This window comes from Halopenitus malekzadehii (assembly GCF_900108505.1).
In the GTDB taxonomy this organism is placed as follows: domain Archaea; phylum Halobacteriota; class Halobacteria; order Halobacteriales; family Haloferacaceae; genus Halopenitus; species Halopenitus malekzadehii.
Genome location: NZ_FNWU01000001.1, coordinates 869,890 through 924,294 on the forward strand (window position 1 = coordinate 869,890; position 54,405 = coordinate 924,294).

General features: G+C 67.2%; 62 protein-coding genes and 1 tRNA gene (1 of these 63 only partly in view). 39 read left to right on the top strand and 24 right to left on the bottom strand.

What is annotated here, in order from left to right; translation table 11 throughout:
* Positions 1-393: 393 nt before the first annotated feature.
* Together BLW38_RS04265 and BLW38_RS04270 are read right to left on the bottom strand one after the other, a co-directional pair.
* Positions 394-993 carry a TetR/AcrR family transcriptional regulator gene (locus tag BLW38_RS04265; RefSeq protein ID WP_092814721.1) on the bottom strand — a complete coding sequence of 200 codons (600 nt, stop codon included), beginning with the start codon at positions 991-993 and terminating at the stop codon, positions 394-396.
* Between the two features lie 125 nt (positions 994-1,118).
* The gene (locus BLW38_RS04270; RefSeq protein ID WP_092814724.1) at positions 1,119-1,526 is read right to left on the bottom strand and encodes a DoxX family membrane protein; all 408 of its coding nucleotides are present in this window, start codon (positions 1,524-1,526) and stop codon (positions 1,119-1,121) included.
* A 144-nt stretch (positions 1,527-1,670) separates the two neighbouring features.
* Here BLW38_RS04270 and BLW38_RS04275 point away from each other — a divergent pair, with 144 nt between their 5' ends.
* From BLW38_RS04275 to BLW38_RS04285, 3 genes are all read left to right on the top strand, one after another.
* Positions 1,671-2,441 carry a creatininase family protein gene (locus tag BLW38_RS04275; RefSeq protein ID WP_092814727.1) on the top strand — a complete coding sequence of 257 codons (771 nt, stop codon included), beginning with the start codon at positions 1,671-1,673 and terminating at the stop codon, positions 2,439-2,441.
* A 30-nt stretch (positions 2,442-2,471) separates the two neighbouring features.
* On the top strand, positions 2,472-3,029 hold the full coding sequence (locus tag BLW38_RS04280) for an HD domain-containing protein (protein WP_092815652.1): 558 nt from the start codon (positions 2,472-2,474) through the stop codon (positions 3,027-3,029).
* An 84-nt stretch (positions 3,030-3,113) separates the two neighbouring features.
* Entirely contained in the window at positions 3,114-4,706 is a 1,593-nt protein-coding gene (locus BLW38_RS04285; RefSeq protein ID WP_092814730.1) for an MEDS domain-containing protein, read from the top strand.
* A gap of 77 nt (positions 4,707-4,783) precedes the next feature.
* On the opposite strand, the gene BLW38_RS04290 is transcribed toward BLW38_RS04285, so the two are convergent.
* Entirely contained in the window at positions 4,784-5,557 is a 774-nt protein-coding gene (locus tag BLW38_RS04290; RefSeq protein WP_092815655.1) for a GTP cyclohydrolase III, read from the bottom strand.
* Positions 5,558-5,787: 230 nt separating this feature from the next.
* On the opposite strand from BLW38_RS04290, the gene BLW38_RS04295 reads away from it, so the two are divergent.
* On the top strand, positions 5,788-6,585 hold the full coding sequence (locus BLW38_RS04295; protein ID WP_092814733.1) for an HAD-IIA family hydrolase: 798 nt from the start codon (positions 5,788-5,790) through the stop codon (positions 6,583-6,585).
* Positions 6,586-6,603: 18 nt separating this feature from the next.
* On the opposite strand, the gene BLW38_RS04300 is transcribed toward BLW38_RS04295, so the two are convergent.
* Together BLW38_RS04300 and BLW38_RS04305 are read right to left on the bottom strand one after the other, a co-directional pair.
* Positions 6,604-7,002 (bottom strand): OsmC family protein, encoded by a 399-nt coding sequence (locus tag BLW38_RS04300; RefSeq protein ID WP_092814737.1) that lies wholly within the window; start codon positions 7,000-7,002, stop codon positions 6,604-6,606.
* A gap of 106 nt (positions 7,003-7,108) precedes the next feature.
* Positions 7,109-7,828: a metal-dependent hydrolase gene (locus BLW38_RS04305; protein WP_092814740.1), complete on the bottom strand. Its 720-nt coding sequence runs from the start codon at positions 7,826-7,828 to the stop codon at positions 7,109-7,111.
* A 160-nt stretch (positions 7,829-7,988) separates the two neighbouring features.
* Here BLW38_RS04305 and hisC point away from each other — a divergent pair, with 160 nt between their 5' ends.
* The 7 genes from hisC to BLW38_RS04345 all read left to right on the top strand — a co-directional run bounded on the left by hisC (position 7,989) and on the right by BLW38_RS04345 (position 14,106).
* Positions 7,989-9,083, top strand: a complete 1,095-nt coding sequence (gene hisC, locus BLW38_RS04310) for a histidinol-phosphate transaminase (RefSeq protein WP_092814743.1) — start codon at positions 7,989-7,991, stop codon at positions 9,081-9,083.
* Positions 9,083-9,613, top strand: a complete 531-nt coding sequence (locus BLW38_RS04315) for an adenylate kinase family protein (RefSeq protein ID WP_092814746.1) — start codon at positions 9,083-9,085, stop codon at positions 9,611-9,613. Before hisC ends, BLW38_RS04315 begins: the two co-directional genes overlap by 1 nt.
* A gap of 4 nt (positions 9,614-9,617) precedes the next feature.
* A complete protein-coding gene (locus tag BLW38_RS04320) occupies positions 9,618-10,277 on the top strand; it encodes a CDP-alcohol phosphatidyltransferase family protein (protein WP_092814749.1) in 660 nt (219 codons plus the stop codon).
* Positions 10,278-10,339: 62 nt separating this feature from the next.
* Complete coding sequence (locus BLW38_RS04325; protein WP_092814752.1) at positions 10,340-10,576, top strand: hypothetical protein; 237 nt, start codon at positions 10,340-10,342, stop codon at positions 10,574-10,576.
* Positions 10,577-10,948: 372 nt separating this feature from the next.
* On the top strand, positions 10,949-11,149 hold the full coding sequence (locus BLW38_RS04330; RefSeq protein ID WP_143040793.1) for a hypothetical protein: 201 nt from the start codon (positions 10,949-10,951) through the stop codon (positions 11,147-11,149).
* 363 nt (positions 11,150-11,512) lie between these two features.
* Positions 11,513-12,664, top strand: coding sequence for a tryptophan synthase subunit beta (trpB, locus tag BLW38_RS04340; protein WP_092815658.1), 1,152 nt, complete (start codon positions 11,513-11,515; stop codon positions 12,662-12,664).
* Positions 12,665-12,828: 164 nt separating this feature from the next.
* Complete coding sequence (locus tag BLW38_RS04345; RefSeq protein ID WP_092814758.1) at positions 12,829-14,106, top strand: hypothetical protein; 1,278 nt, start codon at positions 12,829-12,831, stop codon at positions 14,104-14,106.
* Positions 14,107-14,140: 34 nt separating this feature from the next.
* Here the strand turns inward: BLW38_RS04345 and BLW38_RS04350 are convergent, their stop codons facing one another.
* A complete protein-coding gene (locus BLW38_RS04350) occupies positions 14,141-15,634 on the bottom strand; it encodes a receiver/sensor box histidine kinase (protein WP_177167417.1) in 1,494 nt (497 codons plus the stop codon).
* Between the two features lie 133 nt (positions 15,635-15,767).
* On the opposite strand from BLW38_RS04350, the gene BLW38_RS04355 reads away from it, so the two are divergent.
* On the top strand, positions 15,768-15,977 hold the full coding sequence (locus BLW38_RS04355; protein WP_092814764.1) for a cold-shock protein: 210 nt from the start codon (positions 15,768-15,770) through the stop codon (positions 15,975-15,977).
* A gap of 39 nt (positions 15,978-16,016) precedes the next feature.
* Here the strand turns inward: BLW38_RS04355 and BLW38_RS04360 are convergent, their stop codons facing one another.
* Both BLW38_RS04360 and BLW38_RS04365 read right to left on the bottom strand, forming a co-directional pair.
* Positions 16,017-16,196 (bottom strand): hypothetical protein, encoded by a 180-nt coding sequence (locus tag BLW38_RS04360; RefSeq protein ID WP_092814767.1) that lies wholly within the window; start codon positions 16,194-16,196, stop codon positions 16,017-16,019.
* On the bottom strand, positions 16,181-16,498 hold the full coding sequence (locus BLW38_RS04365; protein WP_092814770.1) for an RPA12/RPB9/RPC11 RNA polymerase family protein: 318 nt from the start codon (positions 16,496-16,498) through the stop codon (positions 16,181-16,183). The genes BLW38_RS04360 and BLW38_RS04365 overlap by 16 nt, the downstream gene beginning before the upstream one ends.
* A gap of 86 nt (positions 16,499-16,584) precedes the next feature.
* Between BLW38_RS04365 and BLW38_RS16915 the strand changes: the two genes are divergently transcribed.
* Entirely contained in the window at positions 16,585-16,749 is a 165-nt protein-coding gene (locus BLW38_RS16915) for a hypothetical protein (RefSeq protein ID WP_449404964.1), read from the top strand.
* 201 nt (positions 16,750-16,950) lie between these two features.
* Positions 16,951-17,235, top strand: a complete 285-nt coding sequence (locus BLW38_RS04370) for a hypothetical protein (protein WP_092814773.1) — start codon at positions 16,951-16,953, stop codon at positions 17,233-17,235.
* Between the two features lie 109 nt (positions 17,236-17,344).
* Here BLW38_RS04370 and BLW38_RS04375 read toward each other — a convergent pair whose 3' ends face one another.
* The 3 genes from BLW38_RS04375 to BLW38_RS04385 all read right to left on the bottom strand — a co-directional run bounded on the left by BLW38_RS04375 (position 17,345) and on the right by BLW38_RS04385 (position 19,208).
* The gene (locus BLW38_RS04375; protein WP_092814776.1) at positions 17,345-17,935 is read right to left on the bottom strand and encodes a hypothetical protein; all 591 of its coding nucleotides are present in this window, start codon (positions 17,933-17,935) and stop codon (positions 17,345-17,347) included.
* Positions 17,936-18,310: 375 nt separating this feature from the next.
* Positions 18,311-18,382: transfer RNA gene (locus BLW38_RS04380), tRNA-Ala, on the bottom strand.
* Between the two features lie 136 nt (positions 18,383-18,518).
* Positions 18,519-19,208 (bottom strand): SRPBCC family protein, encoded by a 690-nt coding sequence (locus BLW38_RS04385; RefSeq protein WP_177167418.1) that lies wholly within the window; start codon positions 19,206-19,208, stop codon positions 18,519-18,521.
* A gap of 138 nt (positions 19,209-19,346) precedes the next feature.
* Between BLW38_RS04385 and BLW38_RS04390 the strand changes: the two genes are divergently transcribed.
* The 4 genes from BLW38_RS04390 to BLW38_RS04405 are packed head-to-tail and all read left to right on the top strand — an operon-like array spanning position 19,347 to position 23,891.
* A complete protein-coding gene (locus BLW38_RS04390; RefSeq protein WP_092814782.1) occupies positions 19,347-20,561 on the top strand; it encodes an ABC transporter substrate-binding protein in 1,215 nt (404 codons plus the stop codon).
* On the top strand, positions 20,558-21,781 hold the full coding sequence (locus BLW38_RS04395; protein ID WP_092814784.1) for a TroA family protein: 1,224 nt from the start codon (positions 20,558-20,560) through the stop codon (positions 21,779-21,781). The genes BLW38_RS04390 and BLW38_RS04395 overlap by 4 nt, the downstream gene beginning before the upstream one ends.
* On the top strand, positions 21,774-22,949 hold the full coding sequence (locus tag BLW38_RS04400; RefSeq protein ID WP_092814787.1) for a FecCD family ABC transporter permease: 1,176 nt from the start codon (positions 21,774-21,776) through the stop codon (positions 22,947-22,949). Before BLW38_RS04395 ends, BLW38_RS04400 begins: the two co-directional genes overlap by 8 nt.
* Positions 22,950-23,891: an ABC transporter ATP-binding protein gene (locus BLW38_RS04405; protein ID WP_092814790.1), complete on the top strand. Its 942-nt coding sequence runs from the start codon at positions 22,950-22,952 to the stop codon at positions 23,889-23,891.
* Between the two features lie 18 nt (positions 23,892-23,909).
* On the opposite strand, the gene BLW38_RS04410 is transcribed toward BLW38_RS04405, so the two are convergent.
* On the bottom strand, positions 23,910-24,104 hold the full coding sequence (locus BLW38_RS04410) for a hypothetical protein (protein WP_321166950.1): 195 nt from the start codon (positions 24,102-24,104) through the stop codon (positions 23,910-23,912).
* A 120-nt stretch (positions 24,105-24,224) separates the two neighbouring features.
* Positions 24,225-25,469, bottom strand: a complete 1,245-nt coding sequence (locus BLW38_RS04415; protein ID WP_092814796.1) for an LEA type 2 family protein — start codon at positions 25,467-25,469, stop codon at positions 24,225-24,227.
* Positions 25,470-25,648: 179 nt separating this feature from the next.
* Here BLW38_RS04415 and BLW38_RS04420 point away from each other — a divergent pair, with 179 nt between their 5' ends.
* The 5 genes from BLW38_RS04420 to BLW38_RS04445 all read left to right on the top strand — a co-directional run bounded on the left by BLW38_RS04420 (position 25,649) and on the right by BLW38_RS04445 (position 28,709).
* The gene (locus BLW38_RS04420; protein WP_092814799.1) at positions 25,649-25,831 is read left to right on the top strand and encodes a DUF7525 family protein; all 183 of its coding nucleotides are present in this window, start codon (positions 25,649-25,651) and stop codon (positions 25,829-25,831) included.
* A gap of 84 nt (positions 25,832-25,915) precedes the next feature.
* Entirely contained in the window at positions 25,916-26,146 is a 231-nt protein-coding gene (locus BLW38_RS04425; protein ID WP_092814802.1) for a DUF7123 family protein, read from the top strand.
* Positions 26,147-26,212: 66 nt separating this feature from the next.
* Complete coding sequence (locus BLW38_RS04430; RefSeq protein WP_092814805.1) at positions 26,213-26,647, top strand: CoxG family protein; 435 nt, start codon at positions 26,213-26,215, stop codon at positions 26,645-26,647.
* Positions 26,647-27,495 (top strand): carbon-nitrogen family hydrolase, encoded by an 849-nt coding sequence (locus BLW38_RS04435; RefSeq protein WP_092814808.1) that lies wholly within the window; start codon positions 26,647-26,649, stop codon positions 27,493-27,495. Before BLW38_RS04430 ends, BLW38_RS04435 begins: the two co-directional genes overlap by 1 nt.
* Before the next feature lie 353 nt (positions 27,496-27,848).
* Positions 27,849-28,709, top strand: a complete 861-nt coding sequence (locus tag BLW38_RS04445) for a PH domain-containing protein (protein WP_177167419.1) — start codon at positions 27,849-27,851, stop codon at positions 28,707-28,709.
* Between the two features lie 43 nt (positions 28,710-28,752).
* Here BLW38_RS04445 and BLW38_RS04450 read toward each other — a convergent pair whose 3' ends face one another.
* Together BLW38_RS04450 and BLW38_RS04455 are read right to left on the bottom strand one after the other, a co-directional pair.
* The gene (locus BLW38_RS04450) at positions 28,753-30,273 is read right to left on the bottom strand and encodes an aldehyde dehydrogenase family protein (RefSeq protein WP_092814819.1); all 1,521 of its coding nucleotides are present in this window, start codon (positions 30,271-30,273) and stop codon (positions 28,753-28,755) included.
* Between the two features lie 111 nt (positions 30,274-30,384).
* Complete coding sequence (locus BLW38_RS04455; RefSeq protein WP_092814821.1) at positions 30,385-30,855, bottom strand: winged helix-turn-helix transcriptional regulator; 471 nt, start codon at positions 30,853-30,855, stop codon at positions 30,385-30,387.
* A gap of 69 nt (positions 30,856-30,924) precedes the next feature.
* Here BLW38_RS04455 and BLW38_RS04460 point away from each other — a divergent pair, with 69 nt between their 5' ends.
* The 3 genes from BLW38_RS04460 to BLW38_RS04470 all read left to right on the top strand — a co-directional run bounded on the left by BLW38_RS04460 (position 30,925) and on the right by BLW38_RS04470 (position 32,653).
* Positions 30,925-31,383, top strand: coding sequence for a DoxX family protein (locus BLW38_RS04460; RefSeq protein WP_092814824.1), 459 nt, complete (start codon positions 30,925-30,927; stop codon positions 31,381-31,383).
* Positions 31,384-31,472: 89 nt separating this feature from the next.
* On the top strand, positions 31,473-31,955 hold the full coding sequence (locus BLW38_RS04465) for a VOC family protein (RefSeq protein ID WP_092814827.1): 483 nt from the start codon (positions 31,473-31,475) through the stop codon (positions 31,953-31,955).
* Positions 31,955-32,653, top strand: coding sequence for a flavin reductase family protein (locus BLW38_RS04470; RefSeq protein ID WP_092814831.1), 699 nt, complete (start codon positions 31,955-31,957; stop codon positions 32,651-32,653). The genes BLW38_RS04465 and BLW38_RS04470 overlap by 1 nt, the downstream gene beginning before the upstream one ends.
* 82 nt (positions 32,654-32,735) lie before the next feature.
* On the opposite strand, the gene BLW38_RS04475 is transcribed toward BLW38_RS04470, so the two are convergent.
* Together BLW38_RS04475 and BLW38_RS04480 are read right to left on the bottom strand one after the other, a co-directional pair.
* Positions 32,736-33,521, bottom strand: a complete 786-nt coding sequence (locus tag BLW38_RS04475) for a DUF2797 domain-containing protein (RefSeq protein WP_092814835.1) — start codon at positions 33,519-33,521, stop codon at positions 32,736-32,738.
* An 80-nt stretch (positions 33,522-33,601) separates the two neighbouring features.
* Positions 33,602-34,549, bottom strand: coding sequence for an NAD-dependent epimerase/dehydratase family protein (locus BLW38_RS04480; protein ID WP_092814839.1), 948 nt, complete (start codon positions 34,547-34,549; stop codon positions 33,602-33,604).
* Between the two features lie 128 nt (positions 34,550-34,677).
* Between BLW38_RS04480 and BLW38_RS04485 the strand changes: the two genes are divergently transcribed.
* On the top strand, positions 34,678-35,259 hold the full coding sequence (locus tag BLW38_RS04485; protein ID WP_092814842.1) for a tRNA (cytidine(56)-2'-O)-methyltransferase: 582 nt from the start codon (positions 34,678-34,680) through the stop codon (positions 35,257-35,259).
* 18 nt (positions 35,260-35,277) lie between these two features.
* On the opposite strand, the gene BLW38_RS04490 is transcribed toward BLW38_RS04485, so the two are convergent.
* The gene (locus tag BLW38_RS04490) at positions 35,278-36,420 is read right to left on the bottom strand and encodes a hypothetical protein (RefSeq protein WP_092814846.1); all 1,143 of its coding nucleotides are present in this window, start codon (positions 36,418-36,420) and stop codon (positions 35,278-35,280) included.
* Between the two features lie 136 nt (positions 36,421-36,556).
* On the opposite strand from BLW38_RS04490, the gene BLW38_RS04495 reads away from it, so the two are divergent.
* The 4 genes from BLW38_RS04495 to BLW38_RS04510 all read left to right on the top strand — a co-directional run bounded on the left by BLW38_RS04495 (position 36,557) and on the right by BLW38_RS04510 (position 39,649).
* Entirely contained in the window at positions 36,557-37,081 is a 525-nt protein-coding gene (locus BLW38_RS04495) for a transcription factor (RefSeq protein ID WP_092814849.1), read from the top strand.
* On the top strand, positions 37,081-37,860 hold the full coding sequence (locus tag BLW38_RS04500; RefSeq protein ID WP_092814852.1) for a DUF2110 family protein: 780 nt from the start codon (positions 37,081-37,083) through the stop codon (positions 37,858-37,860). The genes BLW38_RS04495 and BLW38_RS04500 overlap by 1 nt, the downstream gene beginning before the upstream one ends.
* 25 nt (positions 37,861-37,885) lie before the next feature.
* The gene (locus tag BLW38_RS04505) at positions 37,886-38,692 is read left to right on the top strand and encodes a DUF5803 family protein (protein ID WP_245710045.1); all 807 of its coding nucleotides are present in this window, start codon (positions 37,886-37,888) and stop codon (positions 38,690-38,692) included.
* A gap of 267 nt (positions 38,693-38,959) precedes the next feature.
* Entirely contained in the window at positions 38,960-39,649 is a 690-nt protein-coding gene (locus BLW38_RS04510) for a competence/damage-inducible protein A (RefSeq protein ID WP_092814855.1), read from the top strand.
* Position 39,650: 1 nt separating this feature from the next.
* On the opposite strand, the gene BLW38_RS04515 is transcribed toward BLW38_RS04510, so the two are convergent.
* Both BLW38_RS04515 and thiD read right to left on the bottom strand, forming a co-directional pair.
* Positions 39,651-40,583 (bottom strand): thiamine-phosphate synthase family protein, encoded by a 933-nt coding sequence (locus BLW38_RS04515; RefSeq protein WP_092814858.1) that lies wholly within the window; start codon positions 40,581-40,583, stop codon positions 39,651-39,653.
* Positions 40,584-40,587: 4 nt separating this feature from the next.
* Positions 40,588-41,940: a bifunctional hydroxymethylpyrimidine kinase/phosphomethylpyrimidine kinase gene (thiD, locus tag BLW38_RS04520; protein WP_092814861.1), complete on the bottom strand. Its 1,353-nt coding sequence runs from the start codon at positions 41,938-41,940 to the stop codon at positions 40,588-40,590.
* A 63-nt stretch (positions 41,941-42,003) separates the two neighbouring features.
* Between thiD and tenA the strand changes: the two genes are divergently transcribed.
* Positions 42,004-42,669, top strand: coding sequence for a thiaminase II (gene tenA / locus BLW38_RS04525; protein ID WP_092814864.1), 666 nt, complete (start codon positions 42,004-42,006; stop codon positions 42,667-42,669).
* A gap of 76 nt (positions 42,670-42,745) precedes the next feature.
* Positions 42,746-44,266 (top strand): sodium:solute symporter family transporter, encoded by a 1,521-nt coding sequence (locus tag BLW38_RS04530; protein ID WP_092814867.1) that lies wholly within the window; start codon positions 42,746-42,748, stop codon positions 44,264-44,266.
* 81 nt (positions 44,267-44,347) lie between these two features.
* On the opposite strand, the gene BLW38_RS04535 is transcribed toward BLW38_RS04530, so the two are convergent.
* Together BLW38_RS04535 and BLW38_RS04540 are read right to left on the bottom strand one after the other, a co-directional pair.
* Positions 44,348-44,902, bottom strand: coding sequence for a hypothetical protein (locus BLW38_RS04535; protein WP_394327073.1), 555 nt, complete (start codon positions 44,900-44,902; stop codon positions 44,348-44,350).
* A complete protein-coding gene (locus BLW38_RS04540; protein ID WP_245710046.1) occupies positions 44,903-46,234 on the bottom strand; it encodes an NRAMP family divalent metal transporter in 1,332 nt (443 codons plus the stop codon).
* Positions 46,235-46,756: 522 nt separating this feature from the next.
* Between BLW38_RS04540 and BLW38_RS04545 the strand changes: the two genes are divergently transcribed.
* From BLW38_RS04545 to BLW38_RS04565, 5 genes are all read left to right on the top strand, one after another.
* Positions 46,757-47,026, top strand: coding sequence for a PRC-barrel domain-containing protein (locus BLW38_RS04545; RefSeq protein WP_092814876.1), 270 nt, complete (start codon positions 46,757-46,759; stop codon positions 47,024-47,026).
* 16 nt (positions 47,027-47,042) lie between these two features.
* Positions 47,043-47,570, top strand: coding sequence for a hypothetical protein (locus tag BLW38_RS04550; RefSeq protein WP_143040794.1), 528 nt, complete (start codon positions 47,043-47,045; stop codon positions 47,568-47,570).
* On the top strand, positions 47,570-48,631 hold the full coding sequence (locus BLW38_RS04555) for a hypothetical protein (protein WP_092814882.1): 1,062 nt from the start codon (positions 47,570-47,572) through the stop codon (positions 48,629-48,631). The genes BLW38_RS04550 and BLW38_RS04555 overlap by 1 nt, the downstream gene beginning before the upstream one ends.
* A gap of 102 nt (positions 48,632-48,733) precedes the next feature.
* Positions 48,734-49,756, top strand: a complete 1,023-nt coding sequence (locus BLW38_RS04560; RefSeq protein ID WP_092814885.1) for an LLM class flavin-dependent oxidoreductase — start codon at positions 48,734-48,736, stop codon at positions 49,754-49,756.
* 240 nt (positions 49,757-49,996) lie between these two features.
* Positions 49,997-50,572 carry a pyridoxamine 5'-phosphate oxidase family protein gene (locus BLW38_RS04565; protein WP_092814888.1) on the top strand — a complete coding sequence of 192 codons (576 nt, stop codon included), beginning with the start codon at positions 49,997-49,999 and terminating at the stop codon, positions 50,570-50,572.
* 221 nt (positions 50,573-50,793) lie between these two features.
* Here the strand turns inward: BLW38_RS04565 and BLW38_RS04570 are convergent, their stop codons facing one another.
* Positions 50,794-51,666 (bottom strand): fumarylacetoacetate hydrolase family protein, encoded by an 873-nt coding sequence (locus tag BLW38_RS04570; RefSeq protein WP_092815661.1) that lies wholly within the window; start codon positions 51,664-51,666, stop codon positions 50,794-50,796.
* Between the two features lie 353 nt (positions 51,667-52,019).
* Here BLW38_RS04570 and BLW38_RS04575 point away from each other — a divergent pair, with 353 nt between their 5' ends.
* Positions 52,020-53,564, top strand: coding sequence for a class I adenylate-forming enzyme family protein (locus tag BLW38_RS04575; RefSeq protein ID WP_092815665.1), 1,545 nt, complete (start codon positions 52,020-52,022; stop codon positions 53,562-53,564).
* A 112-nt stretch (positions 53,565-53,676) separates the two neighbouring features.
* Here the strand turns inward: BLW38_RS04575 and BLW38_RS04580 are convergent, their stop codons facing one another.
* A protein-coding gene (locus BLW38_RS04580) for a cupin domain-containing protein (RefSeq protein WP_177167420.1) crosses the window boundary here: on the bottom strand, positions 53,677-54,405 show its 3' portion. The gene runs 357 nt beyond the window's last position; only the last 729 of its 1,086 coding nucleotides appear in the window; its start codon lies off the right edge, out of view — the gene reads right to left on this strand; the stop codon is at positions 53,677-53,679.

Consider the following 54,405-nt stretch of genomic DNA (forward strand, 5'->3'; position numbering starts at 1 on the left):
TGACGGCACGATATTCGTTACGTGATAGAACTATCATCACAATAAACATATTTTTATCTTCTATTCTATATTATTTATAAATTTTATATATCATTAAATTCATCATTATATACGTGATAGGATTTCAATGAATAATCACTTCATATACCATACATCCACTTATATACTATATTTCTATATTCTATAGAATATTTGGAGAATAATCATAATATACGCAATATATTAAATAAAGTAGTATTATGCATATACATAAAATATATTGTATATTTTACCGGAGCTACCCACTGAACGAACCGATTTCGGACAACGGGACGGTTCGGCTGTGGAGTATCGACATACGGCGCTCCCATCGCTCACACACAGCCTGCGAGATCGGTCCTGACCGAGCAATCGCTACAGATTCTCCGATTCGTCCGGGAGGAGGCGTGCGTCGACGTATCCGGTCACCGTTTCCATCGACTGCTGGGGGGGCTCGTCGATCGTCACTTGACGCGTGAAGGCGCCCGTCGTGGCCGACACGAGGAACTCGGCCGCGAGATCGGGGTCGACGGCGTCGTCGAACTCCCCCGTCTCAACGCCGGTCGAGACGATCGCGTGGACGCGCTCGAAGAGCACCTCGTCGAAGGTCACCATCCGATCCCGGATCGCCTCGTTGTACGGCGCCTGGGCGATCACCTCGAGCATCGCGGTTCGGAACTCCCGTCCCGTGGCCTCCGCGTCGTCATCCAACACGACCGCCAACAGCGCGAGGAGCCGCTGGCGCGCACCGTCGGTGTCGTCGTCGTCGATCGACGCGAGTCGATCGGTGTAGCGGTCGGAGAGGTACTCCAGAAACTCGATGAAGAGAGTCTCCTTGTCGTCGAAGTAGTAATGGATGGACGCCGTGCTGCGGTCCGCCTCGGCGGCGATGTCCTCGATCGTGAGGTCGGCGTAGCCGTGTCTACTGAGGGCGCGATACGTCGCCTCGAGGATCTCCGTGGCGGTGTCGTCCATCGCAGTCGCTGTCGGGCTTACTGATTAATTAGTCAAAAGCCTTTGGAAGCCACGGCGACGATCGGGGAGACGGTCGCCAGTTATGACGGCCGTAATCCCGGGGTTTCTCGCTCGGTGCCCCGATCTCAGTCGTCGCCGTGTCGGCGTGCACGGTCGAAGAACGCGATCGCGGCGCCCAGTAGCGCGAGGTTCTGGAGGAACGAGGTGAGTTCCTCCCCACGAGCATCCTCATCGACCGCCCAGAAGTCGTGGATCGTCGGCGTCACGCCGACGAAGAACGCCGCGACGCTGGTTGCGGCCAGTCGTGGCGCCTTCCAACTGCCGATTCCCAGACCGCCGCCGAGCAGGAGCCCGCTTGCGGCTGGAACGAGTGTCTCTGCCTGTGGAACTCCTTTCGCGTCTGCATACGCGATCCGACCGTCGAGGTTCGTGAGGTTTCGCACCGCCAAGGCGACCAGTCCGCCCGCAAACAGCAGTCGCCCGACAAGCGACGGCGTGTCGTCGGCTGTCGAGTCAGCTGATGATGAAGCCATTATCTGCAGTTTCCTCCCCAGATTGGTAACGTCCGCGATTCGTCGCCGGTGTGTCACGCCGAGACGGGGAACTGATCGACGGACGCTCGCCACAGGCGCGCCCCGAGCAGACAGATTGAAAGCCGCGCCACACCGACTCGCTGTATGTACCTCGCCGAGGAAGCGTGGCCGGACCTCGAGACGTACTTCGAGAACGAGTCCCTGGCACTCGTGCCGCTCGGGTCGACCGAACAGCACGGGCCACACCTCCCGCTGGCAACCGATCACCTGATAGCGGAGGGGTTCGCGACGGCGGCCGCCGACCGAACCGGCTTCCTTAGGACACCGACGATCGATATCGGCGTAAGCCCACACCACCGGCAGTTTTCGGGCACGATGTGGGTCGACGCGCCCGTCTTCCGGGACTACGTCGAGTCGTTCACCCGGAACCTGGCGTATCACGGGATCGACCGCGTGATCTACGTGAACGCCCACGGCGGGAACGTCGAACACCTCCGGGAGGTCGGTCGCCGTCTCCACGACGACGAGGACGTCTACGCCATCGAGTGGATGTGGAACGACTCCATCCCCGATCTGGTCGACGAGCTCTTCGAGCACAACGGCCCCCACGGCGGCCCCAAGGAGACGGCGCTGATCCAACACCTCCAGTCGGAGCTCGTCCACGACGACCGGCTCGCGGACGCACGCGACGGCGGCTTTCCGGAGTTCGAGGCCTCGGATCCGACCCACCACGGTGCTCGGACCTTCTACGACGCCATCGACAACACGGATAACGGCGTCTTCGGCGATCAAACCGACGCGACCGCCGAGAAAGGCGAACGGATGTTCGAGGAAGCCACCGCACAGCTCGTCCAGCTGTGCAACTGGCTCGACGACCAGCCCTTCGCGGACCTCCTACCGAAGGATCACGTCTGAGCTTTTTGTACTGCGGCGCGAATGGAGCGTATGATCACGGACCAGATCCGAACGACGTTCCCGGAACTCGACGCGATCGACGACGAGACGCTTCGTGACGGCGTGATCGAGGCGTGGCGGACCGCGATGGCGGATCACGGCGTCGACGACCTCGCCGCGGTGCCGTGGCTGCCGCCGACACAGCGGGATCTCGGGCTTCCCGACGAGACGCTCGTCGATCACGTTCGCGACGTGACCGCCTGTAGCGTCGGGCTCGCCGAGACCCTCACGGAGCGACGGCCCGATACCCTGGCGGTCGATATGGACACCGTCCTCGCCGGCGCGCTCGTCCACGACGTGAGCAAGCTTGCCGAGTTCGACGGGATGGCTGAGACGGACGTCTACAGACTGTTGGGTCATCCGTACTACGGCGTCCACGCGATCGCGCGAGCGGGGCTTCCCGTCGAACTCGCGCACATCGTGCTGTCCCACACCAACCGCACGGCGGTCGAGCCCGCGACGATCGAGGCGACGATCGTTCGGCGGGCCGACGAGGCCGCGGCCGCAGCCGTTCGGTGGCGGGCGACCGACGACCTCCGGACCGTCTAACCGCGACCGCTGACGTCTCCCACCACCCACTTCTCGTCTCGCCGCATCCCAAGGGATAATTGTCTGTATCACCGACGACGGCGTATGTCAACGCCGGAGGCCGATGCTCGTTCGTCCGCAGTCGAGACGGACGCGCTCCGGTATGAATCGTTGCGGGCCGCGTTCGACCGCGAGGAACTCGGCCGGCATCTCGCGCTGTTTTACGAGACGACCGACGCCCAGCTACGGGCGAGCGCGGCCTTCATCGACGCGGCGCTCGCGAACGACCAGCGGTGTCTCTACCTCGCGGACGCGAACGACCCGTCGACGATCGAGGACGCCCTGGCCTCGGTCGGCATCGACGTCGACCGACGTCTGGCCGACGGCGATCTGGAGATCTATCCGGCGAGCGACCTCTATGCGACCGACGCGTTCGACCCGGAGCGAAGCATCGATCTGTTGGCGGATCGAGCACAGGCGACCGCCGAAACCGATCGCTACGCGGGACTGGCCGTCGCCGGCGAGAACACCTGGAGCTTCCGGACCGGATCGGAGTTCGGGGAGGTCCTTGAGTTCGAGGTCGGCTTCGACGACCGGTGCCCCGACCTCCCGCTGACCGCGATGTGTCAGTACGACCTCGACCGCTTCACGAACGACGCGATCGCCGCCGCCGTCTGGACGCACAAGCGGATCGTGTACCGGGACACGCTCTGTGAGAACCCATTCTACGTGCCCCCGGCTGACCGGCACGACCACGTCGACGCCCCGGCCACGGAGGACGGAGGAACGGATCCGGACGGGACGGGGCGTTCGGCGGGGACGACGGACACGGATGCGGCCGGCGATCCCGGGATGGACGTCCGGTTGATGCTCGAACAGACCTTGGAACTCACGCACGCCCGCCGACAGATCGCCCGGCGCGAACAGCGTCTGTCGGTGGTCGATCGCGCCCTCAGACACAACATCCGAAACGAGTTGAACGTCGTTCTCGGCTACCTCGAGTTGTTGCGGACGGAATCCAACCTCGATCGGCGGACGCGTGAGTACGTCGACACCTGTCTCGAGTACACCGAGCGCGTCGTCGACCGCTCGGAGAAGGCCCGCCACATTCAGGGCACCCTCGAGGACGAATCGGTCGTTCCGGTGGACCCCCTTGCCGAGGTGGGTGCCGCGATCGGGCGCGTTCGCGACCGCTACCCGGAGGCGGCGATCTCGCTGACCGTCGAGGGGCAGTCACTACCGATTGATCAGACCGCGGCGGGCCATCCACGACCCGAACCCGACGGCGGCAGCGACGCCGCGGGTGACTCGGACGGCCTGATCGACGACGCTCCGAGTACCGACTCTCTCGGCCGGGTCATCGCCCACGAGCGCCTCGACATTGCGATCGTCGAACTGCTTGTGAACGCCATCACCCATCAGGACGACGCCACGAAGCAACCGGTCGTAGCCATCGATCTCTCGACCACCGGGGGCGGCTACCTCGATCTGTCCGTCTCCAACCCCGGACCGCCGATCCCGAACGACGACCGGCGCGCGCTGCTGTCGGGAACCGAGACGCCGCTCGAACACGGCGGTGGGATCGGGCTCTGGCTCGTCAAGTGGATCGTCGACGCCTCATACGGCGAGTTGTCGTTTCCCGACGACGGACCCGACGTCTCGACCGTCACCCTCACGCTACCACACGCCGATCGGTGAGTGAGGGATGCACCTGGGTGAGGAATACACTCGGGTGAGAAATACACTTGGGTGAGGTATGCAACCGTCCCTCAGGGTCACCGCGTGACCGCTGTCGGCGCGGCGAACTCGACGGTCGTCCCCTCGTACCGGCAGTCCTCGAGGGCGTGTTTGGCCGCGAAGCCGGCCTCGTGGGCCGACCGGCCGCGACCGACGCCGACCTTGAAGTCGACGTCGGCCGCCTCGCTGACGTGGTCGATCGTCGCCCGGTAGTCGGCCTCGGTCATGTCGGGGCAGATGGAGATGATGTTGTCGCCGCCGACGAAAAACGAGAGCGCTCCGTGTTCCTCACGCAGACGCTTCATCAGGGCCGCATACCCCTGCTCGATCCGGATGAACGAGTCGAACTCGTTGAGCTGGTCGGTGTACTTGCCGGTCGCGTCGTTGACATCGAAGTGCGCGATCGAGAGGTCGTCGTCGCCGGGCGCGTCGACGTACTCGCCGGCCAGCACCTCGGTCCGGCTGTGGTCCTGTGCGCTGCCGGCCGCCTGGATCCGCCCGGTCGCGTCCTCGAGCGCGTCGATCGGACGTTCTGCGACGGAGACGCCGAGGCTGACGGTAACGGGGTACCGGTTCCGGATCGTCGCCTGCAGCCGTTCGTGGTCGCGGTCGTCGAGGCCGTTCGTCACCGCGACCATGTTGTCGAACCGGGTGAAGAAGGCGTAGCCGTCCCGGGATCCGACGAACTGGGCGATGTCGGCGAACAGCCGCGACTGCATCGTCTGGAGGTCCATCTCGCGCCGCGGCTCGGGTGTGACCGTCCACGGGCCGTAGTTATCGATCTGAACGAGCGTTACCTGGGTGGTCGTCACGATGTCCGTGTATGCGTGCCGGGGTCGTTTGAGGGTTCCGTTATCCACAGAATGGGCCACATCACGAAATCGTGACGATTCGGGCCCTCACGACCGCGCCGGGAAGCACCCCCCGACGCCGAGCGAGAGACCGCCACCACGACGCCGAACGAGAGATACCGACCCCATGACGCCGAGCAAGAGGTCCGCCCGGGCACAACCCCTACTACGTCGGCGTTCCTGTGACCGATATGGACTACGACGGAGCGGTCCTCGACGTCGACGGGACGGTGGTTCGCGGGGACGACCCGATTCCCGGCGCCGCCGAGGGATACCGCCGGATCCGGGCGGCCGGGATCGATCCGCTGTTCGTCTCGAACAACCCGACGAAGGCTCCACCAGCATACGCTGATCGGCTCGCTGCGGCCGGTTTCACGGTCGATCCGAACCGGATCGTCACCGCGGGCACGGTTACGGTCGGCTACCTCCGGGAGCGACACCCCGACGCGGACCACTTCGTGATCGGTGAGTCCGGACTCTTCGAACAGCTGGCCGGGGCCGACCTCGGGACAACCGACGACGTGGAGACGGCGGACGTGCTCGTCGCGTCGATCGACCGCGAGTTCGATTATGGGGACCTCCGGGACGCGCTGTGGGCGCTCGAGCGCGACATCCCGTTCATCGGGACCGATCCGGACGTCGTCATCCCGGCTGCCGAACGGAACGTCCCCGGATCGGGAGCCGTGATCAACGCGATCGCGGGCGTTGCCGAGCGGGACCCCGACATCACGCTGGGCAAGCCCTCACAGCCGGCGGTCGATCTCGTCCGGGAGCGTCTCGGCGTCGATCCCGAGCGCTGTCTCGTCGTGGGCGACCGGCTCGACACCGACATCGCCTTCGGCGAGCGCGCCGGGATGACCACCGTCCTCGTACGGACCGGAATCACCGACGACGCGCGGCTGGCTGCGACTTCCTACGAGCCGGATTACGTCCTCGACTCGCTTGCGGAGATCGACCGGGTGCTCGCGGACGGCGCGAAAACGCGATAACGATGGACGACTGACGGCTCAGAACGCGTCGCCGTACGCCGAGATGTCGGCCTGCAGTTCCTCACGCAGCGCCGAGTGGACGTGACAGATGTCCTCGCCGCGCTCGACGATCTCGGCCAGATCGTCCTCGTCGACGTCGGCCTCGACGTACAGGTCGAAGACGATGGACGACAGGTCGTCGTCATCGTCGAGCTCCGCGGAGGCATCGATCTGGACCGTCCCGAGGTCCTCGATCCCGCGCTGCTGGGCGCCAACGCGGAACGCTGGGATGTAACAGGAGGCGTACGTCGCCACGAGCGCGGTGTTCGGGTCCGGGCCGGTCTCGCCGGTGGCGTCGATCTGGAGGTCGAAATCGCCGACCTGGCTGGTGGACGCGTACCCCTCGTCGCTGACCGTCGTGGTTTCGATGTCGGACATATCACCTCGACATCCTCGCGAGACGGCCTAAAGGGTATCGGCCTCTGTCGCCGACCGGCCCGGGTCGAGTCGGGACCGCAACCCCGTGGATCTAGATCCCGTAGACCTAGATCTCGTAGCTCTCGTCGCCCTCGAGGACGACCGGCTCGCTCGGACCGGCGGTCGCCTCGACCTCACGGACGAAGTCGTCGGTGTCGATCTCGATCGGCGGGAAGCTGTCGTAGTGCATCGGGATGGCGACGTCCGCGCCGACCCAGTCGGCGGCGATCGCGGCCTGGGCCGGCCCCATCGTGAAGTGGTCGCCGGCGGGCAGGGCGGCGACGTCCGGTTCGAGGAACGGACCGATGACCTCACGCATCTCGACCATCAGACTCGTGTCGCCGGCGTGATAGAACGTCGACGATTCGGCGTCGGACTCCTGGGTCGGCTTCGAGTCCGAGACCACGAAGCCGGCCGGCATCCCGGCGGAGGTGCCGTAGCCCGTGTCGATCCCGTTCGAGTGGTCCGCCCGCACCATCGTCACGAAGGCGTCGCCGCACTCGACGGTACCGCCGAGGTTCATCCCCATCCCGCCGACGGCGCTGTCGTGGCCGAAGGTGTCCTGGACGTAGCCGACCAGCTCGGGCGTGGCGACGAGGGTGGCGTCCTCGTAGCGGTCGACGTCGCCGATGTGGTCGGCGTGACCGTGGGTCAAGAGCAGATAATCCGGATCCAGTTCCTCCGGCGAGACGTCCGTCTTCGGGTTGTCGAAGAAGGGGTCGATGAGCAGGTCCGTCTCGCCGACCGAAACGTGCCACGTGGAGTGGCCGTGCCAGGTGAGTTCCATATGCGTTCGTGTCATCGGTCGGATGACTAATAAAGGTCGCCGCCCGGGCCATGAGCGTAACCGAAAAGCGGCACGATCACGTAGTGGCGTCTCTCCGACCGTCGGGATCGCGGGAGCCGGAAGCTGTAGTCTTAAGGCTGCCGCCCACGGACGGGGTCGTATGCACACACGGGACCTCTCCGACCACTCCCCGTACGTTCCCGGTCGCGGCGACGAGGAGGTCGCCCGCGAGCTCGGGATCGATCCGGCGGAACTCATCACCCTCTCCTCGAACGAGAACCCCCACGGCGCGAGCCCCGACGCCGTCGAGGCGATCCGGGAGAGCGCCGAGTCGATCAGCGTCTATCCCAAGTCCTCACACGCCGACCTCATCGCGGGACTCGCCGAGGAGTGGGACCTCGCGGAGGAACAGGTGTGGCTCTCGGCCGGGGCCGACGGATCGATCGACTACCTCTCTCGGGCGATGCTCGAGCCGGACGACCGGATCCTGATCCCCGACCCGGGATTCGCCTACTACGGAATGTCGGCGCGGTACCATCACGGCGAGGTCGCGACCTACGACCTCGACCCTGCGGACGACTTCGAGCAAACGGCCGAGTCGATTCTCGACGCCTACGCCGGCGAGCGGATGATCTACGTCACCTCGCCGCACAACCCCTCCGGCTCCGTGATGGATCTCTCCGAGGTCCGGCTGCTCGCGGATGCGACCGCCGAGGAGACGCTCGTCGTGGTCGACGAGGCCTACGGCGAGTTCGCCGAGACGCCATCGGCGGTCGAGCTCTTCGAGGAACGCGACGACGTCGCCGTCCTCCGAACGTTCTCGAAGGCCTACGGGCTCGCGGGGCTGCGCGTGGGATACGCCCTCGTTCCCGAGGACTGGGCGGACGCCTACGCCCGCGTGAACACGCCGTTCGCCGCCAGCGAGCTGGCCTGCCGCGCGGCGCTGGCCGCCCTGGTGGACGACGAGCATGTCGAGCGCTCGATCGAGTCGGCGCGATGGGGCCGCGAGTACGTCCGCGAGCACGTCGACGCGCCGACCGTCGAGTCGGCCGGCAACTTCGTGCTGATCGAGGTCGGCGACGCCGAGGCGGTGACCGAGGCGCTCCAACACGAGGGGATCATCGTCCGTGACTGCACGTCCTTCGGTCTGCCCGAACACGTCCGGGTCACGACCGGCACGCGCGAGGAGACGCGGGCGGCGGTCGAGGCCATCAACGACGTACTCGCGCGGCTCGAACCGGGTGTGTCGGCGTGATGCGCGTCGCCGTCACCGGAACGCCCGGAACTGGAAAGACGTCCGCGACGCGGCTGCTCGAGGGTGAAGACGTGGACGAAGACGGGGGCACCCACTCGGTCATCCACCTCAACGAGCTGATCGAGTCGGACGAGGGCCTCTGGACCGAGCGCGACGACGACCGGGGCTCGCTCGTCGCCGACCTCGAGGCGATCGCCGACCGGATCGGCGACTGGGACGGGATCCTCGAGTCACACCTCGCGCACCACTTCGAGGCCGATCGGGTCGTCGTGCTCCGGTGTGCCCCCGAGCTCCTCGAGGACCGGCTGATCGAGCGGGGCGAGCCCCCGGCGACGGCGCGTGAGAACGCAGAGAGCGAGGCGCTGGACGTGATCCTCTCGGAGGCCGTCGAGCGGTTCGGGCGCGAGAACATCTACGAGATCGATACGACCGACGCGGAACCCGACGCGGTCGCCGACGCGATCCGGGCGGTCATCGACGGCGACCGCGAGCCCAGCGCCGGAACGGTCGACTTCACGGGGTACTTATAAACCGATGACGCTCGACCGCCTGCGACCGCTCGCGGACCGGCTGCTCAGTCCGTGGGTGGCGGCGGCCGACCGGCTGGGGATGAGCCCGGACGGGGTGAGCGTCGCGGCGTTTCTTGCGGCGATCGCCGCCGGGGTGGCGTTCGCCCTCGCGACGCCGGCCGGCTACCTCGCCGGCGCCGTCCTCGTGTTCGGGAACGGCTGGCTCGATCTCGTCGATGGCGCGCTGGCTCGCGAGCAGGGCGTCGAATCCTCGGGCGGCGATCTCCTCGACCACGTCCTCGACCGATACGCCGACATCGCGATCCTTGCCGGACTGGCGGCCGGGATCGGCCGGTACGGACTCGGGCTCGCGGCAGTGACGGGCGTGTTGATGACCTCCTACCTCGGCACGCAGATACAGGCGGTCGGGCTGGGTCGGGAGTACGGCGGACTGCTCGGGCGCGCCGACCGGCTCGCGCTCGTGGGCGTGACGGGTGTCCTCGCGGCGATCGCTCCCGGCCCGGTCGTGTCGACGACCGTGCTTCCGGACGCGATCCTCGACCTCGTCGGCCCCGCGATCGGCCCGACCGGGATCGGGATCGTGGCGATCCTCCTGGCGCTGTTCGCCGTCGTTGGCCATCTCACCGCACTCCAGCGGTTTATGGGTGCCTGGGCCGATCTGTAGCCGGATGGAGGCGCGTCACCCCAACCCTGGTCCTTAAAAGCCTCGGCGAAATACGTGGCGATATGCCGACCTTCGAACTGTCGCTGTCCGACGACGTGTACTCCGAGTTCCAGCAGCTGGCCGACCAGGAGTTCGTCAGCGAGGAGCAGGCCGCCGAGGAGCTCATCGCCTCGGGGATCGAGGCGTACAACGTCACGATCGTCGACGAGGAGCCCCGTGACGAGATGATGGAGAGCGCCGAGAACAACATGTTCGACACCGCCGAGGATCCCGGCAGCATCGAGGACGATCGGCTCTGACGTTCTGCCACGGAGTGACCGATGTTCTACTCGCCGTCGTCGTCGGCTTCTTGAAGCAGGGATAGTTCACCCTGTACTGAGCGAATGATGGGCTGTATACCACGATATAGGTGAGATAGCGGTGTATGGATGGAATATCGGTGACCGGAAGCCGTCTTCCAGTTGCGACTGGATCGAGCGACGTCGTCGAGCGATCGGATCTCGAACGGTGACGTTCGGCGACGTCGATCAGCGCTCTCGGCCGTCGCGTCGCTACACTCATCAGTCGTCCCTTCCACCATTCGTCCCTTCCTCGCGTCGATCGGATGATGTTACTGACTACCACAGATATATAACCACCCCGTAACCTATTCCGTGACAGGAGGCACCACGGTGCACGACTCAATGTGGACTGACGGCGGCGCACGGACCGAGACCGACCGCGCGGCGGAAGCGGAGGCGGTCGTCGAGGCGTTCCTCGATCGTGACCTCGTGGACGGTGACACACGGTCGGAGCTCCGCCGGCTGCTCGCGGCGGATCGGCCCGTGGAGGCGCTGCGGATCGCGACGCGGCAGCGACGAAAGGGCCGGTGAACCGCCTCGGGGTCAAGTGGGTCGAGACGCCGAGCGTCTCGTCATCACGGAAGACAACGTCTTCCGTACGACCCCGAGGCTTCCCGTGGGTTAGTCGGACACTCCCACGATACCATCGGCCTGATAACCTCGAACGGCGTCGTGGGTCACGGTCGGGGCGTCCACGGCCCCCGATGCCTGCCGTCGTCGTCCGAAAATCGGAGATTTCCGGACGACCCCGAGGCACTCGGCCTGCTCAGCCTGTAGATCGGATCACCTCACCGCTGCGACTACCCGACTGGCCAGCAGCCCAAGAGGGACGCCAGACGGGGGGATGCCGGATGGCGGTGACACTTTTAAGCAGCCTTCCCGAAGGGACCGATGATGACGACCGGAGATTTCGCTGGATACGGCGGACGCCACGTCCCCGACCCCCTTGAAGAACCGCTCGACCGGCTCGCGACCGCCTACGACGAGATCGCCGACACGGAGTCGTTCCAGGCCGAGCTCCGTCGCCTGTTGGAGGAGTACGCGGGACGATCGACGCCCCTCCATCACGCGGCACGCCTCTCGGAGCGCTACGGCGCGGACATCTACCTCAAACGGGAGGACCTGCTCCACGGCGGCGCCCACAAGATCAACAACGCGCTCGGGCAGGCCCTGCTCGCCAAGCAGGCGGGCAAGGACCGGCTGATCGCCGAGACGGGCGCGGGCCAACACGGCACCGCGACCGCGATGGTCGGCGCGCTGTTGGACCTGGACACGGAGATCTACATGGGCGCGAAGGACGTCGAGCGCCAGCGGATGAACGTCTTCCGGATGCGCCTGATGGGCGCCGAGGTGAACGAGGTGACCCGCGGCGGGGCCGGACTCGCGGACGCCGTGGACGCCGCTCTCGAGGACTTCGCGGGCACCGTCGCCGACACCCACTACCTCGTCGGCAGCGTCGTCGGTCCCAACCCGTTCCCGCGGATGGTCCGCGACTTCCAGTCGGTCATCGGCCGGGAGGCCCGCGAGCAGTTCCTGGACCGAACCGGCGAACTGCCGGACGCGGCGGTCGCCTGCGTCGGCGGCGGCTCGAACGCGATCGGCCTGTTCCACGCGTTCGGCGACGACGACGTCGCCTTTTACGGTGCCGAGGGTGGCGGCGAGGGCACCGATTCGACGCGACACGCGGCGCCGCTGGCCAGCGGCCACGACGACGTCATTCACGGGATGAAAACGCGCGTCATCGACGAGGACGTCGAGGTGCATTCGGTCTCCGCCGGGCTCGATTACCCCGGCGTCGGCCCCGAACACGCGATGTTCCGGGAGCTGGGCCGGGCCGAGTACGTCGGCGTCGACGACGACGCCGCGCTCGCCGCCTTCCGCGAACTGAGCGAGACGGAGGGGATCATCCCGGCGCTGGAGTCGAGCCACGCGATCGCCCGCGCGATCGAGCTCGCGGAAGCCGGCGACCACGAGACGATCCTCGTGAACCTCTCTGGGCGCGGCGACAAGGACATGGAAACCGCCGCCGAACGATTCGACCTCTGAGAACGGACGCACGGTCACCGGTCACCGGCGGTACCGGGGCTCAACGCCGGCGGCAGAATGATGCAACGCCCGCCGCTCGTGACCCGTCGCCGACGGTCCCGTGACTCAAGCGGTCGTTTGTGTCTTTGGAAGGTACTTAGCGGCGGGGTGAGAACCCTCGGTCGATGACCGATCCGACGCGACGCAACGCCCTTCTCGGGATCGGAACGATCGCCGCCGGAATCGGGGTCACCGGCTGTCTCGACGCGCCGGCCGACGGAACCGGCAACGGGACGGACGAGCCTCCGAGGACCGATCCCGGCGAGACGCCCGGTGGGGAAACGCCGACCGACCAGCCGGATCCGCCGAGTGACGGCCCGGTCGAACGCGTCAGCGCGAACGCGGTCGCGATCGGGTTGCCGGCGGAGAGCGCCGCCCCACGCTGGGCGAGGGGTTCGACCTCGGGATCGGGACAGCCGGTGGGATACGTGACTCGGTTCGACTCGCCCGCCGGGGCCCAGTGGGTGCTTGAGGACCTTCCCGAGGGACCCGAGCGGAGCGCGGCGGTCCGGGCGTTCGTCGAGAACACCGACTTCGGTGAGGCGACGTTGCTGTACGTCGGCAGCGTGGGGCCGAACACGTGCTACGCCAGACTCGAGGTCCAGGACGTCCGGACCGAGGCGGAGGCGATCGCCGGCACCGCGACGGCGGCCGACACGAGCCGGGGCGACGTCGGCTGCGGGGAGGCCATCACCTATCCCGCCGCGCTCGTCCGGGTCACGGGGGACGATCTCCCGGCCGGCACCGCGTTCACCGTCACGAACGGCTGGGGCGACGCCGCGACTCTCGATGCGACGGCGCCGCTCATCGATCCGGCAACGCTTTCGGGGCGGGTTCGCCCGGCGACCGACCCGCCGGCGGAACCGGACGCGCTGGACTGCCCGGCCGACGACTTCGAGCGACATCCCGCGTGGTTCGACGAGGCCGACGTCACGTACGGATCGATCGGCGCCGGCGACGCCGACGAGACCCACGGCGACGCCTCGGGTCCGGACCCGGCCGTCGCCCTTCGCGCACGTGGTCCCGAGGGGTCGGACGATTCGCTCCGGTTCGAACGGGGCGAGACCGTCGCGATCGATCTAGTGAACGTCGCGGGTCGAACCCTCTCGACCGGGAACCGGCACAAATACGCGCTCGAGGTCCGAACGACCGACGGCTGGACCGACGTCCGCGGCGCGCGCGGCGACCCGGCGCGGTTCGAGTACACCGACGAGGCGATCGGGCACCCACCCGGCGAAGGGTTCGAGTGGTCGTTCGATCTGACCGAGGAGGGGCTCCTCGAGGGGCACCCGCTCGCGGATCGGCTCACGGTCTGTCCAGATCTCCAGCCCGGCCGCTACCGATTCGTCTACTGGGGCGTCCCGACCGACCCGATCGCCGTCGCATTCGACCTGCGTGGGTAGCGTGTTGGGTGTCTCGCCCGCACGCAGCTCGCGGTTAGCAGCGGTTGGCCTCCGGAACCGACATCGACGACGTCCCGGCGCCGGTGATCTCAAAACGCGCGCCGCCGTCGGGGCTCTCCGTGACTCGAACGTCCCAGTCGTGAGCGTCGACGACCTGCTTGACGATGCTCAACCCGAAACCCGTTCCGTCATCGGCCGTCGAGTACCCGGCGTCGAACACCGCGTCACGTTCCTCGGGCGGGATTCCGGGGCCGTCGTCGGCGACGACGAAGCCGTCCGCGAGGACGTCGACGGTGACGGTCACGTCTGGACCCGCGTGCTCGACCGAATTGTGGTAGAGGTTCTCGAGCAGCTGACGGAGCCGGTCCGGGTCGGCCTCGACGGTTCGACCCTCGTCGACACGGACCGAAAGCGTCGCGCTTTCGGTGCCGTCGGCGACCAGCGACCACGCTCGACGTGCGACCGCCGCGAGCGGGACCGGCTCGAGCGCGCCGATCCGTCGTCCCTCCCGAGCGAGCCAGAGCATATCGTCGATGATGCGCTCCATCCGTCCGAGGGCATCGCCGATCGTCTCGTAGTGGTCGGGGTCGACGGTACCGTCTCCGTCGTCGTATTCCTCGTGCGCGAGATCCAGCCGCCCGGCGGCCACGTTCAGGGGGTTGCGGAGGTCGTGTGAGACGACGCTCGCGAAGCGGTCGAGTCGCTCGTTCTGTCGCTCGATCTCGCGTTCGTACTCGTAGGTCTCCGTGATGTCGGCGTTGATCGCGACGAAGTGGGTGATCTTCCCGTCCGCGTTCTCGACCGGCGCGATGGTCTGGTCCGCGATGTACCGCTCGCCGTCCTTCGTTTCGTTGACGATCTCGCTTCGCCACGTCTCCCCCGCCAGAATGGTGTCCCACAACTCCGCGTAGAACGCGGTCGTGTGTTCGCCCGACTTGAGGATCCGCGGAGTCATTCCGACCGCATCGGCGGCCGTATAGCCGCTTATGTCCTCGAAGGCTGGGTTGACGTACTCGATGACGCCGTTGCTGTCGGTGAAGTAGATCGAATGGCCGGACGCCTCGACCGCGCGGCGAAAGAGTTGGTGTGGCGGGTGCTCCTGGCTCCGGGACGACTGCGGGAGCCCGGTCTCGACGGCTGATCCGTCGCCGTCGACGGCGTTCGTGATCCGGTGGGCAAGCAGCCGGTGATCGTCGGTATCGCTCTCCCGCGTGAGGTAGTCGGTCGCGCCAGCAGCGAGGGCGGCATCGACGAGCGCGTCCGTCCCCGTCTCCGGGTAGACGATGATCGGAAGGGTGTGCCAGGTGCGGTGCACCTGCTCGAGGAAGGCCAGTCCGTTACGGTCCGGCAGCTCGAGAGCGGTCACAAGACAGTCGATCGTGGCCTCCGAGAGGACGTCGATCCCGGTCGCAGCGGAACCCGCGGTCCGAACCGTAAGCCGGTCCGACCCCCGTTCGAGCGACGTCGCGACGCCCTCGGCGACGTCCGGATCGGGGTCGACGTACAGGACACACACCTCGCCAGTCATACGATGGGTGTGCATACCATTCAAGTAAAGCGTTGTGTTGTTCGTCTGTCGGGATTCAACACCGTGCACGTCGGGTCGTGGTACCGCGACCCTCGCAACCCTTATCCGGCAACGGGGTGTATGTTTGGTTGCAATGGCAAACGGTAAGGTTGACTTCTTCAACGACACTGGCGGCTACGGTTTCATTTCGACTGACGCGGACGACGTGGACGACGACGAGGACGTCTTCTTCCACATGGAGGACGTCGGCGGTCCCGACCTCGAAGAGGGTCAGGAAGTCGAGTTCGACATCGAATCATCCCCCAAGGGACCCCGCGCGACGAACCTCGTCCGAACCGAGTAACTCCGCGCAGCCGCGTCAGCGGCGCTGATGCGTTTTTCACTATTCATTCCGACGAGTCGCGACGATCCGCCTTGATCGGCCATCTTCGACGTCGACGCTCCAGCCGTCGTCGTCAGTCGTACCGTCGATCGCCTCCGCACGATCGGTGACGTCCGTCTCGAGAGTAGCGTTCGCGTAACCGGCGTGATCCGCGAGGTGTGCCGTCAGGACTCGCGCCACTTGTGGCCGCATGCGACACAGGTGAACAGCCGAACCTCGTAGGACCCGCCCGGTTTCGGCATCATCTCGGAGTAGGCCCGGTCGCTGTCGCAGTCGTCCGCCGGACAGGGCTCCTGCATCGTCTCGGTGGTGCCCTGGGTCGCGTCGGCGATGTCGGGTGCCCCGTCGTCCCGCTGTCCATCCTGGGTCGCCATCGCCGCCTCCGCTTGCGGGTCCCGCGGCTCCTCGTTCTCACAGGATCGACACACCCACGTGTCGCCCTCCGTGTGCATCATCGTACCACACTCGTCACAGAACTGCATATGACGTCGGAAGACACGAGTGTCGGATATATGTGTCAATTTCCGATCCGTCGTGGATTCAAGCAACCGCGTACGTTGAAACGAGCGTGACGACCCAGGGGAACTCACGCGATGCCGCGTTGGCGACCCTCGACGAAGCGGTGCCATTCCACGACGAGTGCGGATCGGAACGCTTCGCGAGATTGCGGATGAAGCCGGTGCACGAGAGTTCGACGCCTTCTGCGACTGGATCGACGGAAACGCGCCGGTAGTAAAGACGGTCTCATAGCGCTCGTCTCACGGTTTCGTTTCGATGGGAAAGACACGAATCACCGCTTTCTAGATCTGCGTATGGGACGCCAATATTCAAACAATGTCCGGAGTATCGTGCAAAGAGGAACACGCAAATCGTTCACCGGCTGCGCCCCCCTCACGACGGTAGCGATTTACCATTTCGCGAGCATACGGTCGATATGGACGTCAACCCACGCATCCTGAAAGCGTATCTGGACCACTTCCTGCCACGTGATGTCGTCGGCCCGGTTATCATCGTCTTTTCATTGGAGGGCGTGATCGACGGGATCTTCAGCCTGTACGTCCCCGACGCGTACGAAACAGTTGGATGGGGGATCATATTCATCCTCGCGATCATCACTGTCGCTTACTGGGGACGGGTTGACGAACCAGCACTCGAAGAGTTACAGGAACGGATCGACGACATCCAAGAGCAACAAGCAACCGACGAGGAACCGTCCTAACTGTCTCCGCTCACATCCCTGTATGAAGGATACACCCAGTATACTGAAAATGACCGGTGTGTTTGCGATCGAGGCTATGTCGACGTAATCTGCATCGATCAAAGGCAGTTCATTCCTCGGCTTCGCTCTCGATCGAGAACTCGAATTCGAGTTGGCCATCGAGAACGTGCGTCTGGTCGGTCAGCCCCGGCTTGACGAGTTCCACAGTGCTCTCGACGACGAGTCGGCGGGCCGACTCCGGCCATTGAGTGACCGGCAGCTGCATAAAGACGGTTTCGTTGGCGAGTTCGCCGAACCGGTGGACGTCGATGACCGCAGCCCTTCCGTCCCGGAACAGTGACACGGATGGATGCGGTTTGTCGTCCCCCATAAACGGGCCTTGGAGCGAGATTTGTGGCGGAGTACCGTCACCGTCAAGTGCCACGAACCGCTGTGTGAGTGACTGTAGTTCAGTATCCTCAGTGTGTGAGATCCACGTGTGAAGATTGTCCGGTAAGGGAGAAAACGTCGGGTCCACGCCTACAGTGGCAATCTCAGTACCGTCGTGCTGGAATTCGAGATACTTTTCGTCATCCCGAGGATCGTCGCTGGTGTGTACAGTTGGATTCGTGTGTTCGGTTCGCGATTCGATGGCACTACACCCCGCAGCGACGGGGGAGACGGCAGTTAAGGCGGATGCGAGGAGGGCGCGGCGGCGCATACGCATCGGTTCGTTGGTATCATCAAGAAGCTTCAGGATTCGTACCGTACCCTGAACCCGGGGTTCTCCGTTACGAAATCAGCGCGAAAGTGTTGGCTCCGCTCCCCGTACTGACCGGAGGGAGATAGCATACCGACTACTGAGGAATCCTGATAGACCCCTTTTTCCAGAGAGTAGTTGTCAACTCTGAAACCAAACGTGCTCGCATCGCTCGCTGCGCGCGACTGATAGGGTTCACACCACGCGTTCGCGTAGCGAACGCTCCGCTCGCCATTTCTTCACTTCGTTCAGAAATGGACTCGCGGGGGTCCCGTGAGCGACCGTCGGGAGCGAACGGGACCACGCGAGGGAACGAGGCGACTGCAAGGAGCCGAGTGGACTCGCGGGGATTTGAACCCCGGGCCTTCCCCGTGCCAGGGGGATGATCTACCACTGATCTACGAGCCCGCGCTGCGACTTACGGTATCCCCGTTTCAACCATAAGGGCTTCGAAACGACGCCCACTCGGCAGGGACTCACACACGACGCGTCGCTTTGACGATCGACTCGCGCGTATCGGTCCACGCAACCCGACCGACGTCGCTCACAACCGCTCGGAGTCCACGGTGACCTCCAGATCGACGGGTCGCTGCAGCCCCTCGAGATCGGCGACGGCGCGCTCGACGACGCTGACGGCCTCCTCCTTGATGAGCGGGATCGCGCGCTCGAGAACCCACCCGAAGGAGACGAGGCGCGGGAGGTCCACGGCGTCCGCGCTCGCGGTGTCCGGATCGAACCGGATCTCCAGGGCCACCTCGCAGGCGTTGATCGTGACCGGCTCCTCGGAGACGTCCGGCTCCGACTCGGTGTGTGGCCCCTCCACGGTCTCGGTCTCCGCCTCAGTCCTCGACTGCTCCGCCGGCTGTGACCCGGACTCCCGATCCGTGACCGCACCGCCGGCGCCCCCGGGGCGCTTGATCCTGGCGTCCGCAGTTTCGGGGGTGACCGTCGTGGGCTCGATCCGCCAGCAGCCGTGTGCGTCGATGTCCTTCGTGAGCCGCCAGTCGATCCGGGTCGGGGGATCGACGTCGATCACCGCTGACCGGGCGGTGTACCCGAGTTTCCACCACGAGAACCGCAGGGCGTATTCGCTCCCGACGCCGCCGTCGCCCGCCAGCCGGTCGACGCGATCGAGGTAGTCGGTGTACTGCGCGTACCGCGGAAACTCCAGCAGGAACGCGTAAACGTCCGCGGGATCGGCGTACACCGTCGTCCGAACGACGAGTTCGTCCACGCCGGTCGGTGGGGACGGCGCCGACATAAACCCTCGCCGGGGTTCGTGGCACACAGACCAGTCGGAACGCGGCTCACAGGTCTTTCGGCGTGCCTAAAAACCGAAGCCCCTTTATTCGTTTAGGGTAGCCTAAAGAGTATGTCGAGGGATCGTTCCACCAGACGGACCGTCCTCCGAACCGGCGCCGGCGCGCTGCTTGCGGGCCTTGCCGGCTGTACCGGCGGCGACGCCGATTCGACGTCGACGAGCGACCCCGGTGCGGGCTCGCCGGGCGCGATCGACTCGGACGAAACCGACACCGACGCAACCGAGACCGACTCCGGGGCGACCGACACCAAGGAGGAGGCCGACGGCGACGGCTCCTACACGGTCACGATGGCCCCGGTCGGTGAGGTCTCCTTCGAGTCCGTCCCCGAAACCTGGGTCGCGAACAACGGCAGCTGGGCGGATATGGGCGTCGCGCTCGGCCTCGAGCCTCCGGAGGGCGTCTGGCTCACGAGCCGGTACCATACGCGCTACTACGACGGGATCGACGGCGTATCGGCCGACACGAGCGGGATGGTCGACCTCTACCAGGGCGGCGTCGACACGGAGCTGTTCTACGAGCTCGACGCCGACGTCCACGTCATCGACCCCAACTTCCTGCTGAACCGCTTCGACGGCTGGGAGGAGGACGACGTCGCCGACGTCGCGACCGGCGTCGGCCCGTTCGTCGGCAACTCGATCTTCTCGCGCGGCTACGGCTGGCACGAGAACTACCGCTATTACACCCTCTATGAGGCCTTCGAGAAGCTCGCCGCGGTGTTTGACCGGCGGGACCGGTACGAGGCGTTCACGTCGCTGCACGAGGACTTCCAGGCGCGCGTTGCCGACGTCGTTCCGCCGGCGGACGAGCGCCCGAAGGTAGCCATCCTCTGGCCCGACCCGGTCGACGCGCCGGAGTCCTTCTCCCCGTACCTGATCGACGAGGGGACGAGCTTCAAACAGTGGCGCGACCTCGGCGTCGTCGATGCGCTCGCGGAGACCGACGTGACGGACTTCCACAGTAACCGCGGCGCGATCGACTACGAGACCCTCCTGCAGGTCGATCCGGACGTGATCCTCCTTCGCGGCGAGGAGGCCAAGACCGCGAGCGAGTTCGAGGACACCGTCCTGGCGCATATGCGAGATCACGACGTCGCGAGCGAGCTGACGGCCGTCGAGAACGGCGACGTCTACCGCGGCGGCCCGCTGTATCAGGGACCCATCACGAACCTCGTACTCACCGAGCGAGCCGCCCGACAGGTGTACGGCGTCGAGGAGAAGCTGTTCGACCGCGACCGCGTGAGCGCGATCGTCGCGGGGCAGTCGTGACCGTCGACGGTCGAGCCCCTGCTGGGAATACCCGTCGAGAGTGGCTCCGACGCGGCGCCGCGGCGGTCGCAGGCGTGAGCCTGCTCGCGGGCTGTGCCGCGACCGGGGAGGACGCCGACTCCGAAGGATTGTCGAGCGACGGGGCCGAGCCGACCTCCACCGGCGGCTGGACCGCCTCGCTCGCGCCCGCCGGCGAGGTGCGTGGCGAGTCGGTCCCCCGATCGATCGCGGTCTACGACCTGCTGCACGCCGATATGGCGGTCGCATACGGTGCGGCGGACGCGGTGAACTCGCTCGGATTCGACGCCGCCGTCGACGGCGCCACGCTTGCGGCCTACTACGAGCGTCTCGATGGCGTCGACGTCGACTGGGACGGCCTCACGCAGTTGAACGACGGAACCGACGGGGTGCAGGTCGACGCGGAACTGCTCTACGAGCTCGACTCGGACCTCCACCTGATCGACCCCGCGCTCGTCACCTCCTTCGAGGGTTGGGAACGGACGGACGTCGAGACGATCGAAACGGACGTCGCGCCGTGGATCGGCAATTACTACGGTCGCACGCGTGGCGACCCGCCAGGATCGTGGGCGGACGACTACGAGTACTACACCCTCTGGGAGGTCGCCGAGCGCGTCGCACCGGTCTTCGACGCCGAGGACCGCTTCGGGGCGCTCGCGTCCGTCAGGCACGAATTGGTGTCCACGATCGAGGCCGAGCTTCCGCCCCCGGCGGAGCGACCGACGGTCGCGATGGCCTTTCTTATGGACGGGACGTTCTACCCGACCGCGATCGACGCGCCGGGGTACGCGAGTGCCCACGTCCGGCCGTTCGGCGTCACGGACGCGCTTGCGGACGATGCGGGTGACATCGGGTCGGGATACGGCTACGAGGCGATGCTCGAGTTCGATCCCGACGTGCTCCTCGTCCCGTACGGCCTGGCCTCCTACTACTCGGTCCCGGAGATCCGCGAGACGCTCGCTGCTCACCCGGTCGGCCGCGAGATCACGGCCGTCGACGAGGGACGCGTCTACCCCTCGGGCGTCCCGATGCAGGGGCCGATCGTGACCCTGTTCCAGACCGAGATGACCGCGAAGCAGCTGTTCCCCGACCGGTTCGGCACCTGGCCCGACTACGACGGGGGTCCGTATCCGGAGATCCCCGAGGGGGAATGGCTCTTCGACCGCGATCGCGTCGCGGAGGTGGTTCGAACCGATGGCTGAGGCCTCCGGGGACGCGGGGACGACCGAGACGACGAGACCGACCCTCCGCGACCGGCTGCGAGACGTGGTCGCGCTCGTCGACGGGTCGCTGTCGAGCGTCGCGCTCGTGAGCACCGCGATCGTCCTCGTGGGCGGGCTCGTACAGGTGAGCTTCGGAACCTACACGATGACGGTCGGGCAGGCCTGGAACGCGGTGTTCGACCCGGCGGTGTGGTCGAGCCCGGGGCTGCTCGCGCGCTTGTTCCTCGGCGAGACGATCGCGGGCTGGCTGGCCGGCCACTTCGGGTGGCACCTCGACGTCGAGTTGGCACACGAAACGATCATCGTCTGGAACGTCCGCCTCCCGCGCGTGCTCGTCGGGGCCTTCGTCGGGATGTGCCTGGCCGTCTCGGGCGCCATCTTCCAGGCGGTCACGCGGAACGAACTCGCCAGCCCGTACATCCTCGGCGTCTCCTCGGGAGCCGGGCTCGCCATCCTGTTGACGCTCGTGGTCTTCTCGGGAATGGCGACGTTCCTGCCGGCCTTCGCGGCCCTCGGGGGGACGGCCGCGTTCCTGCTCGTTTACGCGATCGCCTGGCAGGGCGGCACCTCGCCGGTCCGGCTCGTGCTGGCGGGCGTGATCGTCGGGACCGTCTTCCAGTCGCTCCAGACGGGGATCTTCTTCTTCGCCGACGACGTCGGCGTCGTCCAGTCCGCGATCGCCTGGACGACGGGCTCGCTGACGGGGACCGACTGGGAGCAGGTGCGGATCGTGCTCCCGGTCACGCTGTTCGTGAGCGTGCTCGCGCTCGCGGGCGCCAGACAGCTGAACGTCCTGTTGCTCGGCGAGCGAACCGCACGCTCGCTCGGGATGTCCGTCGAGCGCGTCCGGTTCCTGTTGTCCGCGGTGGCGATCCTCGCGGCCGCGGGCGCCATCTCGGTGGCCGGAATCGTCGGGTTCGTCGGCCTGATCGTCCCGCATATGGTTCGCACCGTCGTCGGGTCGGACTACCGCCGGCTGATCGTCGGCTGTCTGTTCGTCGGTCCCGCGCTCGTCGTCGGCGCCGACGTCGGTGCCCGCCTGGCGTTCGATCCGATCCAGATCCCCGTCGGGATCGTGACCGGGGTCGTCGGCGGCCCGTACTTCCTCTACCTGATGCGCCGGACGCGACACCTGGGTGAGTTATAAATGACGGGGAACGACCGCTCCACGTCACGGCCGGCGGACGAGCGCACGAACGGAGACACACGATCGAACACGGCCAGTCCGGCAGGCGATCGAACACGTCCGACCGACACGGCCGCGTCCGATCCCACCGCGAAACCGTCCGCGATCCACGGCGAGGCGCTCCGGATCGGCTATCCCTCGACCGAGGAACCGGTCGTAACGACCGACCGCGTCGACGTTCCGGCCGGCGAGGTGACGGCGCTCGTGGGGCCGAACGGCTCCGGCAAGTCGACGCTGTTGAAGGCGCTGGCCAAGCAGCTCGAGCCGGAGGGCGGGTCGGTGCTTCTCGACGGCCGCGACGTCGCCGAGTACGGGCCCAAGGAGTTCGCACGGGAGGTCGGCCTCCTCGCCCAGGAGAACGAGGCGCCGGGCAGCACGACCGTCGAGGAGCTCGTCTATCACGGTCGGTACCCGCATCGCGGGTTCTTCGAGGCCGTCTCGACGGCGGACGACGAGGCGGTCGACCGGGCGATCGACCTCGCCGGCGTCGACCACCTCCGGGAGTCGCCCGTGAGCGACCTCTCGGGCGGCCAGAAGCAGCTCGTCTGGATCGCGATGACGCTCGCCCAGGAGACGGACGTCCTGCTGCTTGACGAGCCGACGACCTACCTCGATCTGCGCCACCAACTGCAGGTGATGGAGGTGATCCGTGAGCTGAACGCCGAACGCGGCGTAACCGTCGCGGTCGTCCTCCACGACCTCTCACAGGCAGCCCGTTTCGCCGACAACCTCATCGCGATGAAGGACGGGGCCATCTACGACTGGGGCCCGCCTCGGAAGGTCGTCACGGAGGCCCTTCTGGAGGACGTCTTCGGCGTCGCCGCCACCGTCGACGGCGACACGCCTGAGGGACCCACCATCACGCCGCACCGACCGGTCGATCGAGGGGACGACGAGTCGTGAGCAGCGCAAGCGTGCCCGCTACGGGACCCCTTCTCGCGCGCCGATCTCGCGATAGATCCAGATCGCGGCCACGTGGGCGCCAAGGAACAGCAGGAACCCGACGACGAGCCCGGCGAGCTGGACGTCCCCGAGCCCGCCCGGGACGAACACAGACAGGGCCGCGAGCGCGACGCCGAACACGAGCGCGCTGAACGCGCCTGCCAGGAGATACACACCCAGGTCCGAGGTCAGGAAACGCTTCACGACGAGTGAATCGGGGCGGCGCCACCAAAACGACGACGGTTTCCATCGCCGTTCGACGGGGAGCCGGGCCGACGGATCGAGGGGACGGTCTCAGAGAAGACCGCCGTCGTCGGTCGTCTCGGTGGGTGTGTCCGTCTCGGTCGGCGTGTTGGTTGCGGTCTCAGTCTCGGTCGGCGTATCCGTTTCCGTGGTCGTCTCTGTCCCCGACCCGAGAAGGCCGTCGTCGGACTCGGTTTCCGTTTCGGCCGGCGTGTCGGGTCCACCCGGCGTGTCAGTCGTCGTCTCGGTCTCGGTTCCGTTGTCGTCGGTCTCCGTCGATCCGCCGTCGCTGCTCGCGCCGTCGGACCCGCCGTCGCCTCCCGAGCCACCCTCACCGTCGGATCCACCCTCACCGAAGATGTCCGTCTCGATCGTTCGGGTCATCGTGTCGAGCGGGACCTCCACGGTCTCTCCGCCGCCCTCAGAGAGGTCGATCCGGAGGAAGAAGTCGGCAGTGAGCGTCGTCACCTGGTCGTTTTGCAGGTGGCTCACCCACCACTCGTCGAGGTGCTCGTTGTCGAGACGGAACGTGGCGTTGATCGTCTCCTCGCTCCGTGGCGGGATGACCGTCGACGTCTCGGTGTTGCCGGATCCCATCTCGATCCCGTTCATCCCGATGTCGTAGCCGATCGAGGAGACGGCGATCGGGACCGATCGGGGGTTGTACACGTCGAAGGCCATCCGGATCTCCGTCTCCGACTCGGAGATCGATCCCCACTCGCCGCGGGTTTCGCGGATCACAACCACCGGGTCGGGGACGACCGGACTGGACGCGTTCACCGGCTTGTCCTCGGTCGAATTGAACGCCTCGATGAGCGAGGTGTCGATCCCGCGCTCGACGTTCGGGGCCTCGAACGACCGTCCCAGAAGCGAGGAGTGAACGTCGGCGTGGACCGTCAACGTCGTCTGCTCGCCGTTTCGCAGGTGACTTACCCACCAGTCGGGGATCCGGGAGTTGTTCATCGCGGTCGTCGTCGCGATCGTGTCGTTCCCGCGATCGAGGGCGACACCCTCCTTGGTCCCGTTCGCCATCGGGATGTCGTTCAGCCGTATCTCGTAGTCGGCGGTAACCCCGCCAGCGGTCACGCCGATCGGGTTCGGGTTGCGGACGTGAATGTCCGTGGTGATCTCCGTGGTGTTCTCGGTGACGGTGCCGAACCCGTTGTCCACACCCGTCACGCTCGGCGCGCCGATCACGCCGGCAGCGAGGCCACCGCCGACCACGACGCCGAGCCCGACGACGGCGACGAGCGCGAGCTTGATCCCCCCGATCGATCGGATTCGATCCAAACCCATAGCTACTCCACCGTGGCGGCTTGAACGTCTTAAAAGGCGCCGGTCGTGGGTGTCACCGGTCGTAGCCAGGCGTCACTCGGCGTGGTGGTGCTGTGGCGTGCTCGTGGCGATCTCCGACCGGAGCATCTCCGTCGCCGGACGATCCGAAATCATAAGTGAGCGCCGCGGAAGGTTCGAGTATGAGCGAAGGAGCCACCGGATCGGACGTGGGATTGGGAGTCGGGCTGGCCGCCGCCGCGATCGTCGCCATCGGCGCGGTCGTGATGTTCGCGGGCCCCTCACAGATCGTCACCGCGGGCGGTTTCGGCGTGGCAATGATCGCGGCCATCCTGTCGGTCTCGGCGTTCCATCTCTTCGAATGACATCCTCCCCGCGGTGAACAGTAGCTGCCGAATCAGGTAGCCCGACGAGAAACCGTTTTACGTCGCCGCGGCCTACGATCGACGATGACCGAATATACGGAGGAAGAACGCCGGATCCTCGCGTACCTCCACGATAGCGCGTCTCGGGGTGAACAGTACGTTCGCTCGAAGACGATCGCCGACGCTATCGGACTCACCGCCAAGCAGGTCGGCAGCCGGCTCCCGAACCTGGCGGAGAAATCCGACGAGGTCGACATCGAAAAGTGGGGCCGCGCCCGATCGACCACCTGGCGCGTGTCGCGCTCGACGGCCTGACCGGCGGGACGTGTTCGACGGTCCGGATCCACCCCTTTTTATTCGCTGCCACACGTAGCCGGTGGTATGACGGTCCGTGTCTCGCGGACGTTCACGTTCGAGGCCGATCCCGAGGACGTCTGGTCGTTCATCGCCGATCCGGGAAAACGGGCCAGCGTCATCAGCGTCGTCGAGTCCTACGACGTTCACGACGACCGGCACGCGACGTGGCACCTCCGCCTGCCGATCCCGGTGATCCGGTCGACTATCGACGTCGAGACGACCGAAACCGACCGCGACCCGCCAAACCGGGTGCGGTTCGTTGGCCGGTCGCGGGCGTTCCGCGTCACGGGCGAACACACGATCGTCGAGGAGGACGGGACGAGTCGACTCGAGAACGAGTTCGTCGTCGAGGGACGTCTCCCCGGCGTTGAGCGGTTCTTCGAGCGCAACTTCGAGTCGGAGATCGAGAACCTCGAGCGCGCCCTCACGGAGGACGTCGCGACGGAGACGACCGACTGATGACCGACACAGCCACGACCGACACATCGACCACTCGACTCGCGTGCGTCCAGCTCGAGATCGACGGCGGCACTGTCGAGGCGAACCTCACACGCGCCCTCGAGGCGATCGACGAGGCGGCCGCCGATGGCGCCGACCTGATCGCCCTCCCCGAACTGTTCGACGTGGGATATTTCGCCTTCGAGACCTACGAGCGTGCGGCGGTGAGCCTCGCGTCCGAGCGCCTCGAGCGGTTCGCCGATCGGGCCCGCCAGCACGGGGTTGCCATCCTGGCCGGCACGGTCATTGAGGACCTCGCCGCGTCGGCGGCCGACGGGCTCGACGTCCCCGCCGAATCGGGGCTCGCGAACACGGCGGTCCTGTTCGACGCGACCGGAACGCGGCGGCTCGTCTACCGCAAACACCACCTGTTCGGCTACGGCTCCGCCGAGTCGGAACGCCTCGAACCCGGCGAACGCGTCGACGTCGCCGACGTGGCCGGGTTCACCGTCGGCGTGACCACGTGTTATGACCTCCGGTTCCCGGAACTCTATCGCCGGCTCCTGGATGCGGGCGCGGACCTCGTCCTCGTGCCGAGCGCGTGGCCCTACCCCCGCGTTGAACACTGGCAGACGCTCCCGCGGAGTCGCGCGATCGAGAACCTCTCGTACGTCGCGGCGATCAACGGGAGCGGAACCTTCGAGAGCGGCGACACGCTGGTCGGGCGAACCACGGTGTACGATCCCTGGGGAACCCCGATCGCCACCTGTGACGACGCCCCCGAGACCGTGACGGCCGATCTCGATCCCGACCGCGTCGCCGCCGTCCGCGAGGAGTTCCCCGCGCTCGGCGACCGTCGGATCGAGTGAACGTGGGTGCCGGCAGACGGATCGATCGGATCCGAACCGGCGGTGATCGGGGACGGACCGCTCCCGAGTTCCATACATTTATTCGGGATGACGACGTACCGATGGCTGCCGAGGTTTCGACGCTTTTCTCGTCGGAACGTCGGTACTATCCGCTCCCGTCCCGACCACCCGGGTGATGTGAGGACGGACCGTGGTCCGGGATCCGCCACGGCCCGCTCCCCGGCCGCGCACATCACCCATCCACCGCCTCCCGCCATCCTTCCGCCGTCGTTCGTCGCCGTTTGGAGACGTCCACGGCCACGGATGTGTCAGTCCATCAAACTATATGTGGAATGAGACACAATGCCACATATATGGTGGTGGACGAGCGGGACCCGGCCGCGCTTACTGACGCCGCCGCCGGCGAGATGGAGCCGGCACACCTGTCGGAACTCGACGGCTGGCGGGGGACATGTCTCCACGATCGGCCGTTAATGGCGTATCTCCAGCCGGACGAACGGCCCGAGTACCTCCTCCGGAGCATCGGGACGGGGATCGAGATCCGCCGCCGGGACGGGACCGAGGAACGTCCCGATGACGTGGACGACGGCGGTAGCACCCGCCGGCAGTTCCTCCTGATCACCGACCGGGGGATCCACTACGTGGCCGGCCACGAGGACGGCGACAGCGTCCGGGAGTTCGACTACGACGACGTCGTCGGCGTCGACTGGGAGGAGTCGCTGACGACGGCGACCCTGTCGATCACCGACGGGACTGGAACGACGTATCGGTTCCGAACGAACCCGGACGCGTCCGCGGTGCCCGCGGCGGCGGACTACGTCCGGGAGCGTGCGCCGGCCGTCGATCCGGCGGGCTCGCGGGCTCCCGATCGCACGTGGTCGCCGCTCGTCGCCGCGGGACTGTCCGCGCTCTTCCCGCCGCTGGGGTACGTCTACACGCGCGAGCTCTGGGTCGCCGTCGCGGCCCTGATCAGGATCGTCATCGCGTATGTGGTGCTGGCGGTCGTGTACGTCATCGGCGTCCTGATCTCGGGCGTGATCCTCCCGGGGATCGGTCCCCTGCTGTACACGCTCGCGCTCGTGGCAACGCTCGTGTACGTCCACGTTGGATACGCGAGGGAGACCTACGCCGATACGGTCGCGCTGAACGAGGGCCGGCGCGAACACGGCGTCGTCGACGACGCGTTGGGCGGCCTCGAGGAGGCGGACGGATAGCCGTCGAACCGGTTGACCGACGGCGGATCGTCGCGGTCGTCCGCTAGTCGTCCTTCGTCTTGATGTCGGCCGAGAGGCCTTGGGCCATCTGGATGTCCTTCGAGTTGTTGAGCGTCCAGGCGACGCGGTCGGTGACCGCCTCGATCGCCTCACGGGCGCTCGGGTAGCCGTTGCCGGACTTCTTGACGCCGCCGAACGGGAGCTGGACCTCCGCACCGATACACGGGAGGTTGCCGTACGCGAGCCCGACGTCGGCACGGTCTCGGTAGTAGTTGATCTGGCGGTAGTCCTCGGAGACGATGGCGCCGGCGAGCCCGTAGTCGGTGTCGTTCTGGATCTCGACGGCGCGCTCGACGTCGCCGTCATACTCGAGGAGCGCGACGTGTGGACCGAAGACCTCCTCGTGGGTACACCGGAGGTCGTCGTCGGGGTCCGCCTCGTAGACGAACGGGCCGACCCAGTGGCCGTCCTCGTGGCCGTCGGGGATCTCCGCGTCGTCGAGCTCCGTCCGGTCGACGAGGACGTTCACGCCCTCCTCTCTGGCCAGCTCGTTGTACTTCGTCACCTTCTCGACGTGTTCCGCCTCGATGAGCGGCCCCATAAACGTGTTCTCGTCGAGGGGGTCGTCGACGGCGACCGCCTCGGCCACTTCGACGAATCGCTCCCTGAACTCCTCGTAGACGTCCGTGTGGACGATCAGTCGTTCTGAGGAGACGCAGCGCTGGCCGGTCGTCTTGAAGGAGGACATCACCGCGGAGTGGACGGCGACGTCGAGGTCGGCCTCCTCGGTGATCACGATGGCGTTCTTGCCGCCCATCTCACACGCGACGCGCTTGCCGGGAACGCCGCCCAGCTTGTCCTGGATCATATGGCCGACCTCGGCCGATCCGGTGAAGAGGACCGTCTCGACGTCGTCGTTCTCGACGATCGCGTTGCCGGCGTCGCCGAAGCCCTGCACTATGTTGAACACGCCGTCGGGGATGCCGGCGTCGTCGAACATTTCGGCGATGATCTGTGCACACCACGGCGTCTGCTCGGCCGGCTTGAACACGACCGTGTTCCCCTCGACCAGCGCGATCGCCATGTGCCAGTAGGGGATCGCGACCGGGAAGTTCCACGGCGTGATACAGCCGGTGACGCCGCGGGGTTTGCGGCGCATATACGCGTCCTTTGCGGGGATCTCCGAGGGAACGACGTCGCCTTTCGGATGGCGCGCGTCGCCCGCCGCCCACTCGACCATATGGGCGGCCTCGACCACGTCGGCTTTCCCCTCGCTGATCTCCTTGCCGCACTCCTTGGTGACGATCTCGCCGAGTTCGTCGGTGCGTTCACGCAGCTCGTGGTAGACGTCCCAGAGGTATTCCGCGCGGTCGATCCGCGAGAGCTCGCGCCACTCCTCGAACGCCTCGTCGGCCGCGTCGACCGCCCGGTCGGCGTCGGCGGGCGTCGCCCGCTCGAACTCGCCGAGCGTCTCACCCGTCGCCGGATTCTCGCTCGTGAACGTTTCCTCGGCGTCGCCGGACACCCATTCGCCGTCGATGTAGTGCTGGTACGGTTCCGCCATAGGGGCCATTACGGGCGCGACGGTTCAAAGGTTACCCCCGACTATGGTCGAGGCGGGAGTGAGAAGCCGGATGACCCGGGAGCTGCGTGGACCACGGACCGCGGACGATACCTACTCCTGACACGCGGCGAGCCACTCGTCGGCCCAGCCCTCGATCGCGTCGAAGACGGGACACAGCGACTCCCCCTTCGGCGTCAGGCTGTAGTAGGTCGCGACCGGCGACTCCTCCTCGAGCCGGCGCTCGACGAAGCCGGTCTCCTGGAGGTCGTCGAGCACCCGTGAGAGGGTTCGGGCGTTCGCATCCGTCGATCGTTTCAACTCGTTGAACCGTACCTCGCCGTTCTGGAGCTCGTGCAGAACCACGAGCCGCCAGCGCGAGCCGATCTGCTCGATCGAGTCGACGACCGGGCACGCGCCCGGGTTCGCCGCGGCGGCATCGGTACCGCCGCCCCTATCGGTTGTGGCGTCAGTGGCCTCCGCGGCGTCGGTTGTGGCGTCAGTGGCCTCCGCGGCGTCGGTTGCGGCATCGGTCGTCGCGTCGGTTCCGGCGTCGTCGGTCTCGAGAAGTTCCGGGGATGACATCGGTGTTACCTGATAACCATTTTGTCCGGGAACGGATATAAGGGTTCGGTTCGTACAGCAGGTTACACGATGTTACCAGAAATCGCGACGCTACCGGTACAGTCCGCCGCACCGTTCGACGCCCCGTTCGCGGGTGAACTGTTCCTGATCGCCCGCCTCGTCTTCGGCGGCGTGTTGGCGTTCACGGGGATCAACCACTTCCTCGACGTCGAGGGGATGGCCGGCTACGCCGAGGTGAAGGGCGTTCCGCTGCCGACGTTCTCCGTGATCGCCTCCGGCGTGCTGCTCGTATTCGGCGGTCTCGGGATCGCCGCCGGCGCCCTGCCCGCACTCGCCGCGGGCGCGCTCGCCGTCTTCCTACTCGTGGCGACGCCGATGATGCACGACTTCTGGGCGGTCCCGGAGGACCAGCAGGAGTCCGAAATGACGAGCTTCCTCAAGAACGCCGGCCTGTTCGCGGCCGCGCTCGGCTTCCTCGCGCTGGCCTCGATCGAGTGGCCCTACGCGATCGGCGTCGGCCTCTTCTAGTCCCGGCCGGACCGCACTCGGACCGCACCCGGACCGCACTCGGACCGCACCACGATCACTTATTACCGTTCCCCGACCACCACCATCCAATGACCGACACACCGCCGACCACCGGCCTCCATCACGTGACGAACATCTGTACGGACATTGACGAAACCGTCGCGTTCTACGAGGACGTCCTCGGGTGGCATACCGTCAAACGGACCCAGAACTACGACGATCCCGGGACCAAACACTACTACTTCTCCCCGACGCCAGCCGGGGAGCCCGGCGCGGTCGTCACCTACTTCGAGTATCCGAACTCGCGTGGCGCGCCCGGCCCGGGCGCGAGCCACCACTTCGCGTTCGGCGTCGACGACGAGGCGACCCTCCGGGAGTGGCAGGAACACCTCCGCGATCAGGGGGTTCGCGTCTCGGCGGTCAAGGACCGAACGTACTTCAAGAGCATCTACTTCAGCGACCCCGACGGGCTCGTCTTCGAGTTCGCGACCGCGGAACCGGGCTTCACGGTCGACGAGGACACCCCCGGCGAGACCGAGATCGATCCGTTCGAGGAAGGGTACGAGGACTGATGGCGGACGGCGACGCATCCGGCAGGATCGACGCCGACACGGACGGTACGGACGAAACCGACGGCACGGATGGGACGGATGACGCCGAAACGGACGCCGACACGACTCGTCGCGTCCGCGGCGGGGACCCCGACGCGTTCGGCTCGCCGTACCGGCTCCTCTCCGGATCGGTCGGTCCGCGGCCGATCGCGTGGGTCTCCTCGCGCGGGTCGGCCGGCGAGAACCTCGCGCCGTACAGCTTCTTCACGGTTGCGGCGGTCGATCCGCCGGTGCTGCTGTTCGCGCCGGTCGCCACCCGGGCGGCGCCGAAGGACTCGCTCGCGAACGCGCTCGAGACCGAGGCGTTCGCGATCAACGTCGTCACCCACGATCTCGTGACGGCGATGAACGAGACCGCCGCGACGCTCCCCCGCGGGGAGAGCGAGTTCGACCGCGCCGGCGTCACCCCCGTCGAGTGCGACCGGATCGACGCGCCGCGGGTCGCGGAGGTGGCCGTGAGCTTCGAGTGCACGCTGTACGACACCGTCGACGTCGGCGGCTCCACGCTCGTCCTCGGCGAGGTCGTCTACGCCCACGTCGACGAGGCGGTCACGACCGACGGGAAACTCGACGTCCGAAAGCTCGACGTCGTCGGCCGGCTCGCCGGAAACTGGTACGCCGAGACCGGCGACCGGTTCGAGATCGAGCGACCACCGTGATCGAGCGACCACCGTGATCGAGCGACCACCGTGATCGAGCGACCGTCCTGACCGACGCGGCGGTCGCCGCGAGGGACCTACCTCATCCGCCGAACGCGCCGAGACTCGCCTGCAGGTCGCGTTCGGACCGCCGATCAACGACCTCGTGACCGACCAGGTCCCGAAGATCGACCGCATAGGTCGATCCGGCACGCTCGAGGACGAGCAGCCGCCCCTTCGTCCCGACGACGCGGCCGGTGAGCATCGTTTCCGCCATCGGCCGGTCCGTGAGGTCGAGCCCGTACTCGAAGGTGAACCGGTCGAGCACGTCGAACCGGTCGAGCAGGCGCTCCCAGGCGGCCGCATCGACGGTCGCCGCCAGGCCGGCACGCTTGGTCTCCACCCGAACGCGGTCGACGAGGCCGTCGACGTCGGCGGCCAGCCCGGCCTCGATCTCCCTGGCTATCCGGCCGTTCTCGACCGTCCGAACGTGGGCAGCCCGGTCGGCGCCCTGCTCCCGGAGGCGGGTCTCGAGGCGCCACAGGCGGGTCACACCGACCTTGAACCGGGACGGGGCGAAGGCGGCGAGGTAGATCGCGTGCGGGTCGTGACAGTCCATCTCGTCCTTCAAACACGTGCCGGTACAACGTGCACAGACCCAGACGTCGCGGTGGGCCGCACAGTACGGCGCCGCCGACTCCGAACAGGCGATGTGGGCGCCGTCGTGTATCGTTCCAGCACAGTGCCGCTCATCGAGGTCGTAGGTCAGTGTGCGGCCCGGGGACAGGTCGATCCGTTCGATCCCGCCGTCACGGTCGGCCACGAGCAGTTCCGCCGGTTCCGGATCGCCGTCCGTTCCGACGCCCGTCTCGTAGCCGACGATCTGCATACGCCGAAATAGGCGAAAGAGTGCTTAGAAGGGTTCGGTTCGTGGAGTGGTGGGACCGGTTCCCGACCACCACGAGCCGGTCACTTGGCGTGCTCCGGTGCGATCTCCGCGATCAGCTGGCGGGTCGCCCGGCGGACCGCCTCGTGGCTCGACCGGTCGGGCTCCCAGCCGAGCGCCGAGAGCTTCTCGATGGAGAGGCGCATCTTCGGGACGTCGCCGGTCCAGCCACGGTCGCCGCCGGTGTACTCGTAGTCGGGACCCAGCCCGAGTTCCTCGCTCACGATGTCGGCGATCTCGGTCACCGAGGTCGTCGTCCGCGTGCCGAGGTTGTAGGTGGCGAAGTCCCCGTCGGCGTGCTCGAGCACGTGCCGGATCGCGTCGACGCAGTCGGTCACGTGAAGGTAGGACTTCTCCTGGCGGCCGTCGCCGAGGATGGTCAGGGTTTCGGGGTCCGCCTGCAGCTTCTGGATGAAGTCCGGGATCACGTTGCCGCGCTGATGGGGCCCGACGATGTTGGCGAACCGCACGTTCCGGACGGTCAGCCCGTAGGAGTGAGCGTACGTCGACAGCAGGGCCTCGTCGGCAAGCTTCGCGGACCCGTAGATCGAGATCGGCTCAAGCGGCGCGTAGTCCTCCGGCGTCGGGCGGGGCGCCTCGCCGTAGACCGTCGAGGAGGAGGTAAACACGAGCGTCTCGACGCCCGCCTCGATCATCCGCTCGGCGACGTTGTAGGTCATTTCGGTGTTCTCCTCGAAGAGCTCACGGTCGTCGTCGTAGTTGGTGTCAGTGTAGGCCGCAAAGTGAAAGACGGCGTCCAGATCCGGCGTCAACGCCTCGGCGACGTCGTCGGGGTCGGTGAGGTCCCCCCGAACGAACTCGGCACCGTCGGGGACGCGGTCGCGGTCGCCCTTCGAGAGGTCGTCGATCACCCGGACGAGCTCGGCGTCGTCGACGAGGTCGCTCGCGAGATGGCTCCCCACGAGCCCCGCGCCGCCCGTGATCAGCACGCGTGCGCCTGTAAGGTTCATACGCCTCGTCGGCGGGCGCGCCGCAAGTGCGTTGCGTTCCGCCCCGGCCGCGGGGATGAACCGCGGCGTTCGCGTCGGCCACGATCGAATGGCGAAAGCCACTACCCGCAGCCCGTCGAAACGTGGCCATGCAGGACGCACACGAGGTCGTCGTCCTCCGGTACGGTCACCGACCGGGACGCGACGACCGGATGACGACCCACGTCGGGCTCACCGCCCGGGCGCTGGGTGCCGACCGGGTGATCTTCCCGGACAACGCCGGCCAGTCGGCCGAGACGGTCCGGGACATCACCGATCGGTTCGGGGGCCCGTTCGGCGTCGAACTCCGCGAGGACCAGCGGTCGGTCGTCCGGAGCTGGGACGGACCGATCGCCCACCTGACGATGTACGGCGAACCGGTCCAGTCCGTCGAGGAGGACGTCCGGGGGGCCCACGCCGACGGCCCGCTGCTCGTGGTCGTCGGCGGCGAGAAGGTGCCCTGGGAGCTGTACGAACACGCCACCTTCAACGTCGGCGTGACGAACCAGCCCCACTCCGAGGTCGCCGGGCTGGCGGTCTTCCTCGACCGACTGTTCGCGGGCGCCGAGCTCGACCGCGAGTGGGCTGACGCCAAGCAGGTCGTCGTGCCGCAGGCCGAGGGAAAGCAGGTCGTCGATCCGACGGATGCTCCCGGGGCGGGGACTGTCAAAGACCCTCAAACGGACGAGTGAGAACACCCGATCCAACGACTACCGCGACCGCTTCGAGCGAAGGCGTGCGATCCGGAGACGGATCTCCTGCCGGCTCGTCCCGCGGACGCGGCGCGTGACGAGATCGCCCATCGGGACGACCGAGAGTCGGTCGAGCGAGGGCGGCCAGTCCCGGTTGCCGCTGGCGTCGCGGGCGTCCTGGAGCGCGTCCGCGATCGACGCCGCGTCGATCGATCCGGTTCCGTGGATCCCCGAGGCACCGACCCGGGCCGTGGCGGCGTCGGTGCCGGAGCGCCCCCGACCGATCAGGAGCCGGTCGCCGAGCGCGAAGGGCACCCACAGCGGAGCGATCGCCACGAGCAGGAGCCCGCCGGCGAGCGCGTACGCGACCCAGGGAACCGACCGGTCGCTGCGGTCGCCGGCCCCCAGCATTCGTGGCCGCTCGGACTCAGCGCTCCGGTCGACGCCGCCCGAGACGTCACGCCGCGAGAGGAGCTCAGCCCCCAGCAGCGTCAGCACCTCGACGACCAGCGCGGGCGCCAACAGCGCGGTCACGAGCCGCGCACGGCGGGAGCTCCCGCGGAGCAGCGCGTGCGTGACCAATGCGTCGAAATCGGGGTCATCGAGCTCGGCCAGTCGCGTTGGAACGACGAGCGTCGTCCCGGTGTGGGTCGCGACGACGCCGACGTTCATCGCGCGCCGGTCCACGACGCGGACGTTCGGCCGGTCGATCCGGGCGGCGTCGGCCACGTCCGCGACGCGTTCGACCAGCGCGTCGACCGTGGGATCCCCGGTGGAGGTGGAATCGCTGGCGGATGCGGAGCTGCCGGATGACGGCGCGTCGCCACGGGATGCCGACCGCGCGTCGATCGCACGATCGACGATGATCGGGCCGAGCGCGTAGGATCCACCCAGACCCACGGCCGCCGCGATCGCGACGGCCAGGCCCCGTCCGATCGGACCGTCCGTCACGATCGTCGCGACGAGGACTGCCGGGCCACCGAGGAGGGCGACCGGCACGAGCGCGAGCAGCGCCGCACCCAACAGTTCGGCTCGCGAGGGCGACTCCGTGGCGATCGCGGCCGCCCCGGATCGATCCCCTCCGGATCGATCCTCTCCGGCCCGATCCGCTCGGGACTGATCGACCCCGGACCGACCGCCGGCCGCATCGACGTCGGACATATCCACCGGGTCGAGCCGTCGCCACAAGAGTCTGCCGACGTCGCTTGGGGGTAGCGTGGGACGCTTCCGCCCGCGCCGGCAGCCCCGCTCGATCGCTTCGATCCTTTTAAACGACTGCCGGGCGGAATACACCGCAATGGCTTTTGAGGATCTGTTGAACGACCCCGTCATCCAGAAGTACCTCCACGAGCTGGTGGGACCGACGGGAATGCCGGTGGCGGCTGCACCCCCCGAAGGGGAGGTGACGGACGAGGAGTTGGCCGAGGAGTTGGGCCTGGAACTCAACGACGTCCGTCGCGCGCTGTTCATCCTGTACGAGAACGACCTGGCGACCTACCGTCGCGTGCGCGATGAGGACTCCGGGTGGCTCACGTACCTGTGGACCTTCCATTACGACAACATCCCGGAGAACCTCAAAGAGGAGATGGAACGCCTCCTCGAGGCGCTCGAGAACCGCGAGGAGTACGAACGCACCCACGAGTTCTACCTCTGTGACGTGTGTTCGATCCGCTTCGAGTTCGGCGAGGCGATGGACTTTGGCTTCGAGTGTCCCGAGTGCGGATCGCCGATCGAGGCGATGGAGAACGACCGGCTCGTCGAGGCGATGGAGTGGCGGCTCGACCAGCTGAAGACGGAGCTCAACGCGGACGTGGGCAACTGATGGTCGTCCTCGCAACCAAGTGCTACGTCTCCGGTGACGCCCGTGACCGTGCGCTCGACGGAATGGACGCGCTCGTCGACAACACGATCGGCGACCTTCGCGTCGAGTGGCAGGTCGGCGTCCGCGGCGACGACTTCGTCCAGGTTGACGTGACCGGCGAGGACGCCACGGTCGCCCGGAACGCGCTCGCCGAGGAGTGGGGCGAGATCGTGACCCACGACGAGGGGCTCCAACCCGGCGAGGAGTACGTCGGCACCCTCGAGTCCTGGGACGACGACGGATTCGTCCTCGACGCCGGCTCGGACGTCGACGTCCGGATCCCCGCCGACCGGATCGGCCTCGGTCGCGGGTCGCCCGCGCAGGTCGTCGAGCGGTTCGGCCTCGTCCAGCACCTCCCGATGCGATTCGTCTACGCGGACGCGGAGGACGGTTCGGATGCCGACTCGGACGCCGGTTCGAACGGCGACGGCGATCCCGGAGTGGACGGCGCGGACGACGTAACCGATGACTCCACGACGGCAACCTCCCGGATCGCTGACGCCGAACGCGACCGGCTCTACGAGTGGCAGCGCGGTTCCGGCCGCGTGACCGTCAACTCCGTGACCCGCGGGGAGGCCCGAGCGACGGTCAACCGCGCCGGCCACGCCCGAGACATCGTCACCGTTGAGCGGCTGGGTCTGCTCGAACAGAGCATCGTCTGCGGGGAGGGAACCGACCCGCCGGGGCTGCTTGCCGCGATCGGCTCGTACCTCCCGGCGGAACTCCGGTGTGTCGTCTGACCGATCGCCGTCTCCATCCACATCCGTGAATCGACGATTCATCCTGGCGCTCGCGACGGTCGCGCTGCTTGCCGCCAGCGCCGGCTGTCTCGGCTACGTGACCGGCGGCGGCGAGATCGCGAACGAGACGCTCGACGCCGAGCCGCCGGGGGAGTACCCCTGGAGCGCATCGACCGACGTCCGGATCGACGTCCGGAACGACGGGACGTATCTGGCGGTCTACAACACCACCGGACACGAGGAGGTCCGTCTGTTCGAGGAGACCGGGTACGGGACCGAGGACCCGCTCCAGCCGCGCGCGTTCCGATATCGCTACGCGAACGGGACCGTGATCAACGGCTCCCAGTTCCGGGCTCGCGGCGGCGAGATCGAACAGACCACTGACGAGGTGTGGGTCCGCTTCGACGACGGGATGACGAACGGGTCCATCGCCTACGCCGGCGACGGGTCCCCCCGCCGCTTCATCACGCGGACGTACATCACCGGATCCTACACGGTACAGCTACCGGAGGGGTTCACGACCGGGATCCGGCCGTTCGGCCACGCCTCCCCGAGCGGGTACGAGGCCACCTCCGTCGACGGCCGGGAGCGACTCGTCTGGGAGGAGGTCACGACGTCGGTGGTCGTGGTCCAGGCGTACCGGCGCGGCGACCTCCCGGTCTTCGGCGCGATCGCGGTGGTCGCGATCGTGATCGGAACCGCCGGCTATCTCTACTTCCGGCGCCAACTCACGGCGCTCCGTGACCGTCGCCGGGAGATGGGTCTCGAGGACGTCGAGTCCGATCTCGAGGACCTCGATGACGACGACGGGCCGCCGCCCGGAATGCGGTAGGATCGAACGGTGATCCCGGCGACGGGACTGTCGCCGATCGAGGGGCGTCTTCCGGTCGGTGACCACCCGCTCCGGTCGACGACCACCTGCTCCGGTTGATGACCACTCGCTCCGGTCGACGACCACCTGCTCCGGTTGATGACCACCTGCTCCGGTCGATGACCACCTGCTCCGGTCGATGACCACCTGCTCCGGTTGATGACCACCTGCTCCGGTCGACGACCCCCAGCCGACGGTGTTTTTGAGGAACGGGTCCTATCCGGTCGTATGCGAGTCGGGATCGTCACCATCGGCGACGAGCTGTTGTCCGGAGACACCGAGAACACGAACGCCACGTGGCTGTGTGACCGGCTCGACGACCGGGGCGTCGAGGTGCGTCGCATCACGACGATCCCGGACGACGTCGCCGAGATCGCACGAACGGTCAACGAATACTACGCCGAGTACGACGCGGTGATCGTCACCGGCGGGCTCGGGCCGACCCACGACGACGTCACGATGGAGGGCGTCGCGGCCGCGTTCGGCCGGGACCTGATCGACCACCCGGATGCGGTCGCGTGGTTCGAAAAGCGGGACGGCTACAGTGCCTCGGACCTCACGGACGGGACAACCCACCTGCCGCAGGGAGCACGGCTCCTCGAGAACCATTCCGGAGTCGCCCCTGGTGCGGTCGTCGAGACCGTCTACGTGTTCCCCGGCGTTCCGTCGGAGATGCACGCGATGTTCGACCGGGTCGCCGAGGAGTTCACCGGATCGACCCGATACGCCGCCACGGTCGAGGCCGACGAGCCCGAAAGCGCCCTCATCGACCGACTCGGCGAGCTCCGCGATCGGTTCGACGTCACGGTCGGATCCTACCCCGGCGAGACGGTTCGGATCAAGATCACCGCCGACGCCGACTCGACCGCCGAGGAGGCGGCCACCTGGCTCCGCGATCGGGTTCAGTCGCCGGAGTGACTCACGGGTCACTCCCCACGACGTCGGTCACGAGACCCGCGGCAAACCGCGCGGCATCCGCCGCGTCGGCACCCAGCACGTACGTGATCGGTTCGATGCCGAACGCGCCACGATGGAACACCACCCGTGGGACCGCCCCTCGATCGGCGAATCGGTCACGGAGTCGCCGTCCGCGGTCGTCGTACTCGGCGTCGAACGCCAGCGGGTCGACGCCACGGTCCCGGGCCGCTGCGAGGAGCGCCTCGTCGGTCGTGAGGTTGACCGCGCCGCGAACGCCGGGGTCGACGTCGGCGGCCGCGAGGACGATCGTCGCGACGTGGTTCGAGGCTCCGAACTCGGGGTTGGCCGGCACCTCGACGCGATCGTCGACGGTATAGATACGCCCCGGGATCGCCGCCACGTCGGTCGGCTCCGCGGCGTCCGGCAGGGCCGTTCCGACGTTTGACCCGACGTTCGGAACGAACTGTGCCACGCCGATGGTCGTCGAGAGGACGCGAGCGGCCTTCCGGACGCTCGCCAAAGCCGCCTGCTCCGTGCTGACCGCCTCGTCTCGCCCCCGGATACAGAGATCACAGCTCAACCCCTGTAACGCCGGCATCTCCGTTTCGTGGATCTCACAGACCGGCCCGCGATCCTCGAGCGTCTGAACCAGATCGAGCACGGCGGCGAGCGCATCGTATCCGTTCATCTCCCCCGTCGCGAGCCCCTCGGCCACCCGTTCGACGGTCGACCTCGTCCGGGGATGAGCGGCGATCGACTCCGTCGTCGATGCGTCTCCGCTCAGGTACGTCGAGACCGCCGCCTGCGTGACGCCCAGTTCGTCGGCGATCTCCCGCTGTGTGAGCCCGTAGTCGGCGAGTTCGGTCGCGAGTTCGACGCGGAGCGTCGGGAGGACGTGGTCGACGACGATCTCGCCGGGGAGTCGGAGCGACATCCGTTCACTCCGCCCGATTCGCGAGCGTGTGCACGCGCGAGACCGCGGTCTCGGCGTCCGGGGCCAGGACTCGGGTGATGGCCTCTTTGCCGACGTCGCCGCGGTCGTACACGACGGCGGGCGTCCCCGAGACGCGATCGAACGCCCGGCGGGCCACCCACCCCATCGTCGAGCCCTCCTCGTCCGGGGCCGGCTCCTCGCGGCGGTCGACCTCGACGACCGGCGCGTCGATCGCGGTGAAGGCGGCCTCGATGCCCTCGTCGAACCGACAGTTGACCGCGAACCGGAGCGTGGGGTCGTGTTCGCGCGCCGTGAGCAGGAGGCGGGCGACGTGGCTCGAGGCGCCGAATCGAACCCCGCGGTTCGGCGCGATCCCCGACGGCGTGCGACTGATCCGTCCCTCGACGGCGGCCGTCTCTCCGGGCGTCTCGGCGTACGGCGTCGCGCCGACGACGTTCATCCCGACTTCGGGGACGACTCGCCCGACGTCCGCCGAGACGAACTCGTGTACGACCTCCTCGACGGCCTCGCGGGTAGGGGTACGTGCTGCACGCTCTCGGAGGGCGGCGAGGTGGTGGACCGTGCCCGGACCCCCGCCGACGTCGTGGTGGTAGCGTACCGCCCGTTCGAGCAGGTCCGTCCCGGCCGAGACGGCCTCCGTGAGCGGATCGCCGCGAGCGAGTTGCGTCGCGATCGCGCTCGCGAGCGTGCACCCCGAGCCGTGGGTGGCGTCCGTGTCGACGCGGGGGTGAGTGAACGTCTCCGTCCCATCGGGCGTCACAAGGACGTCACGGACCACGTCCCCCGGAACGTGTCCCCCCGTGACGAGCACGGCGTCCACGCCGGTGTCGAGGAGCGCCTGCCCGGCGGTGACCGCCCGTTCGACGTCGGTCACCTCGACGCCGGTCAGCACTTCCGCCTCGGCGGCGTTGGGCGTCGCGAGCGTCGCCGCCGCGAGCAGGTCCTCGTAGGCGGTTTCGGCCCCGGGATCGAGGAGTCGATCGCCGCTCGCGGCGACCAGTACCGGGTCGACGACTGCGGGGACGTCGAGGTCCGCAGCGTGCTCGGCGACGCGATCGACGATCGGTTCGGTCGCGAGCATTCCGGTCTTGAGGACGTCGACATCGATGTCCTCACACACGGCATCGATCTGTGCGGTGACCTCCGTGACGGGCACCACGTGCGTCGACTCCACGCCTCGGGTGTGCTGGGCGGTGATCGCGGTCACGGCGCTCGTCCCGAAGCCGCCACAGGCTTCGATGGTCTTGAGGTCGGCCTGGACGCCGGCGCCGCCGCCCGAATCGCTTCCCGCCACGGTCAGGACGACCGGCCGCGTCTCTGGTGCTGGATCTCGCATTGTATAACCCGGTTATATTATCCAATCATAACTCTTTTCCGGTTCTCCGTTGATGCTCTGCCAATGTCGTTCACGGACGAATGTGCACCACAGGCGGACGCCTACTGGTCATCGATTCTCGATCATCCGATGGTTCGCCAGCTCGGGGAGGGTACCCTCGACGAGGCGCCCTTCCGCTACTGGGTACGGCAGGACTACGTCTATCTCCAGGAGTACGCCCGAGTGTTCGCACTCGGTGCGGCGAAGGCACCGGACCTCGATCGGATGGGAACGTTCGCGGAGCTCCTCGAGTCGACGGTCACCACCGAGATGGACCTCCACCGGTCGTACGCCGCGGACCTTTCGATCGACGAGGCCGACCTCGAAGAGACCGATCCGTCGCCGACGACGCGGGCGTACACGGACTTCCTGGTCCGCACCGCCTCACACGGAACCGTCGGCGATCTCGTGGCAGCGCTGCTTCCGTGTATGTGGGGATTCAACGAGACGGCAAAGCGGCTCGCCGCCGACGGCACGCCCGAACACGATCAGTACGCCGCCTGGATCGAGATGTACGCCGGCGAGGAGTTCACCGAGCTGACCGAGTGGTGCAAGACGCTCCTGGACGACGTGGCCGCCGACGCGTCAGCGTCCGACCGGGAGCGGTATCGGAAGCGCTTCGCGACGTCCGCACAGTACGAGTACCTGTTCTGGGACGCCGCCTGGAAACGGGAGACGTGGCCGCTATGACCGACGACGTCGCACCGACCGACGTGACGGCCGACGCAACCGTCGCCGAATACGCCGTCGACGGGGGTGCCGTGTGATGGTATCGACGGTCCTGGGGCTCGGGCTGACGGTGGCGACGCTGGCGATCAGTGCCGCCGTCGGTCTGTGGTACGCCCGCGGCCGGGTCCGCTCCGTCGAGGATCTCATCACGGCTCGCGGATCGGCCGGCGAGCGGCGATTGACCGCGACGCTCGTCGCATCCGTGATGGGCGTGTGGATCCTCTTTTCGGCTCCCGAGGCCGGCGCCAGCTTCGGGATCGCTGCGGTCGTCGGCTACGCCATCGGCGAGGCGCTGCCGATGCTCGTGTACGCACGGATCGGTCCGCGCGTGCGCGAGCTCATCCCCGACGGACACTCGCTGACGGAGTACGTCTACGCCCGCTACGGCGGCGCGATGTACGTGTTCGTTCTCCTCGTGAGCGCGCTGTATATGTTCGTCTTTTTGGCAGCGGAACTCACCGGCATCGCCGGCGCGCTGTCGCTCGTCGCCGGCGTGCCGCAGTGGCAGACCGCCGTGCTCGTCGGCGGCGGCGTCCTCGTGTACACGGGGTATGGCGGGGTGACCGCCAGCATCGGAACCGACACCCTTCAGGCAGTCGTGGTCGTTCCGCTCTTGGTGGTATGTTTCGGCGGCATCGTGGCGTCGTTGGGCGGCGTGGATCCGATCCACCAAGGTGTTGTCGCGGCCAACCCAACGCTGCTCGATCCCGGCTTCGCCGCCGGCATCCGCTTCGGTCTGGCCCTCTCGTTCGCCATCCTCGGGGCGGAACTGATCAACCAGACGTGGTGGCAACGCATCTACGCGGGCGCAAGCGACGACGTCGTTCGGCGGAGCTTCCGGAACGCGAGCCTCGCCAACGGTGCGATGGTGTTCGTGACCGCACTGTTCGGGATCGTCGCGGTCGGACGTGCCGACGTCGTCACCGACGTCACGAGCGCGGCTTATAACGCCGACGTTGCGCTGTTCGTCCTTCTGGAGGGTGCGTTCCCCGCGTGGGTCGTCGCCGGCGTAACGCTGCTGGCGCTGCTCCTGGTGGTCAGCTCGGTCGACACCCTGTTCAACGCGCTCTCGAGTCTCGTCACAGTCGACCTGTCACGAGCGGTCGGCGCCGACGACCGCCGGCTTCGCCTCGGCGCCCGCGCGTTCACCGTTCTCGTGGCCGTCGCAGCCATTTACGTCAGCCTCCGGGCTCGGAGCGTGCTCCGGCTGTTCTTCCTCGCGGACCTGCTGGGTGCGGCCGTGGCGGTCCCGCTCGTCTACGGGCTCTACTCGGAGTCGATAACGGGGCCCGGGGCGCTCGTGAGCAGCGTCGTCGGCTTGGCGGTCGGGCTGGCGTACTTCCCCGACCTGCGGGGATACATCACGGCAATTCCGGTGGTTGGCGAGGCCTTGCCCGCGGCGGATCCGCTGTACCTGACCTCCTTCGCCGGGGCCTTCTGCGTCTCGGCGGCACTGACGGTGATCGCGGCGCGGGTCTCCGAGGCCACGTTCGACTTCGATCGCCTCGGGGACGACATCCGCCGCATCGATGCTGACGGCGCCGAGGCGAGCGACTGAGCGTGGGCGCTTGCGGTCGCTCGTCGTCGAGTGGACTCTCCCGTCGAACCACGCCCGTCCCGTCAGCCGGTCACGGCACGACTACGACGGCTCCACCACCCGATCCGCCCATTCGCGGAGCCGGGACAGCGCGGCGCGCTCGGTGCGTGAGATGCGATCGTCGACCCCGAGTTCGTTGCTCTCGAAGGCGTTACACACGACGACCGACGCCGACGAACAGTAGTCGAGCAACTCCGTGGTGCGGTTCGTGTCCGCTTGGAGCGGGATCGTGGCGTCGTTGACGAACACCGCATCCGGATCGTCGGGCGCCGCCGAGATAACTCGCGCGGCACGCGCTGCGTTCGTGCGCGCCAGGGCGATCGCCTCCTCCTGGGTGTCGCTTTCAGCGCGGGGCGCCCGGGCGTCGATACGACCGTAGTAGATCTCGTCCGGGATGGTCGTGAACCGCGTCAAGCGGCCGCCGAGAACCCGGCCGTCCCGCTCGAGTTCGGGTGCGAACTCCAGCACGGCCACGTCGGCGGACCCGTGGTCGGCAACCCAGCGATCCAGCGCCGCCGCGGTGTGCCGTGTCTTCCCGACGTTTGTGGGCCCGACGATCAGCGTCGACCCGCACAGCGGAACTGACGACGCCATCAGTCAGTCGGCCGGCTGCCGAGCCGTGCGGTCGCCGGTCACCAGTTCGCGAACGAACAGCCCGAGAAGCGCGACCGTGGCGATCCCGAGGACGGTCGCGAAGGCGACTACGAACGCGGGAACGAGCGCGAACCCCTCGCGCAGTCCCATCGCGGTGCTCCGGACCGAGTTGGCCGCCGTTACGCTCGTGACCCCGAGCAGGATCACGCCGGCCGCCGTCAGGAGCCGCGAGGGGAGTGGCCCGGGCGTCTCGTACAGGAGGAACAGCACCAGCGCAAGCGCGAACGGCGTGCCCGCGAGTCCGAGCGCCAGCGCCTGCACGAGCAGCGGGATGAAGTTCCCGCCGACGAAGGCGCCCGCCGCCGACACCAACGCGGTCCCGGCAAGCAGCGCTCGGTATCGGTCGTCCGACACGGACAGCTCCCACCCGAGCGTATCGGCCACCAGGAACGGCGGGACGATGGTGTTGCCCCCGAGCGTCGACACGGCGGCGCCGAGGATCCCGACGAGGAACAGCGTCTCCGCGGCGGGCCCCGCGACCGGCGCGAGCGCCTTCGCCGCGGCGGCGGCCTCCGGCGGCACGTTCTGCCCGCCGAGCGCCCCCGCGACGACCAGAAAGATCGCGAGGCTGTACAGGCCGAACGCGACGAGCATCGACGCCCCGGCGTCAAACCGTGCGAGGTCGTAGTCGTCGGCACTCCAGCCCCGTGCGCGGGTCGTGTAGGTGTGCATCGTGATCAGCGTGATGTGGACGGCCCCGCCGAGGACTCCCGCGACGGTGACGGCCGCGCCGGGCGGCGTCGTGGGGACCAGTCCCGCCGCCGCGCCGCCGACGTCGGGGGGGACGACGACAAGCGTGGCGACGAACACGAGCACGACCCCCGAGACGACCGCTTTCGCGCCGAGTTCCGCGACCCGGTAGCCGCCGCCCGCGAGGCCGATCGCCAGGACGACGGCCCAGAGAACGCCCCAGAGACGCGCGTCGAAGCCGAACAACGACGCCGAGACGTCGGCGAGACCCTTCATGATGAGCAACTGCGCGATGCCGGCGACGACGACCGCGTCGAGGACGAGCAGCCACGTCCACCACCGTCCCAGTCGTTCCTCGACGGTGCGGACGATGCCCTGTTCGGTCAGCGTCCCGAGCCGCGCGGCCAACAGCACCGAGACGAACCCGGCCGGCGCCGACAGAACGACCACCCACAGGAGGTCGTACCCGTAGCCGACGCCCGCGGCCACGAGCGCGCTGATCGTCGCCGGACCCGCGGCGATCGCGCCCGCGAGCCACGCCGGCCCCATCTCCGACAGTCGGTGTCGAACGGCTCCCGGAGCCATCTCAGACGCACCCCTTGACCACGACGTCCCCGCCTCCCTGGTTCCGCATCGACCGCCGGTCGGTGAGCGACATATGAGTGGGTATTATACTCGAGTAATAAAGGACTGCGATCACTGCAGAACGGGCTTGATGGAGTGTCGAGACGTTCACGGCGAATCCGTCGTCACCGACTCCGCCTTCCGTCACTTGATCCCGTGGCTCGCTCATCCAGTTCGCTCACGGGAGCGCAGCCGCTTGGCGTGACGCTGGAGCGGTCGTTGCACATCGGTGGCCCGGACTCGACGGGCTACCGGTAGAGGGAGGCCAGCCAGACGACGGTGAGCAGGAGACTCACGACCAGCACGACGATCGATGTTTCGGGGATCGGAAGCGATGCGGATTCGGTGGCGAGCGGTATCATACCCGCAGTTGACCCGCGGGGGTTGTAAGCGTTCAGGCTTCGCCCCGGCGGGACGATCGATGACTTCGACCGCAGTTTGTGCCTACGGCATATCTTTTATACCCGATGCCGTTGCTCCGCTATGGGCGAGATACTCGGATCGAGCATCGCCGGGTACAGCGTGATGACCGTCGACGGCGAGGAAATCGGCACGTTGGTGAACGTCACGATGGACTCGACCACCGGTGATCTCCGACAGTTCGTCATCGATCCGGCGGACCGAACGCCGGACTTCGAGAGGAACAACGAGGGGCACGTGGAGATCCCGGCTCGAACGTTCCGATCGCGGGGTGACTACGTCCTCGTCGATCCGACCCCAACCGACGATCCGATTGCGCGAGGGCGGGACTGATCCCGACACCGACACTATGAACGTGCTCCCCGCTTTGCTCCCTCCCGTTCGCGATCCCGTCACGCCTCAAGCAACGTTCGGCCCGGCGGTCGAGTGGGCAACCTTCGCCGGCTTCCTGCTCGTTCCCGGACTCATCGCGACCCTCCTCTGGTCGCCGTTCCTCACCGTCGACCGGATCCGATCGCTGCTTGCGGCGCTCCCGCCGACCGGGTCGGTCATTCCGACGTACCTGCTCGCCGGCGTCGGCGGCTCGATCCCGTACATCGTCGGCGCGACCCTCGTCGTCACGACGGTTGACACGGCCGGCGTCGCCTGGAGCAATGCGTTCATCACCGTCGCCGTGCTGCTGTTCGTCGGCTACGCGGCCGGCGTGCCGGTCATCACGAACGTGGTTCTGCCCCGGCTTGACGTGGACTGGGACCCCACCGGATACGGCCGATCGACGTGGGTGCTGTTGGCCGCCGGCGGCGCGAGTTACGCGCTGTTGTTCGCCATCCCGTTCGTCGTGGTGAGCTTCCTGCTGGCGCTGCCCGGGGGATACTGATGCGGGGACGTTCGACTTCATCACGCCGTGCGTTCCTGGCGTCGGGAGCCGCCGCAGCCGCCGCAACGGCACTCCCGGCCGTCGCCGGCTGTCTGGGTCGATCGGCGGAGATCCTTCGTTTGAGTGCCTACGAACGTGAATCGCTCCCTGATTCGGTGCTGTTGGCGGACCCGACGGCGCCGACTGCACGGTTCGCGATCGACTATCCCGACCGGTACAAACGCGACCGCTACCGGACGCTGATCCGGACCGGGTCGATGACGGTGCTGAATTACCAGTTGACGTATACCTACGAGTTCGGGTCCGAAACCCGCGAGGCGGCGCGGTTCGTCGTCGACGTCGAGGGATCGGGTGAAGACGTCGAAAACGCCGCGGAGTCCGACGCCACCTACTACCGCGTCCACATCGACGACCAACGAACCGTCGAGCGCGAGTGGTGGGAGTTCTATCTCGACCTCGTGGACGATCCGCCCGCGGACGCCGAGGGCGTAACGCCGCCGATCGAATCGCTCTCGGAACCCGATCGGCGGATCGTCGACGCCGCGCTCGGGGCCGTCTACGCGGACCGAAACCCGCCGATCGACGTCGGCGGGGACGCGTTCGGCACGCGCGGTCCGCTGTATCACGAGTTCCTTGATGCGGACGACAGCACCCTCGTGCCCGACCCGCCGTTCGAACACGTCCGCTCGAACGACCGGTGGTTCGCCGCGCGTGCCGAGCAGGGGACGGCGACGCCGACGGAGACGACCTACTCGGTCGAGCCGGTCGCGAACACGCGCGCGGGCTTCGAGGACCACGTCCGGTCGACGCTGGTTCGGACGGACCTGTCGCCGGAGTCGCTTTCCGACGGGGAGCGGGACGTGGTCCGGACCGCGGTCCGAACGCCGTTCTACGAGGAGGACCTGCCGATGTCGGCATCCCTCCGGTCCGTGATGGAGCGGCTCGGGGCGGGCGAGCACCTTCCGGCGGACGACGCGTTCGAACTCGGGGTCGAGTTCGACCACCTCTTCGCCACCGTCGACGGGACGGCCTACGCGTTCGACCTGAGCGTACAGCCGTGACCGGGGCGTCGGAGTGGCCGTCTCGCCGCACCACGTGACTGTCTCGCCGCATCCGAGGCGTCGAGTCGATCGGTTCTTCCACCTGGCCGGCGGAGGATCGATATGCAGCTCTCCGCCGTCGATCTCTCGCCAGTCCCCGATTCCGGAACCGCCGCCGACGCGTACGAGAACACCGTCGAGGCCGCCCAGCAGGCGGAACGGCTGGGGTTCGAGCGGTTCTGGGTCGCCGAACATCACGCGATGACCGACACGCTCGCGGGCACGACGCCCGAGGTCCTGCTCGGGCACCTGGCCGCGGAGACGGAGACGATCCGGCTCGGCTCCGGGGCCGTGTTGCTCAACCACTACAGCCCGTTCAAGGTCGCCGAGGTCTTCGGCGCGCTTGACGGGCTCGCACCCGGCCGGATCGATGCGGGGCTCGGGCGCGCGAACGGATCGCCGGCGGCCGACCGCGCACTCGGGACCGACCGCCACGCGACGGACCCTGACGGCGACCACCGCGAGAAGATCGAGGCGGTCGTGGCCCATCTGGCGGACGAGTTTCCGGACGACCACGCCTACAGCGACCTCGACGTCGCGCGGTCGGGGGCCGAGCCGCCCGTGCCCTGGGTGCTCGGGTCCAGCCCCTCGAGCGCCGCGATCGCGGGCGAGCTGGGGCTGCGGTACTGTTTCGCCGCCTTCATCCGTCCCGGGTTCGCGGAGCGCGCCGTCGAGACGTATCGGGACCGGTTCGATCCCACCGAGAGGCCCGGTGCACCCGACTCCCCGCACGCGATCGTGGCGGTCAACGCCGTCTGCGCGCCGACGGATGCGGAGGCGGCTCGCCGCCGAGCCGTCGCGGAGGCGTCCTTTGCCCGGATGCGCCGAGGGGTCGTGGGTACCCGCCCGTCGATCGAGGAGGCGATCGACGAGCTCGGCGGCGTGCCCGATCCGACGCCGTCGACGCTCGCCCCCGACGAGTGGCCGAGAGCGATCTCCGGCGATCCCGACACGATCGCCGGCCTGCTCGAACAGCTCGCGGACCGAGTCGGCGTCGACGAGGTGATGATCCAACACGTCCAGGCCGACCACGCGGACGCGTTGGAGTCACACCGATTGATCGCCGAGGGGATCGGATCGGACTGAGCATCTTCGATAGCGACGATCCACTGGCTCCGCGGAAATGTCAGAAATAAATATAGTATATGTATCCTATATAAATGGCGTGTGGGTCGATGTTGGTGAATCGGTTGCTGGGACACGTCCTTGCGATTACGGCGTGTCCGATCGATTCGACCTCACAGTGTTTGATCCGCGACCGTGGAGGCAGGAGACACCGTGCCGAACTGTGTGTGGATTTATCACAGCTCACGTGAACCATCCAGTATGTCGGAACGGACGCCGGAGGACGTCTCGGATTCGATCCGCTATCAGGGCAAAGCGATCGACGATTCGGAGTGGATCCCACGGTTCCTCGCTGACCAGGAAACGGGCGTGCTCGGACTCGTTGCTGATGACGATCCGCACCTCGTGACGCAGCTGTTCGTTTATGATGCAGCGGCGGGCGCGATCTTTCTTCACGGCGCACAAGCTGGACGCGCGCACGATCTCGTGACGACCAGCACGCAACCGCGGGCGAGTTTCACGACGAGCGAGCAGGGACGGTACGTTCCGGCCGATCAGCCGGTAAATTTCACGGTCGAATACTCGAGCGTCGTCGCCAACGGGTCCATCGACGTGCTTTCGGATCGAGAGGAAAAACGACGCGTTCTCGAACTGTTTATGGAAAAATTCGCTCCGCATCTGACAAGCGGCGAGGAGTACGACCCGATCGCCGCGGAGTCGATCGATCGAACCGCCGTCTACCGACTCGACGTCGAAACCTGGAGCGGCAAATCCGGCTGGGCGGACGCCGACCGATCGGATACATACGATCTGGACGCCGTTAGCGACGATCAGTGACGGAACGAGACCGCCGTACTGCCGGCAAGCAGCCGTCACGTAGCCGACCGGATCGGGACCACCTCACCGCCGAACCACTTCGGCCTGCGCCGCCAGGAGGTCGGTTTGAACCCCTCCCCGAAACACGTGTTTAATATCGTATGATTTGGGAGATATATCAAATATAAATATAAATTCGGACGTCCTTAACAAAGCGCACTTTTCGTTCGGAGGAACCGCCCCTACCCGTCCTTGTTCACGTTGACGTCGTCGAAGGTCACGTCGCGTTCGGTGACGTCGACGGTCATCGAGCCGATCTCCTCGATGGTGGCCTCGATCGTGTCGCCGTCGGCGAGCGCGCCGACGCCCTCGGGCGTGCCCGTGGTGATCACGTCGCCGGCCTCGACGGTGGCGCCGATGGAGGCGTACTGGACGACGTTGCCGCAGGTGTAGACCATGTCCGAGGTGTTGTCCGACTGCCGAACCTCGCCGTTGAGTTCGAGCTCGAGGTCGAGGTTCTGGGGGTCGTCGATCTCGTCGGCGGTGACGACCGCCGGGCCGATCACGGTGAAGGTGTCGTAGGACTTGCGGTTCGATCGGTCCTGGTCGCCGCGGACGGAGATGTCGAGCAGGATGGTGTAGCCGAAGATGCTGTCCCAGGCCTCCTCGGTGGAGACGTCCTTGACGTCCTCGCCCATCACGAACGCGAGCTCGACCTCGTGGTCACACCGCCGGTCCGAGAAGGGGAGCTCGATCCCGTCGTCGGGGCCCACGACGCTCGAGGGGGCCTTCAGGAAGTAGCCCTTGTCCTCGATCGAGAACCACTCGTCGGTGGTGATGTCGCGGTCGGCGATCGCCTCCTCGATGTGGTTCTCGTAGTTCAGCGGCGCGGCGATCACCTTGCCGGGCCGGCGGATCGGCGAACCGAGGTGGGCGTCCTCGACCGCGACGTCCGCCTCGGCGTCGGCGTACTCGCTCGCGTCGTGGTCTCCCTCGATGTACTCCGCGAGCGGATCGTCGGACTCGAGCCCGAGTCGGTCCGTGAGGTCGATGATGCCGGTTCCGTCGTCGGTGAGCAATCCGAGGCGACCCTCGTCGTACTGGACGAATTGCATACCCGTGTGACTCGTGGGCGCATACATAATCATGACGAAGTCGGATCCCGCGAATCGGGAATGGCGTCCACGAAGGAGGCGATCGATGGCCGGAAACGGGCCGATCGATGCTCGATCCGTCGACGATGGCTGACCCGGACGGCGGTACGGTGCCGGCGACGACCGCGAGGAGCGGTTCTGGACGCGGGTGCTCGTGGCGGTCGCGTGAGCGACAGGATGCGAAATCGACCGTGAACGAGCCCGGAACCGACGGTGAACGAGCCCGGAACCGACCGTGGACGGAACCCGGAATCGACCGCGGAGGACAACAATTATTGGGACCGGTCACCGTTCGATACGTACTCACGTCCCATATGAACTACCTCGACGCATTCGACCGGTCGGTCCGGTGTCATCCCGAGCGGGACGCGGTCCGGACCGACGACGGTCGATCACTGACGTACGCCGACCTGGACGATCGAACCGACCGCCTGGCGACCGCCCTCGAGACGCTCGCGCCGGGCGAGCGCGTCGCCACGCTCGCGTACAATGGCAGCGAGGTGGTCGAGGTCCTCCTCGCGAGCCACAAGCGCGGGCTCGGCAACGTCCAGCTCCCCTTCCGCGAGAGCGCCGGCGCCCTGGCGGAGATGCTCGCGCCGACGAACCCGGCGGTGCTCGTCTTCGACGGCCGAACCGCCGAGCGCGCTTTCGACGTCCTCGACCGGACCGCGATCGAAACCGGGGTCAGCATCGACGGTGACGGGACCGACCGCGAGGACGTTCACGAGTACGAGTCGATCGTCGCCGACGTCGACCCCGACGGCGGCCGGCCGCAGTCATACGGAAACGAACACGGAATGTTGTTCACGAGCGGGACCACCGGCGTCGCCAAGGCGGTCCCGTTCGATCAGGAGCAGCTGTGGTACGGCAGCACCCAGGACGTCATGGAGATGCAGCTGGACCACCGCGACGTCGGCGTGATCGCGACGCCGTGGTACCATATGGTCACCACGAACGCGTGGATCATGCCGCACCTCCAGGCCGGGGCCACGCTCGTGATCCAGACCACCTTCGATCCGCCCGAGACGCTCGAGCTGATCGAGGCGAACGAGGCGACCGGGCTGATCGCGGTTCCGACCCAGCTCCATACGCTCGTCGATGAGCAGCGCGAGGGCGGGTTCGACCTCGAGTCGCTGTCGTACATCCGCACCGGCGGGTCGGTCGTGACCGAGGAGCTCTCCGAGGCGGTCGCCGAGCACCTCAGCGAGGGACTCTACAACACCTACGGCCTCACCGAGGGCGGGCCGAACCTGGCGTTCGCCGACCCCGAGACGCAGCGGGCGAACCCCGGCACGATCGGCACTGAATCGTTCACCTGGGAGCTGCGCGTCGTCGAGTCCACCGGCCCGGAGGTCGAACCGGACCCGACCGCCACGGTCGATCCCGGGGAGACCGGCGAGGTGATCGGGAAAAGCCCCGGGATGGCCACCGAGTACGTCGGCCGGCCACACGAGAGCGAGCGACTGACCGTCGACGGCTGGCTCCGAACCGGCGACGTCGCTCGGATCGATTCGGACGGACTCCTCTACATCGTCGATCGGGTGGACAACATGATCGTCAGCGGCGGCGAGAACGTCTATCCCCAGGAGGTCGAGAACGCCCTGACCGCCCACGAGAACGTCGACGCCGCCGCGGTCGTCGGTCGCGAGGACGACCGATGGGGCCAACGCATCGCCGCCGTCGTCGCCGTCACCGGGGACGTGACCGAGACGGACCTCGACGAGCACTGCCGGACCCACGACGGGCTCGCCGACTTCAAGCGCCCCCGCGAGTACGTGATCACCCGGGAGTCGTTCCCGCGGACCGAGACCGGAAAGCTCCGACGCGGCGACGTGCGAACGAGGTTCTTCGAGGAGTAGCGCGGCCGCCGCAACGGCGGGACGAGTGGTCGAGACGAACGAACGGACGGAACGGACGAACGGACGAGACGGGCGGAGGAGACGTGTTTTCGAGACGAGCGATCGACGCCGGCTACGAGGACGGCTCGGCCTCGGCGTAGAAGTTGAACGCCTCGAGGACGGGACGGTCGCTCATTCCGAGCAGGATCGCCTCGTCATCGGGCTCGTGGTGATGGATCTCGTCGGGCGGGACGATGAAGACGTCCCACTGGCTCCACTCCAGGGCCTCGTCGCCGACGTGGGTCGCGCCCTCGCCCTCGATGACGAAGTACACCTCGGTGGCGTTGTGGAAGTGCGGGTCGGTCGGCCCCTCCTGCAGCAGCTGGGCGCGGAACGTCATCGTCGGGAACAACGGCGGGCTCCCGGTCGCGGGGTTGACGTACGAGAGGCTGTAGCCGTCGTGGGGATCGGGCTCGTCGTTGTCGGCGCGCTGGCGGAGCGCCTCGAGCATCTCGTCCCAGCCGAACCGGTACGGCGGCGTCGGCTCGCGGATCCCCTCGAAGGGACCCGGGATCGAGCCGTCGCCGGCGCCACCTTCCGGGCGGCCGTTGCCGTACTGGGAGTCCCAGTACCCCGGCGTCTTCGTCACGGGCTGGCGCTCGAGTTCGTGGTTCTCGAAGACGTTGCGGGCGTTCATCGAGTCGAGCACGAGCGGCAGGTCGAGGACGTCGAGCCAGGCGGCGGTCTCGTCGGAGTCGTTGACGTGGTCGTGCCACTCCCACTGCGGGGTGGTGATCAGGTCGTTGTCCTGCATCGGGAACTCCTCACCGGCGACGACCGTCTTCATGTCCTCGTGGCCGTC

Bases quoted from the DNA above. Each gene is read 5' to 3' on its own strand.
- BLW38_RS04265 (WP_092814721.1), bottom strand. From the start codon at position 993: ATGGACGACACCGCCACGGAGATCCTCGAGGCGACGTATCGCGCCCTC.
- BLW38_RS04270 (WP_092814724.1), bottom strand. From the start codon at position 1,526: ATGGCTTCATCATCAGCTGACTCGACAGCCGACGACACGCCGTCGCTT.
- BLW38_RS04275 (WP_092814727.1), top strand. From the start codon at position 1,671: ATGTACCTCGCCGAGGAAGCGTGGCCGGACCTCGAGACGTACTTCGAG.
- BLW38_RS04280 (WP_092815652.1), top strand. From the start codon at position 2,472: ATGATCACGGACCAGATCCGAACGACGTTCCCGGAACTCGACGCGATC.
- BLW38_RS04285 (WP_092814730.1), top strand. From the start codon at position 3,114: ATGTCAACGCCGGAGGCCGATGCTCGTTCGTCCGCAGTCGAGACGGAC.
- BLW38_RS04295 (WP_092814733.1), top strand. From the start codon at position 5,788: ATGGACTACGACGGAGCGGTCCTCGACGTCGACGGGACGGTGGTTCGC.
- BLW38_RS04300 (WP_092814737.1), bottom strand. From the start codon at position 7,002: ATGTCCGACATCGAAACCACGACGGTCAGCGACGAGGGGTACGCGTCC.
- BLW38_RS04305 (WP_092814740.1), bottom strand. From the start codon at position 7,828: ATGGAACTCACCTGGCACGGCCACTCCACGTGGCACGTTTCGGTCGGC.
- hisC (WP_092814743.1), top strand. From the start codon at position 7,989: ATGCACACACGGGACCTCTCCGACCACTCCCCGTACGTTCCCGGTCGC.
- BLW38_RS04315 (WP_092814746.1), top strand. From the start codon at position 9,083: ATGCGCGTCGCCGTCACCGGAACGCCCGGAACTGGAAAGACGTCCGCG.
- BLW38_RS04320 (WP_092814749.1), top strand. From the start codon at position 9,618: ATGACGCTCGACCGCCTGCGACCGCTCGCGGACCGGCTGCTCAGTCCG.
- BLW38_RS04325 (WP_092814752.1), top strand. From the start codon at position 10,340: ATGCCGACCTTCGAACTGTCGCTGTCCGACGACGTGTACTCCGAGTTC.
- trpB (WP_092815658.1), top strand. From the start codon at position 11,513: ATGACGACCGGAGATTTCGCTGGATACGGCGGACGCCACGTCCCCGAC.
- BLW38_RS04345 (WP_092814758.1), top strand. From the start codon at position 12,829: ATGACCGATCCGACGCGACGCAACGCCCTTCTCGGGATCGGAACGATC.
- BLW38_RS04350 (WP_177167417.1), bottom strand. From the start codon at position 15,634: ATGACTGGCGAGGTGTGTGTCCTGTACGTCGACCCCGATCCGGACGTC.
- BLW38_RS04355 (WP_092814764.1), top strand. From the start codon at position 15,768: ATGGCAAACGGTAAGGTTGACTTCTTCAACGACACTGGCGGCTACGGT.
- BLW38_RS04365 (WP_092814770.1), bottom strand. From the start codon at position 16,498: ATGCAGTTCTGTGACGAGTGTGGTACGATGATGCACACGGAGGGCGAC.
- BLW38_RS04370 (WP_092814773.1), top strand. From the start codon at position 16,951: ATGGACGTCAACCCACGCATCCTGAAAGCGTATCTGGACCACTTCCTG.
- BLW38_RS04375 (WP_092814776.1), bottom strand. From the start codon at position 17,935: ATGCGCCGCCGCGCCCTCCTCGCATCCGCCTTAACTGCCGTCTCCCCC.
- BLW38_RS04390 (WP_092814782.1), top strand. From the start codon at position 19,347: ATGTCGAGGGATCGTTCCACCAGACGGACCGTCCTCCGAACCGGCGCC.
- BLW38_RS04400 (WP_092814787.1), top strand. From the start codon at position 21,774: ATGGCTGAGGCCTCCGGGGACGCGGGGACGACCGAGACGACGAGACCG.
- BLW38_RS04405 (WP_092814790.1), top strand. From the start codon at position 22,950: ATGACGGGGAACGACCGCTCCACGTCACGGCCGGCGGACGAGCGCACG.
- BLW38_RS04415 (WP_092814796.1), bottom strand. From the start codon at position 25,469: ATGGGTTTGGATCGAATCCGATCGATCGGGGGGATCAAGCTCGCGCTC.
- BLW38_RS04420 (WP_092814799.1), top strand. From the start codon at position 25,649: ATGAGCGAAGGAGCCACCGGATCGGACGTGGGATTGGGAGTCGGGCTG.
- BLW38_RS04425 (WP_092814802.1), top strand. From the start codon at position 25,916: ATGACCGAATATACGGAGGAAGAACGCCGGATCCTCGCGTACCTCCAC.
- BLW38_RS04430 (WP_092814805.1), top strand. From the start codon at position 26,213: ATGACGGTCCGTGTCTCGCGGACGTTCACGTTCGAGGCCGATCCCGAG.
- BLW38_RS04435 (WP_092814808.1), top strand. From the start codon at position 26,647: ATGACCGACACAGCCACGACCGACACATCGACCACTCGACTCGCGTGC.
- BLW38_RS04445 (WP_177167419.1), top strand. From the start codon at position 27,849: ATGGTGGTGGACGAGCGGGACCCGGCCGCGCTTACTGACGCCGCCGCC.
- BLW38_RS04450 (WP_092814819.1), bottom strand. From the start codon at position 30,273: ATGGCGGAACCGTACCAGCACTACATCGACGGCGAATGGGTGTCCGGC.
- BLW38_RS04455 (WP_092814821.1), bottom strand. From the start codon at position 30,855: ATGTCATCCCCGGAACTTCTCGAGACCGACGACGCCGGAACCGACGCG.
- BLW38_RS04460 (WP_092814824.1), top strand. From the start codon at position 30,925: ATGTTACCAGAAATCGCGACGCTACCGGTACAGTCCGCCGCACCGTTC.
- BLW38_RS04465 (WP_092814827.1), top strand. From the start codon at position 31,473: ATGACCGACACACCGCCGACCACCGGCCTCCATCACGTGACGAACATC.
- BLW38_RS04470 (WP_092814831.1), top strand. From the start codon at position 31,955: ATGGCGGACGGCGACGCATCCGGCAGGATCGACGCCGACACGGACGGT.
- BLW38_RS04475 (WP_092814835.1), bottom strand. From the start codon at position 33,521: ATGCAGATCGTCGGCTACGAGACGGGCGTCGGAACGGACGGCGATCCG.
- BLW38_RS04480 (WP_092814839.1), bottom strand. From the start codon at position 34,549: ATGAACCTTACAGGCGCACGCGTGCTGATCACGGGCGGCGCGGGGCTC.
- BLW38_RS04485 (WP_092814842.1), top strand. From the start codon at position 34,678: ATGCAGGACGCACACGAGGTCGTCGTCCTCCGGTACGGTCACCGACCG.
- BLW38_RS04490 (WP_092814846.1), bottom strand. From the start codon at position 36,420: ATGTCCGACGTCGATGCGGCCGGCGGTCGGTCCGGGGTCGATCAGTCC.
- BLW38_RS04495 (WP_092814849.1), top strand. From the start codon at position 36,557: ATGGCTTTTGAGGATCTGTTGAACGACCCCGTCATCCAGAAGTACCTC.
- BLW38_RS04500 (WP_092814852.1), top strand. From the start codon at position 37,081: ATGGTCGTCCTCGCAACCAAGTGCTACGTCTCCGGTGACGCCCGTGAC.
- BLW38_RS04510 (WP_092814855.1), top strand. From the start codon at position 38,960: ATGCGAGTCGGGATCGTCACCATCGGCGACGAGCTGTTGTCCGGAGAC.
- BLW38_RS04515 (WP_092814858.1), bottom strand. From the start codon at position 40,583: ATGTCGCTCCGACTCCCCGGCGAGATCGTCGTCGACCACGTCCTCCCG.
- thiD (WP_092814861.1), bottom strand. From the start codon at position 41,940: ATGCGAGATCCAGCACCAGAGACGCGGCCGGTCGTCCTGACCGTGGCG.
- tenA (WP_092814864.1), top strand. From the start codon at position 42,004: ATGTCGTTCACGGACGAATGTGCACCACAGGCGGACGCCTACTGGTCA.
- BLW38_RS04530 (WP_092814867.1), top strand. From the start codon at position 42,746: ATGGTATCGACGGTCCTGGGGCTCGGGCTGACGGTGGCGACGCTGGCG.
- BLW38_RS04540 (WP_245710046.1), bottom strand. From the start codon at position 46,234: ATGGCTCCGGGAGCCGTTCGACACCGACTGTCGGAGATGGGGCCGGCG.
- BLW38_RS04545 (WP_092814876.1), top strand. From the start codon at position 46,757: ATGGGCGAGATACTCGGATCGAGCATCGCCGGGTACAGCGTGATGACC.
- BLW38_RS04550 (WP_143040794.1), top strand. From the start codon at position 47,043: ATGAACGTGCTCCCCGCTTTGCTCCCTCCCGTTCGCGATCCCGTCACG.
- BLW38_RS04555 (WP_092814882.1), top strand. From the start codon at position 47,570: ATGCGGGGACGTTCGACTTCATCACGCCGTGCGTTCCTGGCGTCGGGA.
- BLW38_RS04560 (WP_092814885.1), top strand. From the start codon at position 48,734: ATGCAGCTCTCCGCCGTCGATCTCTCGCCAGTCCCCGATTCCGGAACC.
- BLW38_RS04565 (WP_092814888.1), top strand. From the start codon at position 49,997: ATGTCGGAACGGACGCCGGAGGACGTCTCGGATTCGATCCGCTATCAG.
- BLW38_RS04570 (WP_092815661.1), bottom strand. From the start codon at position 51,666: ATGCAATTCGTCCAGTACGACGAGGGTCGCCTCGGATTGCTCACCGAC.
- BLW38_RS04575 (WP_092815665.1), top strand. From the start codon at position 52,020: ATGAACTACCTCGACGCATTCGACCGGTCGGTCCGGTGTCATCCCGAG.